The following is a 57671-nucleotide window of genomic DNA, read 5'->3' as shown; positions in this document are numbered from 1 at the left end:
GAACAAGGAAACCACAGCAAACGATCCCACCAAAGCTAAAACCATTAAACAGCGTTCAATAATCTTACGCTTCAACTTAGATTGATTGCGTTGCTCAACTTCACTGTAGAGGCCTTGGGTAATCTCATCGATTTTGTTCTTTGTTGCTGGAGCTTGGTGCATTCGGTTACGACTCATAAAGATGCTATATGCATTCTACACTGAGACAGTTTATATAATGAACCCTAGATGAGAATAGTTTGCGCTTTATTCCAAAAAAGGTGTTGTTCATATTTGAATTTAAATGCTAAATTAGCGAATAAATAAACACAAATGGACTTGTTCTGTGAAATTAAGAAGTACAGCGCTAGTAAAAGGTTTCAGACAATCAACCCCTTACGTGAACGCTCACCGTGGCAAAACCATGGTTATTATGCTTGGTGGCGAAGCCGTTGCCGATAGAAACTTTGGCAACATAATTAGCGATATAGCCTTACTCCACAGCCTTGGGGTAAAAATTGTTCTCGTTCACGGAGCAAGACCACAGATCAACCAACTATTAGCAAGGCAAGATTGCCACACGCCTTACCATAAGAATATTAGAGTTACTGACGAATATTCTTTAGGTGTCGCGATGCAGGCAGCTGGCCAACTACAACTTGCCATCACAGCTCGACTTTCAATGAGCCTAAACAACACCCCGATGGCAGGCACTCAACTCAATGTGATGAGTGGTAACTTCATTACCGCTCAGCCGCTAGGTGTCGATGATGGTACGGATTATTGCCACAGCGGGCGTATTCGTAGAATAGACATCGAAGGGATTAATCGCACACTTGACCAAGGTTCCATCGTCCTTCTAGGGCCTATTGCTAGCTCCGTGACTGGCGAAAGCTTTAACCTGCTTTCTGAAGAGGTCGCAACCCAAGTTGCTATTCGTTTAAAGGCCGACAAGCTGATTGGTTTTTGTTCAGAGCAAGGGGTAACCGATGAAAGCGGTAATGTACTCGCCGAACTCTTCCCTAAAGACGCCAAGCAAATTCTAGAACGCTTAACGGAATCTCAGAACCCTAAAGAAGATATGAGCACTGGTACGTTACGCTTCTTAAAAGGTGCTATCTCTGCTTGTCGTGCTGGAGTGCCTCGTTGTCATCTAATCAGCTACAAAGTGGATGGCGCATTAATTCAAGAGCTATTCTCTTTTGATGGTATTGGCACCCAAGTGGTCATGGCAAGTGCCGAGCAAGTAAGACAAGCTCAGATTGATGATATCGGTGGCATCTTTGACCTCATTCGTCCACTGGAAGAACAAGGCATCTTAGTTCGCCGTTCAAGAGAGCAGTTAGAGCAAGAGATCTATCGCTTTACCATTATCGAAAAAGACGGCCTAATTATTGGTTGCGCTGCGCTATACGCGTATCCAGAAGACCACATGGCAGAGATGGCCTGTGTTGCTATCCACCCAGACTATCGCGATGGAAACCGTGGCCAGTTACTGCTGGATTACATGCGCCACCAATCAAAATCTCGTGATATCGACCAGATCTTTGTCCTTACTACGCACAGCCTTCACTGGTTCCGTGAGCAGGGGTTTTACGAGATAGGCGTGGACGAGTTACCGATGGAAAAACAAGGGCTATACAACTATCAGAGAAACTCAAAAATCTTAGCGCTAAACGTATAAATAAAGTTTTGGAGCGGAATCTCAATTTAATGGGAAAATAATTGCAAATGTAATCGTTTACTATATGAGATTTATCAAATATGCACTTTCACTCACACGAATAATTGTATAGAATTTAGGCGCTTTATAATATTAACAAATGTTTTTATTGGAATTGCCATCTCGATAGTCCTATCGAACTCATTGAGATGGTCACTGCACGGATTGCTATACCCGTTGACGGTCAGCACGCTAACCATTAGCTCTGCTCGTTAATATAAACAGCAAAAAGAGCAACATTGATATGAGAACCATTGTTTGTAACTCGCTGCAAAGTTTTTGGGATATGGCTGATAACCAATTCTTAGAAGGGCTAGACGTACACTGCGTGTTCCCTGTTAGCGAGAATCTAAAAGAGTTTATTTTGAATTGCCAAGCAAAGTACAAGATAAACCATATATCGTTTACTCGAGCGTTTTTAAGCAAAGAGTCTTAATAACGTTCAAAGCAACCAGGGATGGTTGCTTTGTGTTTATCTAGTTCTAAGTTCAAGCCCTTTTCTAGCGGCCATTAACGACTAATTCGTTAACCTACTGCCTAAACCACTCACTCGTTCTGTTTTCACCTTAATCCCACGCTTCAACACGTTGGTATCACTGAACATCATCAGTCGTTTCTTCGCACGTGTAATACCGGTATAGATAAGCTCTCGCGTTAAAATAGGGCTGAAATCCGGCGGCAAGATCATTAAGGTCAGATCAAATTCACTGCCTTGAGATTTGTGTATCGTCATCGCATAAGCGGTCTCATGATCGGGGACTCTGCTTGGAAGCACAGCTTTCACACTGCCATCTGGCAACTCAAAATACACCTTCAGTCTAGGTGTGGAATTCGCACTATTTGACTCTAAAGTCGTTGAATCGGCTTCGAGCATACAGATGCCAATATCACCATTGTACAAACCTAAACCATGATCATTACGCGTCACCATGACTGGTCGCCCGTGATACCACAGCTCATCATTATGAGGGCTCACCAAACGTCTTGCGGCAAGCGCCCTTTCGATTCTGTGGTTGAGGCCTTTAACACCAAAGTCACCTTCACGAATAGAACACAGCAATCGACATTGGCTAAACAGGTCGAGAACCGATTTTGCGCGTGATTCTTGAGTCTCTCGCTCTTCAAGCGGCACATTCATTCTATTGAGATATCCACCATATTCATTGACCAAAGTTCGCAACATCAAGTTATAGCTGTCACTCGACAGGGGATGGTTTTCGATGTCATCAAACCCTTTCGAAAAAACTTGATCCACCTGACTCGCAGAACCATTATTGATCGCTTTTGCAAGTTGGCCGATACCTGAACGCGCGTCGAAACGATAACTCTTCTGCAGCATACACAAGCTGTCTGCAATCGCAGGCGGATTCACCGATCCAGCTTTGTCTTGTCTTGGTTTAGCTATCGCATCAAAGCCTGTCATCTCCGCAATCAAGTTGCCTTGCGTTGTACTGTACCCTGCTGAGTTGAATGAACAGATATCACCGAGCACAGCACCTGCCTCAACTGAAGCGAGTTGATCTTTATCGCCAAGCAGAATCAGCCTTGCGTGCTCAGGAAGCGCATCCACCAGCTTATACATCATCGATAAGTCGACCATCGATGCCTCATCCACCACCAAGATATCAAGGTGAAGTGGATTACGTCGGTTATGTCTAAATTCCGCTCGATTAGGAATCGCGCCGAGTAATCTATGTAAAGTACTGGATTCAGTCGGTATGTTGCTCTTCACTTCAGGTGCTAATGGTAGCTGCTCAATCGCTTTACCAATCGACTCAGTTAAACGTGCTGCCGCTTTACCTGTCGGTGCCACTAACTTGATCGTCGGTGTTTTACCTTGGCTTAGCGATTGCTCGACCATAGCCGAAAGTAACTTAGTTACCGTGGTCGTTTTACCGGTGCCCGGTCCGCCAGAAATAACCGCAAAACGTCGACTTAACGCCACCGCTGCCGCAACTTTTTGCCAATTCAAACAAACAGATAACGGCACGAGGCTATCCAGCGCATCTAAATCTGTCACTTGCTTGGCTTGGACAATCACTTGGTCTATCGCACCCCAATCCAAAACATGTTCGTCGACAATATCTAGATGGTCACACACCAGTTGTTGGCGTAATACCTGAGACGTTTGTTGGTTTGCTTCAGCCTTGGCTAAGGCATTAAACAGAAAATGGTAACTGCGTGCGAATAACTGATTCAACGTTTCGGTTAGCGCTTTTTTCTGCTCAGAGTTGAACTCTACTGGCTTACTTAAACGGTTTAAGGTCTCAGCCAACACAACTTCGTAGTTCCAATAACGCTGTAAGTAGACACGCTGTCCATCAAACATCAGCGGCTTAACACAGTCATTGGTTGAACCTACTAGGTTTGACGATTGAAGTACCGACACCCAATCAGTACCTAATAACTTTTGATTCAATTGCAGGGCAGTTTCACCGTACAACCCAAGTAACTGAGCAAGATCCGCCGTTTGTTCAGGGCCTACCGTATACTGCTGTATAAGCTGAGTACAAATATGCCCCTTGCCCAATTCATGGCTCACCACCCCAGCGAGAAAACCGATCTCTTGAGAGTAACTAGTCGCTTGCTGCGCAATAAAACGGGCAAATTGATAATCCAACTGACGAATCGAACCCTTTTCTGCAAGAAACTTGAGTACATCCATTAACTGCTCAGGGATAAGTGAAACTGGATTAACAGAGTTCGCTGTTTCTATGCTGGTATTAGTGGTCGTCGTTGTCATTATAGAAGCCCCATCTGTCCAGTTTCATTGTCATTCAATTGTGCTGAACGTCTGTCTATCACTTTACCGTCAATCAATTGATCCATTTCATCGAGCAAAGCCAGTGTTGGTTTCGCCGAGAAAATACCTTGTTGAGATTGGCCGTCCATTCCTCTTAAGAACAAGTAATAAACCCCACCGAAATGTTGTTCATAACTATAATCCGCAACGCGGCTGCGTAAGAAGCGATGCAATGCCAACGCATAGATTTGATATTGCAGATCGTAACGGTGGTCGGCCATCGCCGATTTCAATGCTTCACCATGGTAGACGGCAACGTCATCACCTAGATGGTTCGATTTCCAGTCGAGTACATAGTATTTACCTTGATGCTCAAACACCAAATCGATAAAGCCTTTCAACATGCCTTGCACGGTTTGGAAACCTAGGTCGCCCGCTTTTGCTGATAGCGGATCATGGTACTGAATGGTTTGATTGAGCTCAGATGCAGCCAACACTTCGATCGGCAATAAGAATTCCATCTCGACCAATCGTTGCGTTGAGTCTTTCTCGCTAAGTTTTAGATTTTTACCATCCAACGCGGTGTTCAGCACCGTATCGACAAGTTGTTGAAGCACGGGTAGCCACTCGAGTTCGTATTGCTCTGACTCTAATAAGTGAGTGATTACTTGCGCGTTATGTGCGCTGGTTGCTGGCTCGGTAAATTCAACATCCTCAAACAAGGTGTGCAAGAAGGTACCTGGACGAGCGCCACGAGGGAAGGTGAATATAGAACGTTCAGGTTCTATCAACTCAGACTCGTCTTGTTCATCCGCCGAATCAATATCAAAGCCAGACACCTCAATGGTCGCATCATGGCTTGCTCCTTGGCTGCCCTGTTTGACTAGTCCTGAGTAACTGGTGATACGCCAAGCTCGGTCAATTGAAGCCTTGAGCTCACTGGCCTGTAAGTCGTCACTCACTTGTTCTGCTTGTACAAAAACTTGCTCGTGAGCGGTTGGTGTTTCAGACAGCAATACGCTTGAATTCTTACCCTCAATCGCTGACAGAGCTTGATGTAACTCGGCGATGCCTTGCTCTTGTCCGTTTTGAACCAAGTAGCCCATCGCACTTAAGTGAACGCCAGTTGGCTCTTTAGTTGAACGCCCTTTACGTAGCGGTGCCATGCCAATAAAACATCCATAAACAGCACGAGTCAGCGCTACGTAGATCAAGCGTAAGTCTTCCGCTAATCGCTCTTTATCGGCTTGCGCTAAGGCACTATCGCTACCCGTAATATCAAGCACTGTGGTATCTGAGTCGTGATCGTAGAACTTGCCTTCACTCGCTTCACGGTAGCTCGCGACAAACGGCAGAAATACTAGATCATATTCCAGACCTTTCGATTTATGAATAGTAACGATTTGAACTAAGTTTCTTTCTGATTCAAGGCGTTGAATGTCGTCATCACTCCCGCCTAAACCATTTTGTGCATCTGATATCACTTCTGCCAACCAACGCAACAAGCCATAGTCACTGTCGAGTTCTTGTCTTGCTTGTTGCAACAACTCGCCAATGTGCATTAAATCAGTGAGTGAGCGCTCACCATTTTCTTCTTCCAGTAAGCGTTCTGCGAGATGTCGTTTACTGATCACGCTGCGAAGCATTGGCAACACGCCGCGCTGAAGCCACAACTTACGGTATTCTCGGAATTCGTTAACGACGTTTTCCCACACCACTTCATCGTTGTTGAGTTCATCCAATGATGCGGCATCCAGAGCAAACAACTCCGACGCCAAACTGGCGCGCAATGCACGGTCATTTTCAGGTGTCAGCACCGCCTGCAACAAACGTTGAATATCTTGTGCGACCAAACTGGTGAACACGCTATCTCGGTTAGACAAATACACACTCGCAATGCCTTGTTCCGACAACGCGTTCTTAATCAGGCGACCTTCACTACCGGTTCGAACCAAGACAGCAATATCACCCGCATTCACAGCATGTTGTTTTTTACCGTTATCAAAATAGGCTTGTTGGTTTTGAGAAGCGGTCAGAATAGTTTGAATTTGACTCGCCGTCGCCTCAGCCATGGCTTTGTGATATTCGCCTTTTGGTAATGGCTTATCTTCAGCATCTTGCAGCCAAAAGGTCAGTGCGTGCTGAGTTTCTCCGTTCATTACCCATTGGCGTTTATCAGCCGATGGGCTCGCTGCGACGGGCAAAAATGGAATGTCTTGGTCGTAGATAAACGGGCTATCCGAATTCATAAACACTTGGTTTACCGCACTGACCATGTCGGCGCTTGAACGCCAGTTAGTCCCTAGCGTGTAGTGAGCACTAACTTGGTTTCTCGCCTTGATATAGGTAAAGATATCTGCACCGCGGAAACCATAGATAGCCTGCTTCGGGTCACCGATCATAAACAAGCCACACTGCGGGTTATCGAGGTAGATTCGGCTAAAAATACTGTATTGCAGCGGATCGGTATCTTGGAATTCATCGATCATCGCCACTGGGTATAAGGTTCGAATTCTCTCCACTAGCAATGATTGCTCATCCACATCAATGGACGCGGATAACTGAGTCAACAAATCATCAAACGATAACCACTGCTTTTGCTGTTTAGCTTTGGCTAACATGGTTCGGCAATGGGTAATGGCATGCGCCAGCAATGGAGCTTTTAGATCTGCTGGAGAATTTAAGAAGTCCTCAATCGCTTCGAAAACGGCGTGCTGAGGTGCAGTGCCTTTCGGTGTTTTTTCAATTAACGTGGCTTGTGAGAACTTCTCTAGTTTATCTGGAAACTGGTAATCATGAGTGTCGCTCTGCGCCCATGCTGTGACGGCTTCTAACCAAGTAGGCAAAGACTTCTTGGTGTAGCTGCGCTTGTTCACATCTGAACCTGAGATCAAAGCCAAAAAGTCCGCTTCGGATTCGCACCACAACGCCTTAAGTTGCTTAACTTTATCTAGGTTTTGGTCGTGTAGAGTTTGCAAGTCACCCGACATTGCTTCCACGGTTAGCTTTAGTGGAGAACCCGTCAGATAGCGATTTACGTCAGCCAATAACGAAGCGGGAGATCCCCAAATATTTCGCACTTCGCCAGCCAATCGAATTGGCAGCGGGTAAAACTGCTTACGCCAATAGTCGGCTACCACTTGCGCTTTCAGATGGCTTTCATCGGTCACAAATTCATTATCAAAGCGGCTTCCAGACTCGAAGGCATTTTGAGTCAACATTCGCTGACAGAAACCGTGAATGGTGTAGACCGCTGCTTCATCCATTTGTCTTTCAGCGTTAAGAAGAGTTTTTGCCGCGCCAGCATGATCATCGATTGCTTGTAACAAAGGCGCAATCACTGGGTCGTCACTTTGCCCACGTGCAAACGCAATACGCGCATCATGGATTCGAGCACGGATACGATCTCGCAGCTCAGCCGTTGCCGCTTCAGTAAAGGTCACCACCAGAATTTGGTCTACGGTTAGCGGCTCATGATGTCGAGTGGCTTCAGTCAGATCGCCTAGCGGCGCAGCAGTGCCGTGCCCCAGCAGTAAGCGCAAATACAAGCCAGCAATAGTAAATGTTTTACCCGTACCCGCTGATGCTTCAATTAAACGCGCGCCATGAAGTGGAAACGTCATCGTATCGAGTGTCTGTGGAGCGATTACCTGAACACTGCTTGTGGTCGTCATGCCTTACTGCCTTCTGATAAATTAGTTTGTTACAAATGTGACCTAGCGTAGAAAATGTCATTCAATTTACGTCCTACGCCATTTTGTTAATAGTTAGTGCGATCTCTCTCACGGATCAATTCAGATCGCCTCGCTACTATGCGCCCACGAGTTCAGGATCGCCTACGAGTTTTATACTCATGCGTTACTTTGAACCACAGAATAATGGTCCCTCTGACCTGTGGCCGTACAGCGAACGCCCTACACTAATAATGATTTACTGGCGGCCACTTTATTTCCTGTACCTTGCTTCTCTTCACCTTGAAAGCAAGCATCCCAAATGCTGACCAGCAACTCTCTTTCGTTTTTCATTAATTCAGCACACTCGTTATCGATCTTGTCGATCACAACCAGTTACTCCTGATCTTCCAGATCGGCAGCAGCCAACCTTGCCGCCTGTAGCACAAGCGTTGAATACATGCGCGACTCAGTAGCCAATTCATCGTCCCATTTAGACCAGATTCGTGAGATGTAGGTATCTCTACCCTCGCCCGTGAAGGCGAAGCTGTCATTAAAGGTATCGGCCATTTTCTTAAGGGACTTTTCTTCGTCATCGACCCATTTCCCACGACTAAAGCCCGCTTCAACACCAGCTAATGCGGTTTTCGGGAAGTAAGGCAATGGCGCTGTCATGCCTTGATAAAACAATCGTACTAACTCAGCCAACAAGCTCTTCGCCTGCTGTGCATCGCCGATAGGTTGTAGCGTTTGGTGAACAACGCCCTCTTTTCTGTCATAGCCAATAATATGAGTCGTTTTTCCGTGTCCCATCACTGCACAACATAAATGATCAATCCACGCTGCCAAATAATCTTGAGAGCGTATTTTACCGCTACGGAAACGAACTAGACCCGATTGATAGTTTTGAGTTAACCAACCCATCAAACGAACAGGCTTACCTTCGCCTAACACATCAAATTCGATATTCACTTCGAGATCTTGCTGCGGTGATCCGCTCACAAATCGAATCTCTTTGGCTAAGTCTTCCGCTTGAACACGGTTGGTTTCAAATTCGATATCACCAAAGGCGCCGACCGGTAATCGGCCCTGTGCTTTTTGCTCAGAGACAAACAATCGAACCGCTTCGTCTGCACCTTCAGGGTGGTCTAGCAGCACTTGCAGCAAAGCATCCTTAAGTTGGAAACTCTCTAAACCATTAAGTACAAATGGCTCATCGTCTTCCATCACTGGAAGTGGCGGCTCAAATACCACTTTTAGGCGGCGATTAAAGAAGTACTGCACTGGCAAACGCCAAAAACGCTGTAACTCAACCAAGTCGAGTTCTAACGGGTACGTCGCACCCAGCAAATAATCATCCAATGCACGATTGAATTCACCACTGCGTTCGCCAGAACGATTTGCCGCAGGTAGCCACTCTTTGGCGTAGCTCAATACATGGCTTGCGTCACCTTGAGTAAACGCAGCAGGGCTGAACGGTGTCATGGTGTGTTCAAAGCTGATCGCTTGAGTCAGGTTGACCCCAGAATCATCGCTTGGTAATGCTTGATCTTCACTTAAGCAATAGTTCTGTTGGCAGTACTCGATCAACTCTGAAACCAATACCGATGGCACTCGCTCGGTATTATCTTGAATAGAGCGGCCGACATAGCTGATGTACAAGCACTCTTGTGCTGACAACATCGCTTCTAAGAATAGATAACGGTCATCATCACGACGAGAACGATCACCTGGACGAGTGCGCCCATTAATTAAATCAAAACCTTCTGGGGGCATTGAGCGAGGGTAAACCCCGTCATTCATGCCTAATAGACAAACGGTTTTGAACGGAATAGAACGCATCGGCATCAAGGTACAAAAGTTAACTTGCCCCGCTAAGAAACGCTGGCTAATACGCGCACCAGATAACTTATTATTGAGGTACTGGTAGATAATGCTTGGCGACAACTCTTGCTCATACAAGGCATCATCAAGCTGTTCATTTAATTGAGAAAGCGCATCACGAATCGACTTAAGCACCACCTCGCCTTCTAGTTCAACCGCAAAGAAGTCATCAATCATTTGCAGCAAGGTTTCACGCCACATATCGATAGATTGTGTTTCAGTTAAAAGTTGACGGTAATGGGCAATACGATCGATAAAGTGAGCTAACTTGCCTGCAAGTTCGGCGTTAATGCCTTGAACTTCGTTATAAGCGGCAATCGGAGAGTGTTCAGTTTCAAATAAACCCGCAGAGTCCGACATCGCATAGCCTAATAACATTCGCTGAATGCCGAATAGCCAAGTATTTTGCTCGGTCGCAGGTAGATCAAATTCTGTCGCCGTTGAAGCATCAACCCCCCAACGGATACCCGCTTCTTCAACCCACTGCTTGGCTTGCTCGAATTGAAACTCGTCAATACCAAAGCGTGCCATCATCGCAGGAATTTCTAATAGCTCTAGTAACTCAGAGGCTAAACAGCGCGTGTTCGGTAGCGCGACTAACTGCATGAAGGCGGTCAGAATTGGGCTTTCTTGGTCTGCGGTTCTATCAGAGATCGAGTAAGGGATATAACGCTCACCAGGAGCATTACCAAATACCGCCTGAATCGCTGGGCTATAAGCATTAATGTCAGACACCATCACGATGATATCGCGTGGTTTTAGTGTCGAGTCGGCATCAAACATCGCCAATAGCTGGTCATGAAGAACTTCAACCTCACGCATTGGGCTGTGACACGCATGTACGGTCAGAGAGCGATCACCAAGCTCAACCACCTGTTTATGGTTGCTAGAATCTAAGATGTGGTCGTCTTGATGTTCTTCTAGCTGGAGAATATCGGCTTGCAGCTGATGAAGTAGGCTGTCTCTCTCAACATCAATGAAAAACTCGTGCTCTTCACTGTCTGATTGAGATAACAAGAACAGGTTATCTCTGCCTAATTTACCCATAGACGCCAGCAAACTATTACCGACAGCTTGGCTGGTGTGTAGTTCGTCTTCAACGTTGGCTTCAATGCCATCTTTCAGTGGTGAAGCTTCACCTTCCAATTCAGGTAAACCATCAATCAAAGCAAACTGCTTGCGGCGCTGTGCTTCGACTCTTGCCAAGTATTTACGATCGTGAATATCGCCCCAGTAATGTTGGCAAGGATTGGTAAACATCAAGTGCACATCAATCTGCTCGCCAAGCGCTTTCAATGCATCCATGTAGCGAGGAGGCAACGAAGAAATACCAAACACAAATAAGCGTTTAGGCAGATGTTGCAGTTGACCTTGTTGCTTGGCTAGCGCTTCAATGAAGTCGTGATACAAGTTGCCACGGTGATATTTAGATTGGCCTTGAGACAAGGTTTTCTCATAGAGTGCTTGCCACAAAATCGGTTGCCAAGGATGCTCTTGTTGTCCCTCATCATCGATAAGTTCTGCAATGGGCTCTCCCGCTTCCCACATCGCCATCCATTCAGGTCTATACACCAAGTAGCCATCGAAGATATCGGCAATTTTTTCTGCCAATTGATACAACTTCGAATCATCTTCGTCGTTTTCAAGGTAGCGTTGTAGAGGTAAAAAATCAGAGTGGTCAAGCTTAGCGGGTAGCAAACTCATCAACTTCCATGTCATCGCTTCTTTGTTAAAAGCACTGCGTTTAGGAACATCAGGAAGCACTTGGGTAAACATATCCCAAATGAAGGTTGCTGGAAGTGGGAAATCGATATTTGCTGCTACGCCAAACTCTTTGGCGAGTTCCATCTTAAGCCATTGAGACATACCTGGGCTCTGAACCAAGATCTGCTCTTTTTCGAAAGGATTGGCTAAAGGGTCACTTTTAATTAAGTGAACGAGAAGGATTTTTAAAGTATCTACTTTATTGGAATGGTAAACAGTAAACAAAGTGCACTCACGCTAATCTTGCCACAATATAAAGCCAGATTAGCATAAGTGCCGTGTTTGGATGAGGAATATAAGCTTATGAAATACTGAAAACTTAAGGTCCGTTTATCTTTTGAACTATTGCTTCTTACAATCTACTGCCTACCGCGCTTAGAACACGATGAGGTTTGTAATTCATGTAATAACGAACCGCCACATAGCCCACTACAAACGTTGCCACAATCAATTCTAGATACGCTAGGTTGAACACTTGATCCACATAGTGAACTTCCACACCAACAGTTTGCATCCACGCTGCCAATTTAAACAGTGCCGTTGCACCAATCACAATTGGGAAAGTAAACGCGGCATAGCCTGGGCTGAATGGCAGACGAAGTAGTTTGAAGAACGCCGCGTAGATAATGAACGTCATTAGCACCGCAATACCAAATAGTAATCCAATAATCACTGGAGAAGGATTTGCCGTAACCGTTAGGTAACCCGCCAAAGATAGGCTTGCTGGTGCCGCCATAATCGCAATGGTTGGTTTCGCCGCATCTGGCACTTCATGAGAGAAGATCAAACGGTAAACCATCACAGGCAACATTACCGCATAGATCAACAAACCAAAGACCAAAACAGCATTTGCAACAGGCTCTAGAGTTGGATTACCAGAGAAAGAAACATCCGCAACAACGATACCGATTGGTGGTACAAACCAGCTAGGAACCATATGGTGAATCTCAAACTGTTTTGCTCTGTGGTATAAAAAGCTCACCAAGAACACAACATGTAATGCAACAGATGCTAGCCAAACACTTTCGCTGAGGAAGGTCGAAATTGGAGCCAACGAAGCAGACACTACCATACAACCCATCGCGAATGTGGGTACAACACTGCCAACAACAGGATGTGCAAGGTCTTCACGTAATAAGTGGCCGTGAATCAAAAACTTCACAGCTAAAACAAGAAGTAAGCACCCAGCAATCGCTGCGCTTATCCATTGAACCAAACCCGGTGTATGTAAGATATCTTGTGATACCAATACACCATCCCAGCACCAGCCTAAGCTTGCTATTGCTAGTGCCAACCCTGCCATGGGTGTTGGAGCTCCTGTTAATCTATATTTAATACGTTGAATCATGTCAGCCTCTCTTAAACTTAATTCACTAAACTTGTGAACTCATCAGCTTGTTGAAGCCATAATACGCTTGCGCTTCGTTAAACAATATCCAATTATATATAACAAGTGTTCATCAATACTGAACAGAATCCATTTTCACCAGCAGAGTAAAACTAGGAATCTGATGGCTAATATTTCAATTAAACAACTCAAAGTGTTCGTCACTATTACCCAGCACTCGACATTGACCGCAGCCTCTGAGGCTCTGTTTCTGTCTAAGGCCGCTGTCAGCATGGCGCTAGGCGAAATGGAGAAACAACTCGGTCACTCTCTATTTGACCGGGTTAATAACCGATTAATTCTCAATCAAGAAGGACAAAAGCTTCTTCCTTTGGCGGATGAGATATTACATCGTGCTGCTGGTATTGATGTTTTGTTCCGTGACGACCAGCCTTTAAGTGGCAATCTAAAGGTCGGTGCGAGTGACACAATTGGTAATCAGGTCGCACCGTTTATTCTGTCTGGCTTTCGTGAACGAACTCAACATCAGGATCAAAGCTTGTTCATTTCAAATAGTGCGCTGATCTGCCAAAAGTTGGTGGATTATGAACTTGATATCGCGCTAATTGAAGGAAAAACATTACACCCTGAACTCATTTCGAGTCAGTTTAGCAGCGATGAAATGTGTATTATTGTTAGTAATCAACATCCTCTCGTTTCAAAAGAAAAAGTGACTTTAAGCGATTTAGAAGATAGTCACTGGATTCTACGTGAATCAGGCTCAGGGACTCGCGAGTTTTTCCTTCGTGCAGTCGCACCGCGTATCGAACACTGGTATGAATCCTTTGAACTCAACACCACCGAGGCGATCATCAATTCAGTTTCTGCCAATCTTGGATTCGCGTGTTTATCACGACTGGCGGCGCAACGAGCAATTGACTCAGGCCGAGTGAAAGCACTCGATGTCCCACTCGACATGAAACGACGTTTCTGGATGCTGGTACACAAAGACAAATACCAGAGCCCGCTGCTGAAATCTTTCATGAGTTATTGTGAAGACTGGGCTACACATCAAGATTGAGGCCGCATTGTTAGGGCTCCAACTGGACTTTTAACATCAGAAACTGTATAAAAAGCCAGTAAAATTTATCAAACTTAGAGGATTAACCATGGCTGTTATCGTCAAGTACGTGGTCGAACGCAACGGAGAAGAGAAAATGACTTTTACCTCTAAAGCCGAAGCTGACGCATACGACAAAATGCTGGATATGGCTGATGAGCTTTTTGAACTGTTAAGCAAAAGCGACTTAGTTGAAGATGAAGGCAAGCAAGAAGAACTTGCAATGTACCTAGCGAAGAATAAAGAAGAAGTTCTTTATGCATTAGGTGCTAAGCGCAAACCAGCTCCGAAAAAAGAAAAGAAACTTGAAGCTGTTGAAGACGCAGAAGAAGATGCAGCGTAACTAGCTGATACCTCTGTTGAAAACGTCAATGACACCTCTAATTAGAGCTCGTTATTGGCGTTTTTTTATACTTATCGAAATATAATGAACTCTGTTTATAGTCGAAATCGCTCTAAACATTCGCTTGCATGAAAGTGTGATAAAGATCTAATCTATAGCCATCAGGTGATGGGGTTCCACCTAAGCTTTTGCTTCAACCGCCCGTTCTTTCGAACAGTGCTAATGACTCCTACAGAATCGAAAACAGGTAATACTGTTGGATGTATCGCTATTCCTCCATTTTGAAATGGACTTAGTCTCTTAAGGCCGAGCTTCATGACACCTTTGGATTATCGATACTCAAGATCTGTAGTGAATTAGCCGCACCTCTTCCAACACGTCCTGTTTTCTCAACACTCTAGGTCTTCAATGACTCTAACTGTGAGAAAACATTATGCACTACTCTTCAGAAATTCAATCAATGTGCCCTATTCAAAGGGGTGATCTGCACACTTCAGCGCCAATTCCAGTTGAAGGCGCTATGGTTAGTCCAAAAGACGTTATCGCTATTTCTGGCTTAAGCCATGGCGTCGGCACTTGTGCACCACAACAAGGTGCAGCAAAACTAACGCTGAACGTAAAAAACGGCATCATCGAAGAAGCACTAATCGAAACGATTGGTTGTTCAGGCATGACTCAATCAGCCGCGATGGCAGCCGAAATCCTCACAGGAAGAACCATTCTTGAAGCCCTAAATACTGACTTAGTGTGTGACGCTATTAACGTAGCAATGCGCGAGATCTTTCTGCAATTTGTTTATGGTCGAACTCAGTCTGCTTTCTCTGAAGGCGGTCTAGAAATTGGCGCCGCATTAGAAGACTTAGGTCAAACACAGCGCAGCCAAGTGGGTACCAGTTACTCAACTGCTGCGAAAGGCGTTCGTTACCTAGAGCTTGCCGAAGGTTACGTGACCAAGCTTGCACTTGATGACCACAGCGAAGTGATTGGCTACAAGTATCTCAACCTCGGCAAAATGATGAAGGCAATCAATCAAGGCGTGTCAGCCAATGAAGCTGCTGACCTTGCGACGGGTACTTATGGGCGCTTCGATGAAGCCGTTACCACTATTAACCCACGCCAACAGTAATTTTTGCCAATTTAGAGGAAAGATATGATGAACACTCAATTTAATGAATCAATAACTCGCGTATTGGCAGAAATGAACTTCGACTCTTTGGAGCAAGCGAACCAATACTGTCTATCACACAAAGTCGACCCAAAAGCGTTAGTGATGGATACCCAACCTATTGCTTTTGAAAGCGCTGCCGATGCTTATATCCTTGGCTCAGCACTGGCGTTATTTCGCAAAGCCACCAGCGCAGAACAAGCCGCTAATATTATTGGTGAAGGCCTCCAAGCATTTACCAAACCCGGCAGTGTTGCTGAACAACGCCAAGTCGGTATCGGCCACGGCGCATTGGCTGCGCGTCTTCTCAATGAAGAAAGCCACTGTTTTGCTTTCCTTGCGGGCCATGAATCTTTTGCTGCTGCAGAAGGTGCGATTAAAATCGCACTCAACGTCAACAAATCACGTCACAATCCATTAAAGGTAATCCTAAATGGTCTAGGTAAAGATGCGGCTTACTTAATCTCTCGCATCAATGGTTTTACCTACGTGCGCACTCAATACGATTACCAAACAGGTGAGCTTGTTGAAACAGAACGTCGCCGCTTCTCACAAGGCCCTCGCGGAGAGATCTTGTGTTACGGCGCTGATGATGTACGTGAAGGCGTGGCAATCATGCACAGAGAAGAAGTGGATGTAAGTATTACGGGTAACTCAACTAACCCAACGCGCTTCCAACACCCTGTTGCAGGTATCTACAAAGCAGAACGTATTCGCCAAGGTTTACCTTACTTCTCAGTTGCTTCAGGCGGCGGTACAGGTAGAACATTGCACCCAGATAACGTGGCCGCAGGTCCAGCGTCTTACGGCATGACAGATACCATGGGCAGAATGCACGCTGACGCTCAGTTCGCAGGTAGCTCTTCTGTCCCTGCTCACGTGGCAATGATGGGCTTCATCGGTATGGGTAACAACCCAATGGTCGGTGCGACGGTTGCATTGGCTGTGGCAGTGAGCGAATCTCAAAACGCATAACGACAACGTTGAGCGCAAATATCAATCCATAGAGTAGAGTCCGTTAACTGCGAAACAAGCAATAACAGACGAGCAAAACTCTACACCTATCACTAAAACCAAACAGCCAGCTTTATGCTGGCTGTTTTTTATTCACACTTGCTCTACTATCTATTTCTAATAATTATTTGTATCTAAGATTAAATACACAAACTATTAGGGCGTGTTGACCTTTCGTGGTTAAATTTTGTTCGAGATAAAAGCGTTTTAATCGCGGCGAGGGAGAAGTAGCCTAGTCATTCTAAGCAAATCTCCCTCAACAAAGAGTAAAACGCTTTTAGCCGAATCCTTCGGGCAGCGTTTGCTGGTCATTTCTACTACGTTATCGGCTTCTCATGTAGGCCAGCTACACGTCAAAGCCTCTGCCTTGTATAAATGCCCAGCAACTCGCTGCAAAAATCAGCTCGAAAGCTCAACACGCCCTAGTATTTAACTGCATCTTTTCAAAGGAATAATATGAAAGAGCTCATCATTCATACCATTACCGTGTTCATGGGCTTTTTTGCCATTATGAACCCTATAGCTAATACGCCAATCTTTCTTGGATTAACCGGTGACAATGACAGGGAAACGGTTAAATCTATCGCATTCCGATCGGTGCTTATCGCCTTCGTTATCGTCAGTACTTTTGCGATTTCTGGCAAACTGATCTTTGACCTCTTTGGTATCACGCTATACGCACTGCGCATCACTGGCGGCATTCTGGTCTTTTTGATTGGTTTTCACATGCTGCAAGGTGATTCAACACACTCAAAAGCAAAAGAGAAAGTAAACTCAGATGCCCAGCGAGACGCAGCTCTAAGTATCGCCGTATCACCTTTAGCTATGCCAATACTGGCTGGCCCGGGCACCATTGCCACTGCGATGAACTTTGCTAGTACCGAGGGTATTTACGAGACTATCATTACCATCGTGGCATTTGGCCTCCTCTGCACCCTAACCTATGTACTGTTTGTATTCGGCGAACGCTTCGTTAAAGCTGTCGGACCAAGCGCATTGAACGTGATTACTCGAATGATGGGCTTGATACTCGCCGTTATCGGTATGCAGATGTTGATTGAAGGGATTGAGCAGGCTTATAAGGCGTTGTTTATCTAGACTATCTCACTAAGTTTTATACAGAAATAGCCAGCAACTTGCTGGCTATTTTCTTTGTCGTTTTTGTTTATGAGTTATAAATTAGTTCGCAGGGCAGCCTTTTACTTCTAAACCATTGCTCATATAGATTAGCTCACCATCCACTGGTGCGTAATTCTCAGCAGTGACATCTGGGTTCTTAACGAAGAACTCGCGCAGCACAGCGGCATCCGTCAACTGCGTCGACTCAACATCAATTACTGGGTAGTCATCACCACCAGCCGCACTGAAACTGATCACGGAGAACGTGTAAGTATCTGCTAAATCAAAACCTTTGCCATTGATGTCTCTAATAGTCACATCACTCAAATCACAGTCGACAGTTAAACTAATATTATCCAATTGTGCGTAAGCGCCAGATCCTGCCGTCTTAGTCGCAACAACGTCTAAATACGCTTTTACTTCAGCACCCGTCATTGTTGCTTTGGTTACAAAATTGCCAAAAGGTTGGACTGTAAGTACATCACGATAAGCAATGTCACCTGCCGCAATTGAGTCACGAACACCACCGGAATTCATCACACCAAAGTCAGCATTCACTAAGTCATAAGTACGGTATGCTTCTCCTAACAAGTGACCAAGGTTAGTTTGCTCTGCTCGAACAACATTTCGATCACCTTCCAGTTTTGCATCTGTCTTTGAGATGATGACATCTAGCAGATCTTGCCCTTGTTGTTGATATGGGTAGAGAATGGATTTTACAGTAGCATCAGGCTTAATTTCAGATTGGATAAACTGGTAACTTCCATTTTCATCCTTCTCTTTTAAGTTCACAGGGACCAGATCATATTTCGCTAAATGCAATTTACCATCGTAAAACTCAAAGTCAGCTCGACCTACATACTTACCCCACTCGTGAGCTTGCATGATGTAGGTACCGTTTTGCTGATCAGGCTTACAATCATCTCCCGGATTGAAATCAGCGTATTCATTGCCCTCCATACAGACAGGATTTTGAGAGTGCCCGCCAATAATTGCATCTAACTGCCCTTCTTCTAAAGAACGAGCAAGTAATACATCTCCAGGTGCTTCACTACCATGTTGACCATCCGCGTAATGCCCCATATGCGTGGTAGCGAAAATCAGATCAACCGTTTCATTGGCCTCAATTTCTTTTATGGCTTTTTTGATTTCGACTTGCGGGTCGGCAAAGTGAATCGTCGCGACGTTGTCAGGGTTAACTAATTTCGCCGTATCCTTGGTTGTCAGGCCAATAACAGCAACTTTTAAGCCATTGATGGTGAATACTTTATATGGAGAGAAAAGGCGTTCATCAGTAACTGTGTCTCCATCTTTGATATAAATATTCGCAGCTAGCATCGGGAAGTCAGCTAATTCAGCCTGCATATCTAGCACATCTAAGCTGTTATCAAACTCATGATTACCTAATGCCATCGCATCGTAACCAAGAAGGTTCATGCCAACAAAATCTGGTACCGCATCCTGCATATCAGACTCTGGAACACCAGTATTAATGTCACCACCGGACAGTAGGATCGTCTCACCACCGTTTTGAGTCACTTCCGCACGAATACTATCAATCAACGTTTTACGAGCTGCCATTCCATACTCACCCTTACTGTTTTCCCAGAAGCGACCATGGTTATCGTTAGTATGTAAAACCGTAAACTTGGTACAAGAGTCCGCAGTGTCACATGTCACCGTGATGTCATCATTATCCGAGCCACAACCAACCATCGCTACGCCGATAGAGAGCACCAGTAAAGACTTAGTAAAATTCATAGAAGATCCTTTATTAATCGTTTTAATGTCGTTATGGCAGGCAATATACTGACATCTTGCAGGGTTTTAGTGATCGTTCTCTTAATTACACGTCTGGAAAATTGAGTATTTACCCTAACTGTAGGCACAAGCGATTAATCAACAGAAGTTGAACAATTCTGATAATAAACATGAATTTATAAAGAAAGTGTGACTCACTCTATTGATACTGCTAACAAGAGGGTGGGCTAAAGATAATTGTCAGGTGTGGAAATGAAATGGCACCGCGCTACTTAAGTAAGCACGCCCATATTTAAGAGCGAGGTATAATATCCGGATAATGAAAACTATCTCTCAAAAGACAAGCAATATCATTTTACAGACTTTATCCCGATACGCCCTTTCATAACGAGGGCGCTCTCTTTATGATGAACGCAATTAAATTAACTTTGCTAACGGCAGCGCTTGTTATTCGAGTCGCTGTTATGGAATAGCAAAATCAAGACTCAACACATGGAGATTCAACATGGCTTACTTTTCACTAGCCTTCGGTACGGCAACCAAAAACCGCGACAATAAAATCATTGAAGCGTTCTTCCCTAACCCACTTCTAAACCCAAGCGACGCTCTTGTAGCAGCTGTAGCTGAAGTGTCAGGTTACGCTGAAGGCAACCAAGCTATCGAAATCTCTGCTGCACAAAGCGCAGAACTAGCGAAAGCATTCGCAGCAAACGGCGATGTAGCAAACGCATCTTTCGCAGAAAAAGCAGCAGCATCTGAGCAACCACTTGTTCTTGTTGTTCTTGCGACTGACGAGAAGCCAGCATCAGTTGCTGAAGGCTTCCTAAAGCTACAACTTATCTCTAACCGCCTAGTACAACCACACGGTACAGTACTAGACGGCATCTTCGGTCTACTGCACAACATCGCATGGACAAACGAAGGCCCAATCGACCTTCCTGAGCTACCAGAGCGTCAAATCGAAGCTCGCCTTGCGGGTCGCGCTCTGTCTGTAGATTGCGTAGACAAGTTCCCTAAAATGGTGGATTACGTAGTACCAACAGGTATTCGTATTGCTGATACTTCTCGTGTTCGTCTTGGTGCACACGTAGGCGAAGGCACAACGGTAATGCACGAAGGTTTCATCAACTTCAATGCGGGTACTACTGGCGTGAGCATGGTTGAAGGTCGTATCTCTGCGGGTGTTGTTGTGGGTAACGGTTCAGACATCGGCGGCGGCGCTTCTATCATGGGTACTCTATCTGGTGGCGGTACTATGGTTATCTCTATCGGCGAAAACTGCCTACTAGGCGCAAACGCTGGTCTTGGTTTCCCAATGGGCGACCGTTGTACGGTTGAGTCTGGTCTTTACGTGACTGCGGGTACTAAGGTTCGTATGCTAGATAAAGAAGGCAACGAAGTAGAAATCATTAAAGCTCGTGACCTTGCTGGCGTTTCTGACCTTTTGTTCCGTCGTAACTCGATCACTGGCCAAATTGAATGTCTTGCGAACAAGTCAGCGGTTGAACTGAACAGCGAGCTGCACAGCAACAACTAATCTACGCGCTAGATGCTAAATTATTAGAGACTAAAAACTACGAAGCCGCTGGGGTTAAATCCAGCGGCTTTTCTTTTATATAGGTAAAGCAGTGAAGGTTATGCTTTTTCTGCTGCTAGCTGTTCAAGAGCTTGAATCGAAGTCTCTGAAACCAATGTTCCATCCATGTAGTAACTGACCTTGTCACCATCACGAACCCCCGTCAGAACAGCCTTCTGGCCATCGTTATAGGTGATGTCCATTTGAATGGTGTTCTCATCGATCTGTTGCATCTCACCCCATTCAATATGGCGATTATTGAACCCAAGTGGTGCATCTTTCAGTGAATCGTCAAGGCTATCGTTCACATCAATCATAGTATCGACTTTACTATCGAATATATGAGGCGCGCCAGTCAGTGGGTTTTTTCCTGCCCAGAATTCGATCGAGTTAAATACGATGTAATCGGCTGCGAATGTTAAAGCGTAAACAGGAGCAAGCAAGAAGTTGACCCCAGCACGAGCGTAACGGTTATCTACAACCTCAACGTTGAACTTCATTAATTTACCAGTAACGGCATTACTACCGACACACCCAGCTAACGACATGACAATCGCTGCCACTGCAACTGCTTTTGTAATTGTTGTTTTCATAGATCCCTCTTATGCCACGATGATTGATTCAGTTTTTGAACGGCCAAATTGAATTGTTCTTGTATGAACACAAGAAATGATGGCCTAACAAATTGATTCCATAACATTTAGCGTAGTGGAGATTTTTAGAACAGCAAACTGCAAACCTAATTTGTTTCGCGTTGGTTCCTAACATTTGTGTAATAAAAAAGCGCAGACCTTTCGATCTGCGCTTTTAACTTTTTAGCTTTTAGTTAATCCAATCTAGATTAACGCAGCATGTAAGTAAGTGATTAACCCACATTCTTACGTGCGTTTTGGAACATACGCATCCAAGCGCCGTTCTCGCCCCAGCCTTCTGGAGACCAAGAGTTTGCAACCGTGCGGAATACACGCTCTGGGTGAGGCATCATGATAGTCACACGGCCATCCGTCGTTGTTAAACCAGTGATAGCGTTTGGCGAACCGTTCGGGTTATTCGGGTATTGCTGCGTTTGGTTACCGTTGTTATCAACGTAACGTAGAGCAACCGTACCTGAGTTTTCAATCGCGTTTAGGTGGTCGTTGTCACGCACTTCTACGCGGCCTTCACCGTGAGAAACAGCGATTGGCATACGAGAACCTTCCATGCCGTTGAAGAATACAGAATCAGACTTCTGAACTTCAACGAGGCTGAAACGAGCTTCAAAACGCTCAGATTCGTTACGAACGAAACGTGGCCAGTACTCAGCTCCAGGGATAAGTTCACGCAGGTTAGACAACATCTGACAACCGTTACATACACCTAGAGAGAAAGTATCTTCACGCTTGAAGAAGTTTTCAAATTGGTCACGCGTCGAGTCGTTAAACAGAACTGATTTAGCCCAACCTTCACCAGCGCCCAGTACATCACCGTAAGAGAAGCCACCACAAGCCACAAGGCCGTTGTACTCTTCTAGAACCGCTTGACCCGTTAGGATATCGCTCATGTGAATATCTGTAGCTTCGAAGCCTGCACGGTCAAATGCAGCTGCCATTTCAACGTGAGAGTTAACACCTTGCTCACGTAGAATCGCCATCTTAGGCTTAGCGCCCGTGTTGATGAATGGTGCTGCAATGTCTTCGTTTACGTCAAAGCTTAGTTTCACGTTCAGACCAGGGTCTGATTTGTCTTTCTTCGCTTCGTGTTCTTGGTCTGCACAGATTGGGTTATCACGTAGACCTTGCATCTTGTGCGTCGTCTCAGCCCAGATAGTACGTAGTTCAGTACGGTTACGCTGGATTACAACGTCTGCGCCTGATTTAACCACTACTTCATCTGATGCTTCTCCTTCACCAACAACGCTGCCAATCACATGTGAACATGCTTCTAGGCCATTTACTGCAAGAGTAGAAAGAACTGCGTCTAGGTCGTCGTTACGAACTTGGATAACTGCACCTAGCTCTTCGTTGAAGAGTGCCGCAAGCGTATCTTCGCTATTCTCTGATGCAGATAAAAGCGCTGCAATATCAGCATTAACACCACAGTGACCTGCGAACGCCATTTCAGCTAGCGTTACGAATAGACCACCATCGCCTTTATCGTGGTAAGCGACAACTTGGTCGTTCGCTACAAGTGCTTGAACGCCTTCGTAGAAACCTTTTAATTGTGCTGCATTGTCTACGTCTGCTGGCTTGTCACCAAGCTGCTTGTAAACCTGCGCTAGTGCTGTAGCACCCATACGGTTTTTGCCGTTACCTAGGTCGATAAGTACTAAGCTTGTAGCGCCTAAGCCTTCAAGGTTATCAGGGGTACGAAGCTGAGGAGTAATCGTCTTACGAACATCTTCAACACGTGCAAACGCAGTGATAACAAGAGATAGCGGAGATGTGACTTCTTTCTGCTCGCCATTCTCTTCCCACTTAGTCTTCATCGACATTGAGTCTTTACCCACAGGGATAGTTAGACCCAGTGCTGGACATAGTTCTTCACCAACCGCTTTAACCGCTTCGTAAAGACCAGCATCTTCACCTGGGTGACCAGCTGGAGACATCCAGTTAGCTGACAATTTAATGTGTTTGATATCGCCGATGTTGGTCGCTGCAATGTTAGTGATTGCTTCACCAACCGCTAGGCGAGCTGATGCGCCGAAGTCTAGTAGTGCAACTGGCGTGCGCTCACCAAGAGACATCGCCTCACCGTGGTAAGAGTCGTAACTTGCAGCTGTTACTGCGCAGTTCGCTACTGGAACTTGCCAAGGGCCAACCATTTGGTCACGAGCCACAAGGCCTGTTACCGAGCGGTCACCGATAGTAATAAGGAATGTTTTCTCTGCCACTGTTGGTAGGCGAAGAATACGGTCAACCGCTTCGTTTAGTTCGATACCAGAACGGTCAATCGCAGGATTGTTCGCTTTTAGCGTCTTCGCATCACGGTGCATCTTAGGTGTTTTACCTAATAGGATGTCCATCGGCATGTCGATTGGCGTGTTGTCGAAGTGTGAATCTTCTAATTTAAGATCACGTTCTTCTGTTGCTTTACCAACAATCGCGAATGGAGCGCGTTCACGCTTACAAATCGCTTCAAATGTCGCTAAGTCTTTATCAGCAACCGCCATTACGTAACGCTCTTGAGATTCGTTACACCAGATCTCAAGTGGGCTCATGCCCGGCTCATCGTTTGGCACGTCACGTAGATTAAAGATACCGCCACGCTCGCCATCGTCGACTAGCTCAGGAAGAGCATTCGAGATACCGCCTGCGCCCACATCGTGGATGAATGCGATTGGGTTCGCATCACCAAGCTGCCAACAACGGTCGATAACTTCCTGACAACGACGTTCCATCTCTGGGTTTTCACGTTGTACAGAAGCAAAATCTAAGTCTTCAGAAGAAGAACCAGAATCCATTGAAGATGCAGCACCGCCACCAAGGCCAATGTTCATTGCTGGACCGCCAAGAACGATTAGGCTTGCACCTACTGGGATCTCTTTCTTCTGAACATGATCATCACGAATGTTACCTAGACCACCAGCCAGCATGATTGGCTTGTGGTAACCACGTACTTCTTCACCTGCGTGAGAGTTTACTTTCTCTTCGTAAGTACGGAAGTAACCTAATAGGTTTGGACGACCAAATTCGTTGTTGAATGCTGCGCCACCAAGAGGGCCTTCAAGCATAATATCCAAAGCAGTAACAATACGGCTCGGCTTACCAAAGTCTGTTTCCCAAGGTTGAACGAAGTTCGGGATCTTCAGGTTAGATACAGAGAAAGCAACCAGACCCGCTTTTGGCTTACCGCCAATACCAGTCGCGCCTTCATCGCGGATTTCACCGCCTGAACCTGTTGATGCGCCCGGCCATGGAGAGATTGCCGTTGGGTGGTTGTGCGTTTCAACTTTCATCAAGATGTGTGTTTTTTCTTGGTGGTAGTTGTATTGGCGAGTTTCTGGATCTGGGAAGAAACGACCAACTTCAGAACCGGTCATTACCGCTGCGTTATCTTTATAAGCAGACAGAACGTGTTCTGGTGTCGTTTCAAAGGTGTTCTTAATCATCTTGAACAATGATTTTTCTTGCTTAACGCCATCGATAGTCCAATCAGCGTTAAAGATCTTGTGACGACAGTGCTCTGAGTTCGCTTGTGCAAACATCATTAGCTCGATGTCAGTTGGGTTACGACCTAGCTTCTCAGTGAAGCTTTCAAGAAGGTAATCAATTTCGTCTTCTGCAAGTGCTAGACCTAGGGTAACGTTTGCTTGTTCAAGCGCTTTACGTCCACCAGTTAGTAGGTCAACTTCCGCATAAGGAGCAGGCTCAGCCACGGTAAATAGTGCCGCCGCTGACTCGAAGTCAGTGAAAACCACTTCCATCATACGGTCGTGCAGGATTGCTTTCAGCTCAACAAGTTGAAGCTCAGAAAGTTCAGAAGAGGTTTCAATGTAGAAAGCAGTACCGCGCTCTAGACGTGACACTTTAGCCAGTCCGCAGTTGTGTGCGATATCTGTTGATTTTGAAGACCAAGGCGAGATAGTGCCCGGGCGTGGCGTTGCAAGCAGCAATAAACCTTCAGGTTCATGCTCTTCAATCGTTGGACCGTAAGTCAGTAGCTTTTCTAGCTTCTCAACTTCAGACTCATCTAGGTCTGCCGTTAGATCAGCAAAGTGGGCAAACTCAGCGTAAATACCTGTTACAGGTAAGCTTAATTCACGACAAAGCTCTAAAAGCTTGTTAACACGAAACTCAGATAGAGCTGGGGAGCCACGCAAAATTCTCATGTGCTTACGTCTCTTATGCAGTTGATTAAGGTAGTATTGGAATAAATTCAGTGGGTTATAGGAACAACCTAACTGTTTTCTTCGAAGCTATTCCCGAAGGTTGCCAAACCTATGCCGATTCCACCTCTTCAATGCGAGCGCATTATAAAGCATTTCTTTTTGTGACGTAACACCAAAAGCAACCGTTTGCGTTATTTTTTTTATCTTTCGGTGTAAATGGTACTTTTGCTGCATTTATCACCACTTTTACAACTGTTTAAATAAACCTGCTTTGCCAGCCTTGCGGGGTTTGGTATAAAGGGGCTTCCACTTTTCGAGATTTCATTTTGATGCCTAAATTTACGCTCATCTTTTCGTCTAAGTTCCTTCTGCTCGCTATTGCCCTTTTTGGGTTGGCTGGATGCCAGATTGAATCTGAACCTAAAAGTGTCCTTGAGCAGATACGAGAGCGTGGCGTTCTTCGTGTCGGCACCCTGAATAACCAACTCTCTTATTACATCGGTCCAGATGGTCCTGCTGGCTTGGACTACGAGTTAGCTCGCGAGTTTGCAGAAGAGCTTGGTGTAAAGCTTGAGGTTAAACCTGCTTACCGTCTATCCGGCCTATTTCCTGCGTTAAAGAAAGGCGAGATCGATCTTATCGCAACGGGGTTAACACAAAACAGCAACCTGACACGTGCCTATCGCTCCGCGCCCGCTTATTACTATGTAAGCCAGCAGGTCGTGTACAAAAAAGGCCAGTGGCGACCAAGAAACCTTGAGCAACTGATCAAGTTCGAGAATGAACGTCAGGCTGATTTCGTAAAAGCACAAACTGAATCAGAAGAGGTAGCGACTACTGACACATTGACGCCATCTTTGGTTGTAGTGAAAGACTCACACTTTGAGCCAACACTAAAACAGCTGCAAAACACACACGATGACTTTATCTACGATGCGATCGGCAATGCTGATATCAACGACCTGCTAAAAGAAGTGTCGACTGGCGAACGCTTGTTTACTGTGGCGGATTCGATTGAGCTGTCACTCGCACAACGTTTATACCCTGACGTGGCTTTGGCTTTTGAACTTACAGAAGACCAACCGATCTCTTGGTATTTACAGAAGTCTGAAGATGAAAGCCTTTATGCGCTGCTGATTGAGTTTTTCGGTAACCTAAAGCAGTCTGGTGAGCTCGCTTCACTGGAAGAAAAATATATTGGCCATATCGGCACCTTCGATTATGTCGATACTCGTGCCTTTATCCGTGCATTGGATAGCAAGCTGCCAAAATGGTCTCCACTATTTCAAAAATATTCGCAAGAATTTGATTGGCGCTTGATTGCTGCTTTGGCATACCAAGAGTCACACTGGAACCCTGTCGCACGTTCTCCTACTGGTGTTCGAGGCATGATGATGTTGACGCTACCAACCGCGAAAAGCGTTGGTGTGACCAATCGTCTTGACCCTAAACAGTCGGTACAAGGCGGGGTTGAATACCTGCGTCGTATCGTTAACCGAGTGCCCGACTCAATCACTCAACACGAAAAGATCTGGTTTGCGCTTGCCTCATATAACGTAGGTTACGGGCACATGATGGATGCTCGTCGCTTAACCAAAGCACAAGGCGGTGATCCTGACGCTTGGGGTGATGTGAAAGACAGGCTGCCTCTGCTAAGACAGAAGAAGTACTACAGTAAAACTCGTTACGGTTATGCGCGTGGTGATGAAGCAAGGAATTACGTTGAGAACATTCGCCGTTATTACCAAAGCATTATCGGCCATGTGAATAAGCGTAATAAAGAGGAAGAAGCGAGCCTTGAAGGGTTGGTGGTTATCCCACCTTTAGAGATCTCGGGCGCTGAATCGACAATCAGTGCGGCTGAATCCGCTGTCGATGAAGCTGAGTCTTCCAAATAAATAAAAAAGAGCAATGCTATATAGCGTTGCTCTTTTTTTTATACATGAGCCACTGGTTCGTATTGGCTAGTTCGCATTGAGAAACTAAACCAGCAAAGTGACCGTTAAATTTGAGGTGTCATATTGCAGTAACAATCGAACTTTATAACGACACACCATAAGCGCCATGATGTTCTGTTGTACTCAGACATTGGCCATTACGAATGGTCACTCAAAAAGTATCGCTAAGTTCGCGACAGAGCTCATAAACAAAGAACCACTATAATTAAAACTGAAGTCATAATTACAAAGCCAGACGACAAATAGGAAATCGTTGAAATGATGAAGAGTAAACTGAAATCGAAGCGCCTTGATAAGACCGTTGCTGCAAACCGTCGTAAGCGTATGCTTTCAAATAATAAGAAGAAAATCATTTGGCGCAACCGTGCTTTCATGCAGATACTTTCTGAGTAAATATACCGAGTAAGTTTTTTGCGGCACTCTTGCGATAGAGAGTGCCGAAAGCTTACTGCTATTTTTTGTTACAGACCTTGTTTTTGTTACAGACCTTGTTCTTGTTACTGACCTTATTCTTATTACTTGCCTTGTCAGATTCTAAACACTGCTCTTCCAACAGACGGTCTTGCTTTCGTTTTTCTTTTATCTCTTTTCTACGACGCTTGAAAAACGCTTGCAGTTGCTCACGGCACTCTTGTTCTAACAAACCATTTTCCACGTCTGCATAGTGGTATGAGGCTTGGCTTTCAAAGAGATTTAACACCGTACCTGCTGCACCCGCTTTTAAGTCAGGAGCCCCAAACACAATGCGCTTTACTCGGCTGTGTAACAAGGCGCCTGCACACATTGGGCAAGGCTCAAGCGTGACGTATAAGGTGGTATCGAGTAAGCGATAGTTTTCTAAAGCTTGCCCAGCTTTACGCAAGGTTTCGATTTCTGCGTGTGCCGTGGCATCGTGGCTTCCAATAGAACGGTTCCAACCTTCAGAAATAATCTCACCCTCTTTTACCAACACGGCACCAACGGGAACCTCTCCCTCTTTCTCAGCTTGCTTAGCAACCTCAATGGCGCGTCGCATGAAGATTTCATCTTGAGGGGTGAATTGATGGTCTGACAAAGGGAACTCCAGAAAACAAAGGATAAGAACAAAAAAAGGTATGCGGAGAAGCATACCTAATCTTAGTGATTATGAACAATAAAGAGATAATGAACAACAAGCGTTGGCTTGTTCGTTTAATCTCTAGCTAGCGGCTTATCTAACTAACAGCATCGCCTAGCTCATTGACTATTTTTGTCGCTTTCACACTCACAATACGGTTGTTCTCGACCGAGATAATTTCAAACTGCCATTGCTGACACTGAACGACTTCTCCCGTATCGGGTAAACGCCCGATTAACCAAGTCACAAGGCCATTCAATGTTTGGAAGCCTTCGCTTTCCCCTTCCAATTCTGACAGCTCTAAACGGTTCTTGAGCTCACTGATAGGGATTAATCCATCCACCAGCAACCCGTCTTCCACTTGCTCTGTCCATAGGTCATTGGGGTTATTGGATAACTCACCTGCAATCGCTTCAAGAATATCGTAATGAGTCACAAGGCCTTGCACATCGCCATACTCGTCAACAATGAAAGCCATCTCGGTACCCGACTCTTTAAAATAGCCAAGTAGCCGCAGTGCCTTCATCGATTCTGGAACATAGATCGGCGACTTAGACAGCCCCATGATGACTTGAATACTTAAATTGCCCGCCTGATTCAGCAAGGCTTTGGACGACACCGTACCGACCACTTTATTGAGATGGTCTTGGCATAATGGAAATACACTGTGCTTTGAAGAGCGCAGTTTCTTAAATATCTGCTCTACAGGTTGCTCAATATCTAGAAAGTCGACGTCTCGGCGTGGCGTCATCAACGAGCTCACAAGGCGATCATCAAGCTGTAAGATATTGCGAATCATCTCTTGCTCGCCACGCTCTATCACACCTGATTCAGAGCCCTCTTTCACGAGTGCATGAATATCGTCTTCAGTCACACTGTCTTCTTCACCACCACGCCCCATTAACTTGAGAATACCTTCGGTTGATGCAGACAACGCAAACACAAACGGCGTCGCGATTTTAGATAACCAGAAGATTGGCAGCGCGACTAACACAGCAATGTTTTCAGCTTGGGATTGAGCAAAACGCTTTGGCACTAGCTCACCCACAACAATCGCGAAGTAAGTAATACCGACAACGACTACCGCGGTAGACAAGATATTCGCTTGTGTTGGGTCGAATCCCCATAGCTCAAGTTGAACGGCCAGTGGCGCAGAGAGCGTCGCCTCGCCCACAATACCGCTGAGTAGGCCGATTACAGTAATACCGATTTGAATGGTTGAAAGGAAGCGGGTTGGGTTTTCTTTGAGCTCAAGAGCAACCTGAGCGGAGCGATGTTTTTCGGCTAAGCGTTTCAGCCGACTATTTTTTGCTGCTACCAATGCAATCTCTGACATGGCAAACAGACCATTTAAAACAATTAACCCTACTAAAAGCAGAATCTTCATGTGGTTTGGATTTCCTAATTTTACCGGCCAACAATTAGCCGTGATCCGGAGTATAAGCTGAGTGCCTTTATTTTGAATATAAAAAGTTTTCGATATAGAAAGTTTGGGATATAAAAAGTCTTGGCTATAAAAATCTTGGATAAAAAAAACGGAAAAAGATGGCGAAAAAAAGCCCGCACATTTCGGTGCGGGCTTCGATGATTTTTATGTTAGTTCGTTTGGCTTTTCTTAGCTTTACTTATCTTACATTGTGTAAGTGTAAGGAGCTTGGATACCTAGCGGGATACCAAGAGCCCAGTAACCTAGCAAGAAGATAGACCAACCGATTAGCATAGCAATCGAGAATGGCATCATTAAAGAAGCTAGAGTACCGATACCTGTCGACTTAACGTAGCGTTGACAGTAAACAACAACCAGTGGGAAGAACACCATTAGTGGAGAGATGATGTTAGACACTGAGTCACCTACACGGTAAGCCGCTTGAGATAGCTCTGGGGAGATACCCACAACCATTAGCATAGGAACTAGGATAGGACCAATCAGTGCCCACTTAGCTGAAGCAGAACCTACAAGAAGGTTAACTGCAGCCGTTAGTAGAATCATACCAACAACCGTTGCTTCACCCGGAAGATCCATCGCTTTCAAGCCTTCAGCACCGTAAAGCGCCAGCATAGTACCGATGTTTGATTGAGCGAATGCAGATAGGAACTGAGCACAGAAGAACGACATTACAATGTATGCGCCCATCGTTGCCATTGTCTCAGACATCGCTTTGATAACATCGTTACTATTCTTGAATGTACCCGCAACACGGCCGTAGACGATACCCGGAATAATAAACAGAATGAAGATCAGAGGAACGATAGACTTCATTACTGGTGCTGAGAACGCCGTTAGTTCACCTTCAGGCGAACGAAGTGCTGAGTTTTCAGGAACCAAAGCTGCGATAAGCAGACCAATACCTGCAACCATTGCCCAACCAGCGAATTTGAATGCTTTAGATTCAATCGCTGTGAACGTACCTAGATCAGGTGCTTGTTCAGCATCTTCATCTACTGGAGTTTTTGCAAGGCGAGGTTCAATGATCTTCTCTGTCACGTACCAACCGATACCAACAATGAGAACTGAAGACAAACCAGTAAAGAAAATGTTCGCTAGAGGGTTAACCACGTATGCAGGGTCAAGAACGTTTGCCGCTGTTTGAGTGAAGCCTGCTAGTAGCGGGTCAATACCTGAAGGAATGAAGTTCGCTGAGAAACCACCTGATACACCAGCAAACGCTGCTGCAATACCCGCTAGAGGGTGACGACCCGCTGCGTGGAAGATGATACCGCCAAGAGGGATTACTAGAACGTAACCTGCATCTGCTGCTGTGTGAGACACGATAGCAACAAGGATTAGCATAGGCGTTAATAGCTTAGCTGGCGTGAAGTTCAGCATCTTCTTAAGGCCAGTCGTAATGAAGCCTGAAGAATCAGCAACGCCAACACCTAGCATAGCAACAAGTACGATGCCTAGCGGTGCGAAGCCTGTGAACGTGGTAACCATATTCGCTAGGAAGCTAGCAAGCGCTTCACCAGTTAATAGGTTGTTTACTTCTAGAGCAGCACCCGTTTGAGGGTTGATTAGGTCGAATGAAAGATTCGATAAAAGTGCAGATGCTACCCATACGATAACTAGAGCCCAGAAGAACAGAATTGCAGGGTCTGGAATTTTGTTGCCGGCGCGTTCAATGAAGTTTAGAAAGCGGTCCATCCCACTGATCTTCTCAGTCGATGGTGCTTTTTTTACAGCTTGGTTACTCATTGTAACTCCATATATGATGTTGTTTGTTTAGGCCTAATAAAAGTTTTGACCATGGCCTATTGGTACAGCACATATTCTATTAAAGTCGCTGTTAAAAAGCACAAGGTTCCACATCATTTTCCATAAATGGAGACATATTTTGCAAAAATACTGTACAACAGCAACAATATAAAAACACAAAAAACACCATTCCATATACAGAGTTTTAACTGGCACGTAAACAATGTCCGAGGAGTGAAAACTATCAGTAAAGGTGATGCGTAGGCCTTGGCATGCAGTAAACGTTTGCTTAATAGATCAATCAAACTCACTGTATTTGGAGAGCATAGTCTCGAGGTAAATGCTTTGCGAACGGTTCATACGATCTTGCCATGCAACGGAAACAGTAATGCTTTTTAACGCTCCCGACAAAGCGCCAGCAGCATTCTCCACCTCACAAGTCATCGCATACCCAGAGTCCGACAAACCGGATAAAGGATCTGAGCTTGTCGTGTTGAGACAATAGTTCGCTTGATTGAGTTGCGAAAAAGGAATAAGTCCTACTGCCCCACTCACATCCGAGACTCGCGTTCGATAATATTCCATTTGCCTTTCAGCAAAGTGAAGTGCCTCTACACTGTGAAGCGCAAGGTCCGACTTTTGCTCCGCATAAACTTGCAGCTTAACCAACCCTAACGAAGCAACACCGATGAGCAAAAAAGAGATAAGCACCTCTATCAAACTGAAACCACGTTGTTTAGAAGTCATTCCATGATCCTCGCTTCCATTGATAAATAGAAGGCGGATCACTCGGATTAGATTCTGAACGAAAATCCAAATCCATATCACCCACAATCGTTGTCACCCCAAGTGGCGAATCGAAGATAAGGCCACCTGAAGGTAAACCAGAAGCAAATTGAATCCCGACACTTTTTTTCAGGACGGTAGCGTCATCGATGTCTTTGATAAAAGGTGCAAATACATTAGGAGTAACAAGCGCTTCCCAGAAGTCATCTATACGAGTTTTAATATGACTCTTTTGATAATCGACCAAAGGATAAATCACACCGTTGTAAGTCATGGCACCATTTAACGCGAGCACACCATCTTGAATCACTAGAAGTTGAGATTGATTGTTGGCGGCGGCAACCGCTGAATTGATATGGCAATTTCCCTCAACCCACAATCCCTTGGTTTGCCCAGGAGTAAAATGGTCCATGATTTCGGTGCCACACTCTGTCGCATTCAGTATCTGTACGTGCTTAAAAAGGTCAGTGTCTTGAGATAAGTCGACAATATTTTGATCCGTTTTAGCGATACCAAAAAAGGTATAAAACGGGTTCATATTAGGATCAGGATTAAAATCTTTTTTGAAGGGAAGCGGATTCGTTCCTTGATAGGAATCAGGCGCATAGATTGAATAACTACTTCCCGAACTGCCTTTAGGGATCTCCGTCTTATAGTCGCTATCACACACGCCATCAAAACCAGAAAACGGACCATCCGCACTTGGGTCGAGCACTTCTAAGCCTAACGTTTGTCCTGAATCACCATGTGTTGAATCGTATTGGTAAGTAAAAAGGTCGGCAAAAGTAACACTCACGCATTCATATTCATTACCATTGATCGGTTCTTCTTTAACTGTAGGCTTCAGGCTCAATGTACCGATGATCTCAATCGGCCCTGTTGATTGAATCGCCCCACTTCCTAACTGAGAGCTCTCACGAATGGTTTTAGATAGCAGCTGTGTATCGGTTGTAGATGCAACAATATAAGCAATGGAACTCGCACTATCCGAAACCTCAATTTGGGGGGCGTTGTCATATGGAGAACACCAATCAGAAAAGTCGGCATGGCGTGCACTGGCATCTTTGATATCTAAAACGGTTTTATCGAGCTCACGTAGATAGGAATAAGTACACTCTAAACCACCTTCTGAACGCCAGTGATTTTGCCTTCCTTGCACCTCATTCTGAGCCACTTTAATTTGATGAAACACACTGCGATACGTGCCTAACGTCACCACTAAAGCACCAACTAAAAGCACCGATGTGATCAACAAGGTCACCACGCCGCGTTGCTTTCTAAACACCATCATTGCCAGTTCCTTTGTTTAACGGAAACCGAAACCGATTTGGTAACACCTGCGGTTGGAATTGAAGCCGTAATGCTGATATCGGTAAACGTGGTTTTAATAGAGTTCAGCTCTAATAACTGAGCATCAACGCTGAATGCGTCTACCTCGATCAGGCTGTCATCGAAAAGTGAGTAACATCCAGTAACCTGATTAAAAATAGGAATCGCCTCAGATACAGTGGTGCCCTTCTCACAAATTTGTAGCTTGGTTCCATCTTTCCGATAAACGATATTTCGATTATCTTTGTTTCCGTTCGAGCCCTCTCTGAAATAGACAAACCCAACGGCAACACCGCCACTCACTTGGATGGTGTTACTCGCTCCAGACAGCTTGATTGAGTAACCATTAGAGCCATCAGCCCGCCCGTTGGATATCCTCCTTCATCACCTGCATCGTGCTTGTTAGGTTTTGTAGCAGCAATAATTCAATGCCTTTGTCTTTGGCTATTCTCTGCCCTGTTATAAAGACACTACCGATAATCGAAATCGCGAACACACCAATCACAGACGCCACCATTAACTCAATTAATGATGTGCCTTGCTGCCTGCTAGGAGCTACCGCTGTCGATTTAACAGGCATCATAGCCATACTGTGCACTCGATTCACCGCACACCTTAATTCGCCCCGGTGGACTGGATAATTTGATCAACATCCGATCGGTTGAAGCTGTATTAGGAGAAAGGTAAATCGTCCCTCTTGCTGGCCTTCCTCTCACACTCTCAAAGCTAATTCTTGCGCCTGTGTAGTTATGAGAAAACGAGACATCTCGAAACGGTTGACCCGATAGCATCACCAGCGTTTCGCCGGAGAGATCTTCGGTCGGCTTCAACAACAGACTCCACTCCCCTGTAGATTGCTCTTCATTTTTATCCATCGAGAAATGAACCCAAAGATCTTGATTCCTTTTTACTGACTCTGACTTAGCCTGAATAAGAAAACCATTCAACTCGCCAGCCAATCGCTGCATCTTCACGGTTTGCGTTACTGAACTAAAACTCGGGGCAGCCGTCGCTATCAGTATCGATAACACCGACACCGTGATTAACAGCTCTATTAAAGTAAACCCGCGAGTCATTTCCCAATTTCCTATGTAATACTGCTCGTAACCGTATTTAATCTTGCGCCGATGCTACCACCGGAGAAAAATAGGCAGAGATATTAAAGGAAACTACTCGCGATGATTCGAAGAAATATATGCAACAACAACAACTTAAGCATTAGGGGGATGACATTGATCGAATTATTGATCGCTATCGCCATCGTGGGGATACTTGGTGCCATTGCCTATCCAAGTTATACGAGCCATGTAATTAAAGCGCACCGAGTCACCGCGATAGCTGATATGACAAAGATACAATTGGAAATGGAGACGCTGTACACGGGAAACTATGCATCCGCAGCGGAGAATATTATTTCCGGAGGGACATGTTTGTTTTGCGATACCGACACCAGCCGATACACGTTAGCGATTTCGGCGAGTAGTACAACCTATGCCATTCAAGCAGAACCACTTTCACAGCAAGTGAATGATGGATGTTTAGATTCGATTACCGATATATTGGAATTACACCACTCGGGTGTTTCAGAGCCAGAAGCGTGTTGGAAGTAACAAGAACAACCACCAAAGGGCTCGATAATTTATCTGAGAAATCTCGACTCTTTCTTCTCTGATCTACAGATACAAAAAAGCCTGCACACTGGCAGGCTTTAAAAATTTCAAATCACTATCAATTACTTAGTTAGGTCATCGAAGAAGTTTTTAACACCGCTGAAGAAACCTTCAGACTTTGGCTTGTGCTTGCTTGCCGCTTCACCACAACATGTTTCTTCGAATTCACGTAATAGTTCTTTCTGACGAGAGCTTAGCTTAACCGGTGTCTCAACCACTAGTTTAACGATTAGGTCACCCACACCGCCGCCACGAACGCCTTTCACGCCTTTGCCACGCATACGGAACATACGGCCCGTTTGTGTTTCTTCTGGCACTTTAAGGTTTACACGACCATCTAGTGTTGGAACTTCAACTTCACCACCTAAAGCAGCCATAGAGAAGCTTACTGGCACTTCACAGTAAAGGTTGTTGCCGTCACGCTCAAAGATGTTGTGCTCTTTTACGTGTACTTGTACGTACAAGTCGCCAGCTGGAGCGCCGTGCTCCCCTGCTTCGCCTTCGCCAGATAGACGAATGCGATCACCAGTATCAACACCTGCTGGGATCTTAACGTTAAGCGTTTTCGTCTTCTGCTTGCGACCTTGACCATGACATGAGTTACATGGGTCTTTGATGATCTTGCCTTTACCGTTACAAGTAGGACAAGTCTGTTGAACCGCAAAGAAACCTTGGCGCATTTGTACCTGGCCGTGGCCATGACAAGTACCACACGTTTGTGCAGAAGAACCCGCTTTCGCGCCGCTACCGTCACAAATATCACACTCTACAAGAGTTGGTACTTCGATTTCTTTAGATACACCACGAACGGCTTCTTCTAGAGAAAGCTCCATGTTGTAACGCAAATCAGAACCACGTTGTGCACGCGCTTGACCACCACCGCGACGACCGCCGCCAAAGATATCGCCAAACACATCACCGAAGATATCGCCGAAGTCACCTTGGCCACCGCCGCCGTAACCGCCGCCACCCATGCCACCTTGTTCAAAAGCTGCGTGGCCGTATTGGTCATAAGCTGCTTTCTTTTGAGCATCGGTTAAGATCTCGTACGCTACTTTTACTTCTTTAAATTTGTCTGCTGCGCTGTCATCACCCTGATTACGGTCCGGGTGGAATTTCATCGCTAAGCGTTTGTACGCTTTTTTAATATCGCGCTCTGATGCATCGCGGCTTACGCCTAATACTTCGTAAAAATCACGTTTTGACATGTTCTAGGTCACCAAATAATTGCTACTACCGAATGATCACTTCAGTAGTCTATGTATCAATCTAGATAAAAGTTCTGCCGGCTGAAATGCCGAATAAAGCTATTATCTAGATCGACAAGTCTAAATACAAATTTACGGGCGTGAGAGTTACCTCTGACGCCCGTATCTTTAGAAATCGAAAAACGACTTTTTCTAAGCTAAAACACGTTAGTTCAAGGAGAAGGCACGGACTTTCTTAGCCAATAAAGAGGCAAGTGTAAGTGAGTACCTTCGACGCAGAAATCACGTGTTATAGCGACGAAAAATTATTTTTTGTCTTCTTTAACTTCTTCAAACTCTGCATCAACAACGTCGTCATCTTGCTTAGGTTGTTCACCAGCGTCAGCACCAGCTTGTTCAGCTTGAGCTTTCTGTTGAGCAATTTCCATTAGCTTTTGAGCTGCTTGCATAAGTTCTTGAACTTTAGCGTCGATAGCTTCTTTGTCGTCACCAGACTTAACTGATTCTAGAGCTTCGATAGCTGCTTCGATTTTAGCTTTCTCGTCTGCAGGTAGAGCTTCACCAGCTTCTTCTACTTGCTTCTTAGTGCCGTGAATCATTTGGTCAGCTTGGTTACGTGCAGTTACTAGCTCTTCGAACTTCTTGTCAGCTTCTTTGTTAGCTTCTGCTTCTTGAACCATTGCTTCGATCTCTTCCTCAGACAAACCGCCTGATGCTTGGATAGTGATCTTCTGCTCTTTACCTGTCGCTTTATCTTTAGCAGATACGTTCAGGATACCGTCAGCATCTAGGTCGAATGTTACTTCAACTTGTGGCATGCCACGTGGTGCTGGTTGGATACCTTCTAGGTTGAACTGACCAAGAGACTTGTTGTAAGTCGCTTGCTTACGCTCACCTTGAAGAACGTGGATAGTTACTGCGCTTTGGTTGTCTTCAGCTGTAGAGAACACTTGATCCGCTTTAGTAGGGATAGTTGTGTTTTTCTCGATAAGCTTAGTCATTACACCGCCCATCGTTTCGATACCGAAAGATAGAGGAGTAACGTCTAGAAGAAGAACGTCTTTAACTTCACCAGCTAGTACACCACCTTGAACAGCAGCACCCATTGCAACAGCTTCGTCAGGGTTCACGTCTTTACGTGGCTCTTTACCGAAGAACTCAGTTACTTTAGCTTGAACCATAGGCATACGAGTCTGACCACCAACTAGGATAACGTCAGTGATTTCGCCTACAGATAGGTCAGCATCTGCTAGAGCAACTTTTAGTGGCTCAAGAGAACGTTGAACTAGGTCTTCAACTAGAGACTCAAGCTTCGCACGAGTCACTTTGATGTTCATGTGCTTAGGACCAGTCGCATCAGCAGTAACGTAAGGTAGGTTTACGTCAGTTTGAGTAGTAGAAGAAAGCTCGATTTTCGCTTTTTCTGCTGCTTCTTTAACACGCTGCATTGCTAGTGGATCAGCTTTAAGGTCGATACCTTGCTCTTTCTTGAACTCATCTACTAGGTAGTTGATCATGCGGTTATCGAAATCTTCACCACCAAGGTGAGTATCACCGTTAGTTGAAAGAACTTCGAAAGTCTTCTCGCCTTCTACTTCATCGATTTCGATGATAGAGATATCGAATGTACCACCACCAAGGTCGTATACAGCGATAGTGCGATCACCACCTTGCTTGTCTAGGCCGTAAGCCAGAGCAGCAGCAGTAGGTTCGTTGATGATACGTTTAACATCTAGACCAGCGATACGGCCAGCATCTTTCGTTGCTTGACGTTGAGCATCGTTGAAGTAAGCAGGAACAGTTACTACTGCGCCAGTTACTTCTTCGCCTAGGAAGTCTTCAGCTGTTTTCTTCATTTTCTTAAGAACTTCAGCAGATACTTGAGGAGCAGCCATTTTTTGGCCTTGCGCTTCAACCCATGCATCACCGTTATCAGCTTTAACAATGTTAAAAGGCATGATTTCGATATCGCGTTGAACTTCTTCATCTTCAAAACGACGACCGATTAGACGCTTAATCGCGTATAGCGTGTTTTGAGGGTTAGTAACAGCTTGACGTTTCGCAGGTTGACCAACTAGCGTCTCGCCTTCAGTGTATGCGATTACCGATGCTGTTGTGCGTTCGCCTTCAGCATTTTCTAATACGCGTGGTTTGTCACCGTCAAGAACAGCAACACAAGAGTTAGTAGTACCTAAATCAATACCAATGATTCGACCCATCAGGCTTTCTCCGAATAAATTCTATTTAGTTTTTTGCTATACCCACTATGTGGGGGGTAGTAATCAGGGATTCAACCCTAATACACAAAATTTAAATGCAAATGTATTTTGCTTTCGTATGCACCATAGATAAGGGCTCACGAAGCCTTTTCAAGGGGGATACTGGATTTTTTCACATTTATTTTAATAAAAGGAATGATTAGACACGAATACATCTCATTACCTTAATGTGAGCCCCATAACTGGGTTGATCACCCAATAAAAAACGGAGCCACTTAGGCTCCGTTTATCTATTCAGGCTTTCCACTTAGATTGCATCTATAGAGGAAAAGTTTTTGATTATGCTTCTGCTTTCTTTAGTTCAGCTTCTTCGTTAGCTTCAACGCCGATTTCGTTTTCAGATTTCGCTACGATAGTGTTAACCGCAGTATCACCAACAACGTTAGAAGAAGTACAGAACATGTCACAGATACGGTCAACAGCAGCAACAATCGCTAGACCTTCTGGTGGCAAACCTAGTTGGTGCAATAGAACACCGACCATAACCACACCACCACCAGGAACACCACCAGCACCGATAGACAGTAGCAAGATAGTTAGACCTAGAGTAAAGATATCAGCAGTGTTGATTGGCTGACCGAATGCGTTTGCTACGAACATAGTTGCTAGTGCGATGTAGATAGATACACCAGACATGTTCATTGTTGCACCTAGTGGTACACCGAAACCTGCCACTGACTTAGATACGTTCAGTTTGTCCGTCAGAGTACGCATTGTTACTGGAATCGTCGCGTTCGAACTTGCCGTCGATAGTGAGAAAAGGATTTGCTCACGAGTTGCACGTAGGAACTGCTTTGGAGAAATACCAGTGAATGAACCAACCATCATTGGGTAGAAGAAGAAGATCCAGAACACAAGCATTGCCACAACAAGCGCTACATAGCCAGCAACTGACATTAGCGTGTTTGCATCAAGTGTTGCACCTAATTGAATCATCAGAGCAAATACACCGTATGGCGCAAGGCTCATTACTAGGCCGATAAGCTTCATCATGATTTCGTTAGCCATCTTGAATGTCTTGATAGCTGGGCCACCACGAGAATCAAGAGCTTGGATAGCAAGACCAGTCAGAATAGCCATGAAGATGATTTGCAGCATGTCTCCGCTTGCAAATGCTTCTACAGGGTTGCTAGGAACGATATTAACAACAAGAGAGAAGATATCTGGCGTTTCAGTTGTTGTAAGCGCAATTGTCTCAGAAACTGTACCCGCTAGATTCGCACCAGCACCCGGTTGGAAAATAAGACCAATCGTTAGCGCTGCAGAAATCGCGATGATGGTGTTAATAATGTAAAGACCAAAGGTTTTACCACCAAGACGACCGAATGAACGAATATCTTTTAGCTCAACGATACCGCAAACAATAGATACGTATACAAGAGGTACTACAAGCAACTTGATAAGTGATACGAACATACCACCAGCACCTTCAGCAGCGCCGAGTAGGTACGTATCAAAAATAGCAATGCCGCTGAATAGGTACTGAATAGCAGTACCAATAATAAGGCCGGCAAACAAGCCTACAAAAATCTTACTTGAGAGCGATTTGTCCATCGTTCTTCTCCAGTTTGTTGTGTTTAAAAATTGTACTTTTATAGTTATATATGCGACCCAAATCGCTATATTGCAGTGGATTTTACATACAAAGGTAACAATTAAAAGCATTTATTTACAAAAACATTACAAGTGTGACATCAAAACATTTCTTCATTAACAACCAGTTTCATAATATAAAACTCTAAATCACTGTTCTGGATAAAATAAAAAGAACGACATTCTTAATGCGATTTTGGTGACTATTCACGTGGACTCTCAAGTTACAGGCATAAAAAAAGAGAGGCATATGCCTCTCTTTTCATTTCACGTTAACCAGTGAATTGTTTTGTCGCCGCTATTGTCTTACTTCGCAACTGCAATAATCAACTGCTTAGCAAGCGGCTACTCAATTACTTAGCAACCATTACCATTGCAGGGCGAATAACACGGCCGTTAAGCTCGTAGCCTTTCTGCATAACAAACATCACAGTGTTTGACTCGTGGTCTGGGCTTTCTTGAATAGACATGGCTTGGTGGAATTCAGGGTTGAATGCTTCACCTTCAGGGTTGATCTCTGTAAGACCAAATTTAGCCACTGTATCTACGAACGTTTTGTGAGTTAGCTCAACACCTTCAAGAATCGGCTTAACCGCTTCGTTCTCAGCATCTGCAGCTTGTACTGCACGCTCTAGGTTATCGATAACAGGTAGTAGGCCTTCAGCGAATTTGTTTAGCGCGTATTTACGTGCTTTATCCACTTCTTGCTCAGTACGACGACGCATATTCTCAACTTCAGCCTTTGCGCGAAGAACAGAATCTTGCTGCTCTTTCACTTTAGACTCACTAGAAAGCAGTGCGGCTTCTAGTTGAGCAATTTTTGATTCCTGCTCATCAGCCGCGTCTTCATTCAGTTCAGCTTCTTCAACTTTCTCAGCTTCAGCAATGATCTGATCTAGCTCTTCTTCGGTTACTTTGTTTTCTTCGTTGCTCATGATATCTCCAGAATTCGTTTTCAATGCCAGTGACAGGCGTGTTTGCGCCTCAAATTGATATAAAACACTCGCATAGACGTTCAACTTGCCTTTATTATGGGGATGAAGAATTTTGATTCAAGCCTAATTCGTTTGGAAACGTTATGAAAAAGCCATTTGAAGTCATCGCAATTATTGGTAAACCTCGAGATCAGCAAGCAATTCAGACTCATAGAGAGCTCTATCAGTGGTTAAGTACTGAGGGTTATCAAGTGTTTGTTGATGATAGGCTCTCCAGCATTTTGGACGATATCCCACAAGAACATTTTTCTAGCCTGATTGAATTGGGTAAACGTGCCGATCTCGCAATTGTTGTGGGTGGTGATGGAAATATGCTCGGTGCCGCTAGAATTTTGTCACGTTTCGACATTTCAGTGATAGGTGTTAACCGAGGTAATCTTGGTTTCCTAACCGATCTCAACCCTGAAAACTTCCAGAGCGCGCTGACTGATGTGCTTAAGGGGGAGTTCATGGAAGAAGAGCGCTTCTTACTTGAAACTGAAATTCATCGTCACGGCCAGATAAAAAGCCACAATGCAGCCCTTAATGAGGCTGTACTGCACCCCGGCCAAGTCGCGCACATGATCGAGTTCGAGGTGTATATCGATGACAGCTTCGCCTTCTCACAGCGCTCTGATGGCTTGATCGTCTCAACCCCGACAGGTTCTACTGCTTATTCGCTTTCTGGCGGCGGCCCTATCCTATCATCGAGCCTAAATGCTATCTCACTAGTGCCAATGTTCCCGCACACCCTTTCAAGCCGCCCACTTGTGGTGGATGGAAAACGTCGTATCAAGTTGATCGTATCGCCTGATAACCGCGGCACTCAGGAAGTCAGCTGCGATGGCCAAATCTCGCTACCGGTTTCTCCTGGCGATGAGATCCACATTTACCAAAGCCCGAATGTACTTAAGTTGATCCATCCTAAAGACTACAACTACTACCATGTTCTACGTAACAAACTAGGCTGGTCGAGTAAGCTGTTCTAAAAGAATAAACGCTCCAGTGGCAACCAAAAATTTGAAAGGCAGACGACATTCGTCAGCCTTTTTTATTGCCAGTAAAAAGCCCGTCGGCTCTAGCTTCTCTTCAATTCCTTATACCGTCATTCTCAAGAGGGAGGAACGACTGAGTTGGGAATCTATAGTGGTTTCAGTGATCTACGGACGCACTCAATTCTGATAACGGTCACAAAAAATTTTCACCTGTCGACTTTACTGTATAAAGAAACAGTATATACTGAGCTTATATACAGTATTGTTCAGTTATACAGGTAAATAAAAATGCTGGCTCATCTAAGTGTTAATAATTTCGCTATTGTTAAGTCTTTACAGCTAGAACTTTCTAAAGGCATGACAACAATCACCGGTGAAACTGGTGCGGGTAAATCTATCGCTATCGATGCTTTAGGCTTATGTCTTGGAGGAAGATCAGATGCGGGAATGGTTCGACAAGGTGAAGAAAAAACCGAAGTCAGTGCTGCTTTTTTACTTGAGAACAATCTACACGCTACCCGCTGGTTAGAAGACAACGAGCTGCTTGATGGCGGTGAATGCATATTACGTAGAACCATCTCTAAAGAAGGTCGTTCTCGCGCATTCATTAACGGCAGTCCTGTCCCTCTTTCACAATTGAAATCGCTTGGGCAGCTGTTGATCAACATTCACGGTCAACACGCGCACCATCAATTGATGAAGAGCGATTACCAAATGGCCATGCTTGATCAATACGCAGGCCACTTGAACCTGTTGAAATCGACACGTAATGCTTACCAAGCCTGGCGACAAGCCGATAACCACTTGAAAGAGTTACGTGAAAATAGCCAGCAAAATCAAGCTCAAAAACAACTTCTTGAATACCAAATCAAAGAGTTAAATGAGCTGTCTATTGGGGAGGAAGAATATGAAGACCTCGAACAAGAGCATAAGCGCCTCTCCAATAGCGGAGAACTGGCCACAACCTGTCAGCAAGCTATCGAGCTTATTTATGAAGGCGAAGAAGTTAATGCGCTTGGTATTCTGCAATCGGCCAATAACTCCCTAATTCAGTTAGCTGAGCTTGATGAAAGATTGGCTGAATTGCCGAGCTTACTGTCTGAAGCCATTATTCAGATTGAAGAGACCAATAACGAATTAAGAACCTACCTAGACAGCATTGATGTCGATCCGGGTCGTATGGCTTACGTTGAAGAGCGTTTCTCTAAAGTGATGTCTATGTCTCGTAAGCACCACGTGTTACCAGAAGAGCTGTATAAGCACCATCAAGACTTATTACAACAAGTTGAAGCGCTTGATTGCTCTGATGAAAAGTTGGAAGAATTAGCAAACGAAGTAGAAAACCAATACCAATCGTTCGTTGCCAAATCAGAGAAGCTTCATAAATCTCGAACTCGTTACGCAAAAGAGCTCAACAAGCTGATCACGCAAAGCATGCACGAGCTGAGCATGGAAAAAGCGCAGTTTGCCATTGAAGTGAACAACACCAACACGCACCCTTCCCCATTGGGTATGGATAACGTGACCTTCATTGTTTCGACCAACCCAGGCCAACCAATGCAGCCAATTGCTAAAGTGGCTTCTGGTGGTGAGTTATCACGAATCTCACTAGCGATTCAGGTGATTACAGCGCAAAAAGTGGATACACCAAGCCTGATTTTCGATGAAGTCGATGTGGGTATCAGTGGGCCAACCGCTGCGGTTGTCGGAAAAATGCTGCGTAAGCTGGGCGAATCTACGCAGGTGATGTGTGTGACGCACTTACCTCAAGTTGCCGGTTGCGGTCACCAACAGCTGTTTGTTGCGAAGAACACGAAATCAGGTAAAACCGAGACCCAAATGCACACGCTTGATGAACAACAACGCGTTTCAGAGCTTGCTCGACTGCTTGGTGGCAGCCAAATTACCGAATCGACACTTGCCAATGCAAAAGAGTTATTAATCGCAGCTTAGGTTACATATTCGGCAACTTTCTGATAATTTACCGAAAATTCTTGGCAATTTTGCAACTTAATTCAAAATTGCCAGTCATAACAAGCTCAAAGCGCAAGGAGCTTTTTACTTCTTGCTGGAGCTTGTTTATTATCAGGCAGTATTTTAGCGAAGAAAGATCTCAAACTATGCGAATTAAAAAGTGGTTAGTTGCAGTTCCACTTGCACTAACAATGTTGACCGGTTGCTCTCTACTAGAGAAGTTGGTTTATCGAATTGACATCAATCAGGGTAACTATGTTGAACAAGAAGCTGTCGATCAGCTCAAGTTTGGCATGACAAAAACACAAGTTCGTTACGTTATGGGCTCACCAATGCTTATCGAAAACGGCTACCCAGATACGTGGTATTACATTTACCACCACCAAAAAGGCCATGAAGACCCTATTCAGAAAAACCTAGTCGTTAACTTTGATGCCACAGGTACTCTAGTAACGATCAACGGTGATTTTGAAGCCAGTGATGAGTTCTTCGAAAGCCTTCGCTAGCTTTCAACCAACAAAGCTTTCCAGTCAACAAAGCTCTTAGCCGATAAAGCTATCAGTCGACAAAGCTATCGGTCGACAAAACTATCAGTCGACAAAGTATGAATCGCAAAAGCCTGCTCACGAGCAGGCTTTTTAATATCCGCTAACAAATTAAGTGCGTTGTCTAACCAACAGGCACAAAAAAGCTCGCCAATACAGCGAGCTCTCTTCTAAGTTAAATTTGTTTGGCATTACGATTTAGCGGCGGCCGCTTTTGCTTGTTCAGCACGCTTACGGCGAATCTCTTTTGGATCGGCTAACAGTGCTCGGTAGATTTCGATACGGTCTTTATCACGAACCGTCGCATCTAGCTTAACGTTACGGCTGAACACACCAACCTTGTTTTTCGCTAAGTCGATCTCTGGATACAACTCCAAAACACCAGACTGTGCGATGATCTCTTCAACGGTCGCGTTCTTGTTCACCACCAAGGTAAACACACGCTGTTCGTGCGGAAGTGCAAACACAACCTCTACGTGGATCATATCTGATTCAATAGTCATGGCTTAGTAAACCTGTTTCGCGCGTTGAGTAAAAGCACTGACCATATTGCTCGTCAGCTCATTGAAAACCTTACCAAATGCCATTTCAATCATTCGGCTAGAGAATTCAAACTCTAACTTAAGCTCAACCTTACACGCTTGCTCATCGAGCGGAGTAAAGTACCAACCACCCTGCAGCTTTTTAAACGGGCCGTCCACCAGTTCCATCAAGATCTCAGCACCATCCGCTAAACGGTTAGAGGTAGTAAATGTTTTGCTGATCCCCGCTTTAGAGACATCAACCGAAGCCACCATAGTTGAATCTGAAGATTCGATCACACGTGAACCAGAACACCCTGGCAAAAACTCGTGATAACGAGCAACATCATTGACCAAGCTGAACATCTGGTCGGCACTAAACGACACTAATGCTGAACGAGTAACCTTTGGCATATAGACTCCTGTTAAAGACAGCGTTACATTAACACAAACTGCAATTTTAATTGTATTGGGCCAGAGCGCAAATAAAAAGGATTCCCCAACTAGGGTGCAATCCGTATAATGAGGCCATTATGGCAAAGAATAAATCAAAATCAAAAGCCGGTAGCAATACCATTGCGCTTAATAAGAAAGCTCGCCACGAATATTTCATCGATGATGAGATAGAAGCGGGGCTTGAGCTACAAGGCTGGGAAGTAAAATCCCTACGTGAAGGCAAAACCAATATCGCAGAAAGCTACGTCTACATCAGAGACGGCGAAGCATTCATTAGTGGTATGACGATCACTCCGCTAACTCAAGCGAGTACTCATATCGTGGCGAACCCAACACGCATCCGTAAACTACTAATGTCGAGAAAAGAACTCGATAACCTTATCGGTCGTATTAACCGTGAAGGCATGACACTTGTCGCAACCGCGCTTTACTGGTCTCGCTCTTGGGCGAAGATTAAAGTTGGCGTAGCGAAAGGTAAAAAGCTGCACGATAAACGTACTGATATGAAAGAAAAAGATTGGGCGAGAGATAAAGCACGAATTATGAAGAGTAATTTGCGTTAATTTTAAGCACTTAAACGCACAGTGCTAGACAGGCAATGCTTTTCTGGTACTATGCAAATAACACTTGGGGCTGATTTAGGATTCGACAGGAATTTTGAAGTCTGAGGTGCATGCCGTGGGGCGGTTGGCCACGTTAAAAGCCGCAAAAAAATAGTCGCAAACGACGAAAACTACGCACTAGCAGCTTAATAACCTGCTCAGAGCTCTCTTACCCTAGCTTCCGCTCGTAAGACGGGGACCAATAAGAGATCAAACCCAAACTAGCTAGCGCGGATTCTCCCACCTGAGAGGAAAAGCGCGAATAACAATTCAGGTTAGCCTTTAACTAGCGTGTCGGTTCGCAGGTTGCTGGTGAAATTAAAGATCGACTAAGCATGTAGTACCAATGATGAATGATTTTTGGACGCGGGTTCAACTCCCGCCAGCTCCACCAATTCATTAAATTAAGACGTCTCAGGACGTCTTTTTTTATGCCTTAAACTCCTGAATTCTCTACTATTTACCACTTTTCCCTGTCCCAGATAGTCCCAACCCATTCCACCCTATTCCAACTTTCTTTCTCCCCATTCCATTCCCCAAAACGTATGGTTATAGTTTTGGGGAGATTTGGGGAGTGCCGTTATTCCCCAAGAAAGTTGGAACAACACAATGAAAAAAAATACTTACTATAAAAATCTTACCCTACCAGAAAACAAAGCCGAATTGCTTGTCAGCGATGGTGAAGGTCTTTCCCTTCGAGTTCGCAGCGGTAAGAAAGGGAGCACTAAGAATTGGCTCTTCACATTTACTAGCCCACTGACCAAGAAACAAACGAAGATGAGTTTAGGTAAATACCCTGCCCTGTCATTGGCTGAAGCTCGTAGAAAAACCTACGCTTTGAACGAAATGATTGCCAATGACTTAGATCCAAAAGTTAAGGTTGAAATTGCGAACATCATGACCGATGGCAAAGTGACGGAAAGTAACTTTGACGAAATGCATGATTACTTGAATCAAAGTTTCACTTTCAAGCAAGTAGCAGAGCTTTTCTTAGTCAAGAGAGAGCGTGAAGATCAGATAAGCATCGACAACGAGATTAAAGAAGCTCGCAAAGAAGCGGATGAGCAAGGTCGCGCTGTTTCTGAATCGGTACTTAAAGACATCAAAAGTAAACGCAGAGCCACTCAGGACATCAAGAGTCGCTTAAATAACTACCTACTTCCTAAACTTGGCAAGATACCAATCAAAAAGATAGAGAAGCCACTGGTTGTTAAAGTGCTTGAACCTATCGAAAAGCGAGGCAACTTAGAAACCGTTAAACGCTGTTGTCAGATTGTTCGTCAAATAGCCGAGTTTGCTGAGACTAAGGGATACATTAGTTCAAAGGAGTACGCTAACTTTATTACGCTTAATAATGCCTTCTCAAAACCGAAGTCTTCTAATCAACTCACCGTTAACCCTGAGCGCCTTGGCGAAGTCATGGAGAAGATGGGGAATAGCAATATTCAAATCACGACTCGTGCGGCTTTTGAGCTAATGTTGCATCTACTGTCTCGAACTGGCGAAATATCAAAATTACGCTGGGATGAGTACAACGAAGTAGAAGGGATTATAAAAATTGGTGGCTACAGAATGAAGGGCAACAATAGCCATATCATTCCATTAAGTCCGCAAGCTAAAGCAATCTTAGACTATATGCATCCTATTACGGGTGACTCCGAATATGTTTTCCCATCCTGTAAACCAGGAGGAAAAAAACCTTACATGAACCCTCAAACGGTCAATATGGCAATGAAGCGCTCAGGCTTGGGCGGAACCATAGTCGCTCATGGGCTGAGATCAGTTGGCAGTACCACGCTTAATGACTGTCAGAAGTTCGGACATATTGAACGCTTTGATCCTGAGCAAGTCGAACTGTGCTTGGCGCACATGGATAAAAACAGTGTGCGACTTATTTACAATGGTGCAGAGTATGTTGAAAAGCGTAGAGAAATTCTGTCCTGGTGGAGTGATTTCATTCTTAAGCAGACGGGAAACTTCTACTCTCTGGCAGGTCAAGTATCCGTAAGAAAATAAACGTGACTCAAGCCTCATTTACAATAATGGGACTTTACTCTCCAAATAGACGATAATACGATTAACCAGTCATCCATAATGTGGATGCGCAAAAGCATAAACAGTGCTGTGAGCACTTAAAACATCACACCTATATAATAAGCAAAATTGCGAAAGATAACGATAATAACTAAAACAAACACTTATATAAACTTAGCCGTTAATAATAGCTGTTATGATTTTATGAAGTACGACTATCTTTTAATCGTTTTTGCTTTTGCTTATTAAATAGGCAACGTGTAATGAAAACACAAAAAATACAATTACAGTTTATGAGTTTCGCTGCTGTACTAAAACTTGTACCAATGTCTCGCTCAAACATTTATCGAAAGATTAAGAGTGGTGAGTTCCCCCCAGGCATTTCTTTGGGCGGAAGCAGTATCACTTTTTTACGATATGAAATTGAACACTACTTGGTTTCTTTAATTGAAAATAAAGATAAAAAAGATACCGTTCAAGAGTTGATAGAGATGAGAGGACAGCTAAGAGACAAGGTCACTTATCCCATCTAAAACTGAATTAGACTAACCCGCACTTGTTGCGGGTTTCTTGCATCAGGACGCTCTACTTTGACGAATATGCTCAAATAAAAACCCATCAGATAAAGCATACATACTTTTATGTTCGCTATCCCCCTAAGCATACACTCAATGACGGTCGCTAAGCGTTAAGCAAACATTAAAATAAGAAAATATGTGCCACTATAGCGAAAGTGCGTAATAACGCAGTAGAAATGCCGAATAGCGCACTGAAAGTGCGGAATGGCGCAGTAGAAGTGCTGTTTGACGCACTGCTTTTTGAGAGGAAAATGAAGATTTAGAAGAGTGCTAAAGCAAAATAACGCTTGAGCCTTATATTAAATTTATAACTTTAAAATAGTTATAACCGTTATAATAGTTATAACACATTTTCTTGAGGGAATAAATGATAATAAATCTCAAGTAGATCTGGTTTTCATAATACAAGAAGCCAAGGTACTGAAATATCTTCGCCTAACCACGCTGAGCAAAAGCAGTTAAGTAAGTTATCGCTAGCCAAATAATAGAAAAAAATCAAAGCCATACTTGGCTTTGATACTTCTACTATAACCCCATTCCAGAATGCTCTACTTCTGCGTGCAACTCTTTCCAATTCGGACAGTGCTTCGTCACTAATTGCCAGAATACTTTATTGTGGCTTTTCTCCACTGTATGGCAGAGTTCATGGATGATGATGTAGTCCATGACATTGTTTGAAAACTCCATGCAGCGTGGATGAAACTCTAATACATCATTATCAGTGCAGTTAGCCCAGCGAGCTTCAAATTTTTTAATTTTGTATGTCGTGGCATCTAAACCTGTCTCTCGTTGCCAATGTCGGATACGAGAGCCTATCTTCTCTTGCGATTTCTTCTGATAGAAACGCTCAAGAGCCGCTTTAAATAGGTCTCGGCTAACAAAGTGACCTTCAGGCGATAACACCTTAAAACGGCTTTGATTAAAGCTAACCTCGACCATTGAAAGCTCAGGAGCAGGGATAACTTCACAATAGTATGTACGCCCTCTGTAGGGTGCTCTACTGCCGCTCACAATCTCATCTTTTTGCGGCTGGTTTACTTCAGCTAAACGCTGCTTGATCCAACGAGCACGATAACGAATCAATTCAAATTGCTCTTCTTCTGCCACATCTGGACCACGAAGAAGAACTGTCTTACCTCTTTCTACGGTGACGTAGTGATGTGACAACTTCTTATCAACTTTAAACATCCACTCGATTTCAGTGGTTCCATATTGGAAAACTGGCATAACGTTCTAAACCCAATCAGTTGTTCAGCATGATGTTAAAGATCTCGTTTGAGTGCTGGCGAGCGACTGTCATATCCCAACCACCGAGACCTCGCAGGATCGTACGTACTGTTTTCTTGATCTCGTTATGAATATCTTTCTGTTTTTTCCAGATAGGTGAAAGCATCACTTCCGCGATATCGGGATGACTAAAAATGCCCTTTGTCCAAGCTAGTGCTTCAGCCTCATCAACTTGTTTTTCTAGATAGTGGTACACAGACTTCTCTGTAGCCGTATCTAAGCCCATCTCTGATGGCTTAGCATCTTTATCTCGAACTCGTTGGGTAAACAACTCTAATTGTTCTAAGAAAATCGCCTGCTCAATACGACCTTCACGCTCATCATTGATAAGCTTTTCTAGCTCTTCTTCTAAATCACCAAAAAAAGCAGGATCTTTACCTTTGCCCGTCTTGATAGTGTGCTTAAGTTTGTTTTTCATCACGAGCGCTGCACTACCTGCACTTTTCTGTTTTCGAAGTAGATCCATATCTGCGGTATCAAGAATCGACACCTCACGTCCAAGAAGGCTTTTTACTTCACTGGCTTCAATGTGTTCATCCAGCATCGCTTTAATTAACTCTGACTCAGAAGCCGTTATACGAACCGCATCAGCACTGTCTGGCATTTTGTTACGCAGTTGCAGTTTGATTTCATTGAACACCTTAAAGTAAGGTTTAAAAGGTGCTCCCCGCTCATCGGGGAGCACTACATCTAATCGACTATTGAACTCTGCCACTGCGACTAAGAAATCTTCTACGATATCGAGTTTAGTATCAGGGTCTAAGAATAGATCAGCATCTTCCTTATACAATTCAGGCTGTTTAACCAAGTTGTATTTCTTAGGCAAAATATCTTGAATCTTAGCTAAGGAGGTTTTTAACTTAGGCAATTCAGACTCAACATCAGTCCACACTTGCTCGGGTTGAACATCATTACTATACATTTTCAGCGCTTCATCGAGATACTCAACTACACCATAGTAATCCACAATATAACCCGCTTTCTTTCCTGTACGAGTTCGGTTTACGCGAGCAATGGCTTGCAGCAATGTGTGCTCTTTTAAAGGTTTATCTAAATACAGAGTATTAACGATTGGCGCATCCCAACCAGTTAGTAGCATATCCGAAACTATCACTAAACCGATGTTATTAACCTTAGCGTCTTCATCTGTTTTATTTTCCGACTCGTCTCCATATGGCAATTTAAACTCATCATTGACCAGTTGAGAAATCTCCTCTGAAGGTACGGCAATTGGCTTAACACCTTCCGAAAGCTCGCGCTTAACTCGCTCTTCTATTGTTTCTAGCTTTGTTTTTGAACCAGTCTCATAATGAGCTTGTTGCTCGCTAATCCCTGTGCGTTTTTCAGTCATACTCCCCAGGGATATCACAACACGGCTTTCAAAGGTTGGAAGACCTTTGCTTTGGCGCTCAGCCATGATTTCATCAATCATATCTTTGTAGCGCACTGCCATATCACGACCGTCACAAACAAGCATGCCTTTAAAGCCTCTAGGTTTAACACCTGTTAGGAAGTGCTCCACTAGATGCTTTGCATTCTCTTCAATACGCTCAAGCGCACCACGTCTTTTTTTCAGTAACTCTTGTTTAAGCTTCTTCTTACGAGCCAATGGTTCATTGGCAAACTCATCTTCAAAGGCTTGTTTTAGCAAACCATCACTGCCCCATTGAGACATCCCTTCAAGGTACTTGATCGGTAATGTAGCACCATCAGCAACTGCTTCATCCAATCGGTAAGTATCAATGTATTCTGTCCCACCAAACTCCCCTAAGGTGTTCTTATCATCTTTAATGAGTGGCGTGCCTGTGAAAGCGATAAATTTAGCACGAGGTAAAGAAGCTCGCATAAAGGCAGCTAGGAAGCCGTATTGACTACGATGAGCTTCATCGACCATTACATAGAAGTTAGGCTTAGTACTCAGAACTCTAAAATCAACTTTCTCTTCACTGACTTTTTTCCATTTAGGCTTTAGTGAATTACCAGATGAATCAGATAATCCATAGTTTTTGTTGTTTTCTTTAACAATCCAGCACTGCTCTTTACCGTTATCATCTTTTCTTAGAACACGCTTCACTCGGCTTTTAGAGCTAGCACCGTCATCAGTTTCATCACTGTCTTCAGACTCTTGTGCTGCATTGATTTGTTTGCCATCACTTTCTTGAAATTTCTGTACAGTCGATGTAAAAATAGTGCCGTAATCATTGCTGAGCATACTTTCAAGCCCCGCGACAGAATCCGCTTTTGCAGCTTCAAGCCCTACATTAATAAAGGTATTGTGAATTTGCTGATCAAGACTGGTACGGTCGGTAAGCACCAAAATACTTGGATTACCTAAGCTTGAGACTTCTGTTCTCATTAATCGAGCAAGCAATGCCATCGTCAGTGATTTACCACTTCCTTGGGTATGCCAGACAACACCACCAAGCTCTTCGCCCATTAACGCAGGGTCTTTGCCTTGCAGACGAAGTAATGTTTTCTCTACTGCACGCCATTGTTGGTAACGAGGAAGCTTTTTAATCATGCGCCCATCTTCAACTTCAAACATTGGATAGAAGCAGACTAAACGGACGAAACGTGAAGGCTCAAACAGCGCCCAAATAAGCTTGTCTTGTTCTGATGGGGTTTTACCTAACTTCTGTTCCAGTTCTTCAAGAATGGCTTGTTCATCAGGCTTTTTTGCATCAAATTTATAAGTGAGGTAGAACTGTTCTGGCGCACAAATAGCACCATATTTTGCTTGGCTACGATTAATGGCTGCGCAAACCATATTAAAAGCAAAATGCTGGCTGAATGAACCTTGATAGCCATCAATTTGTGCAATGCCTTTGCTTAGCTTAACTGAGCTGGCTTTGCATTCGATTATGGCTAAAGGTAAACCGTTGATGAACAAGAGCAGGTCAGGTTTGAACTGTTCGTCATTGGCATTCTTCCCCAAATATTGATCGACTACGTGGAAGTGATTTCCCTCTGCGCTTGTTTGGTTAATAAAGCGGATGCTACGAGGTTGTCCGTTTTTGTCTTTTTGTTGCAGGTTAGAATGGAACAGTACGTCTTTCCAGAAGGTGTGGTTAGCAAGCATCAGGTCATTGTTTTGAGCAAACCAGATATCACGTAATTGCTTTATCGCTTTAGTAGCACCGCTTGGCACTTCCGCCAACCAAGGGTTTAAAGCGTGGAGCCTATCAATCAGAACCTCTTCCAATATCACAGGTTCTGCTTTATGGGTTTGTTTGACTTGGCTACCTTTGATATGGGTGTAACTCAGCTTTTTAAGCCACTCGATTGCAGGGCGCTCTACACCTGCTAATTCTGGTTTCGATGCATCAGCCTGACCTGACATTGCCATTCCTTCTTTTATCGCTTTTATTATTGCTAGTTAATGATGCCTTCTTATGAAGGCATCTTTTCTACTGGTGTACATTACTTAATGATTATCTAGCGGTACTCGCCATTCACCAGTTAGAAGTTTCTGCATTAAGCCTTTTTTGAGCTGCTGAGTTTCTACTTTTTGTTTTTCTAATAAAGCTAACTTTTCATCAACTGTTGATAACGTTTCAGCAATGATACTTTGCTCTTCCAGTGATGGAAGATACACAGTTAAAGGCTTCAAAACCTGTAGGTTTATATTTTTTTGCGCACTTTTAGTCGCTTTTGAATCTAACTCTGATTTTTGTGTCTGCAAAAAATAGAAGAGCCAATGTACATTGCATTTACTCTCATTAGCCTGAATACCAACCAAACTATCGGGGCAAGCTAGTGGGTACTTAGTTATTGCAACATCGCCTATATTCGCAGCGATAGTGATCAAGATAGTCCCTACTGGAAATATTTTACTTACTGTTAACCCCAACTCATTCAGAGTTTGAGAGTAAGTTTCAATATATGTAGCAGCGTTAACTACATCCCCAGTTTGAACAAAAGGAATCTCTCCCCCATAGTATTTAGGATCATTTCTAGGTCTAGCTGAAAATTTCCCTCGCTCCACAGTAGCAATACTTTCTAGACTCATTAAATTCCAACACGCTGGCACATTCACGCCTGATGCTACTTGGAACTCAGTATGTAGCTCCCAATTACCCTCTTCATCCTGAACACCAACACCCTCAGAAAATAGCTTCTGCATTAAGCCTGTTTTTAGCTTTTGTGTTTCTGTTATTTTTTGGTTAATGAGATCGATTTTCTGATCAGCCGTAGAGAGCACTTCAGCGATTTTTTGTTGTTCGTTTTTTTCCTTGGGTATAAATAGTCGTTGAGCATAAATATTGTTGCGACTTAAACTTGGAACTCCAGTTGCTTCATTTAGTTTTTCAAGATTGAGATTGCTAAAAACATAATACAACCATTTCACATCACAACTTTTTGGTTCTACGTAGAATGTTGTGTCAATAGTCCAAAATGGCATGTCTACGTAATGAACATTACCAATTGATCCTTTTCTACCAAGAATGATGCTTGGATTAGCATATAAATATTTGTCAGTAAAACCTACAACACCTCCTGTACCATAGATAGGAAATACCCCTCCTTCGATTTCAATTTCTTTAGGCGATTTTCCATAGTGAAGAGTACACAGCTCACTCACCGAAGATGTAGTCCAATTTTTCATCATCAAACCTCAACAGATAGCGATTTAAGATACATAGAAAGTTTTTTATCCACTTCATCCAACTGACCATCTATCTGCTTCAACGACTCCAGCGTACTGTTTATACATACGACTTCCTCATCTTCAGAAGTATCAACATAGCGGCTAATATTGAGGTTAAAATCATTAGCCTCAATCTCGCTCATATCTACAACACGTAGGTACTTATCTACAGCAACAGAATCCAACAATTTAGATAGTGACTCTGTGGTTTGTTCGCCAGCATCAATTACAGCTTGTTTAGCTTCATTATATTTCTTCGTGATTTTTTCGATATCTTTATCACGAAGGCGGCTCATTTTATCGCTATCGTCACATTCTTCCGATGCATCGATAAAGATCACTTTGTTTTTCATCTCAGCAGTTTTTTTCTTATTAAGAACAACGACCGCTGCTGCAATGCCTGTATTAAAGAACAAGGCAGGCGGCAAACCGACCACCGCTTCAATCAAGTCACCAGCTAGATCGTCTTTGCCTACTAATAAACCTTTGCGAATCTTACCTTCATCACCTTCACGGAATAGCACCCCATGAGGAACGACAACACCAATACGACCATCCTCTTTCGTTGATGCGATTATGTGCTGTAAGAAAGCTAAATCCGCTTTAGTGCGAGGAGCAACACCTAAACCAAAACGACCATAAGGGTCTTTAAGCTCAGAACTGTATTTAGGGTTAACTTCAACTTCTTTGCCTTTTTTGTCTGTCTTAGTCTTTTTATTGATTTCTAAAGGCTCCCACCACTCTTTTATCGAGAAAGGTGGGTTCGAAATTACTCGGTCAAAGGTTTGTAATCCGTTGCCGTCTTTATGTTGTGGGTTAACCAGCGTATCACCACGTTTAATGTCACCATCTAGGTTATGCAGAAAGATGTTCAGTTTTGCAATTGCCCATGTACCTAGGTTCTTTTCTTGACCGTATAACTTACAATTAGGCTTACCCATCACCATGCCATTGGTTGGGTAGTTTTCTTTGATGTGACGAGCAGCTTCAACCAACATACCGCCAGAGCCGTTGGTTGGGTCGTAAATTTCATGAGTCGGTTGCGGGTCGATTAGTTTTACTATTAGCTCCACTACTTCGTGTGGGGTATAGAACTCGCCCCCTTTCTTACCTGCATCATCGGCAAACATTGCAATAAGGTATTCGTATGCATCACCTAATAGATCGGGTTTGTAGAGGTTCTTATTGCCGAGCTTATGCTGGTTGAAGTGACGCAACAAACGCATCAACAATTCATTGCTCAGCTTCTCTTTATCACCAAACTGGATAGCGGTAAGTACTTTTTCTAAAGAAGGGTTTTGGCGTTCGATTTCTGCAAAGGCTTCATCTATGCGTTCACCAACATTTTCTGTCTTTTCAACTAAGTTAGCCCAACGAGCATCGACAGGGACGAACTGCTCTGGGTTATCCTCAAGAATAAGTTCCATTGCTTCATCACTAGAACACTGTTCTTCAGTCATTATCGCAGCAACACGCTCATCAAACACATCAGATAGACGTTTGATAAAAATAAGCCCAAAGATGTAGTTTTTGAAATCTGAGCTATCTACGGTGCCACGCATAATGTTAGCGCTGCCCCAAAGCCATTTTTTAAGATCACTAAGTTCAATAATTTCTGGTGCTGATTCTGTTGTCATAACCGATAATTCTCTCGATAGAAGTGCATTCGCTCTTGCGAATGCTTTTTACTAATTGAGGTGATTATACCTGACAGAATGCCGACTTAAGTAAACTCTAGTCATAATCTTGGTGATATTGGATAGCTAAGAACACTGTTCAAGCGCTTTTTTTTGTTTTTCATCGTGTGATTTCAGAAAAGTAAAATGTGAAAACCACATTAGAACAGTGTTCTCTTCTAACGTTGACCGATAAAAAACACCAATAGCAGAAATATCAGCAACTTAACAGTCACCACATTGATCATGTTGACTTTTATCGTCACGGATATC

General features: G+C 44.1%; 42 protein-coding genes, 1 other RNA gene, 1 pseudogene and 1 riboswitch (1 of these 45 running past the window's edge). Of the genes and pseudogenes, 18 read left to right on the top strand and 26 right to left on the bottom strand.

The features are described from left to right. Positions 1-162 carry the 5' portion of a DUF2850 domain-containing protein gene (locus H5300_RS00215; protein ID WP_108195587.1) on the bottom strand. 312 nt of this gene lie to the left of the window's left edge, so 162 of the gene's 474 nt are visible here — the first part of the coding sequence; it begins with the start codon at positions 160-162; the stop codon falls past the left edge of the window. Positions 163-325: 163 nt separating this feature from the next. Here H5300_RS00215 and argA point away from each other — a divergent pair, with 163 nt between their 5' ends. Both argA and H5300_RS00205 read left to right on the top strand, forming a co-directional pair. Then, the gene (gene argA, locus H5300_RS00210; protein WP_004735193.1) at positions 326-1663 is read left to right on the top strand and encodes an amino-acid N-acetyltransferase; all 1338 of its coding nucleotides are present in this window, start codon (positions 326-328) and stop codon (positions 1661-1663) included. Between the two features lie 283 nt (positions 1664-1946). Further along, positions 1947-2138, top strand: a complete 192-nt coding sequence (locus H5300_RS00205; protein WP_004735192.1) for a hypothetical protein — start codon at positions 1947-1949, stop codon at positions 2136-2138. Between the two features lie 81 nt (positions 2139-2219). Here the strand turns inward: H5300_RS00205 and recD are convergent, their stop codons facing one another. The 5 genes from recD to H5300_RS00180 form a co-directional block, all read right to left on the bottom strand. Next, entirely contained in the window at positions 2220-4445 is a 2226-nt protein-coding gene (gene recD, locus H5300_RS00200; RefSeq protein WP_182795221.1) for an exodeoxyribonuclease V subunit alpha, read from the bottom strand. Continuing rightward, the gene (gene recB, locus H5300_RS00195; RefSeq protein ID WP_182795220.1) at positions 4445-8119 is read right to left on the bottom strand and encodes an exodeoxyribonuclease V subunit beta; all 3675 of its coding nucleotides are present in this window, start codon (positions 8117-8119) and stop codon (positions 4445-4447) included. The genes recD and recB overlap by 1 nt, the downstream gene beginning before the upstream one ends. A 240-nt stretch (positions 8120-8359) precedes the next feature. Continuing rightward, the gene (locus H5300_RS00190; protein WP_175400154.1) at positions 8360-8506 is read right to left on the bottom strand and encodes a hypothetical protein; all 147 of its coding nucleotides are present in this window, start codon (positions 8504-8506) and stop codon (positions 8360-8362) included. Between the two features lie 6 nt (positions 8507-8512). Further along, entirely contained in the window at positions 8513-11989 is a 3477-nt protein-coding gene (gene recC / locus H5300_RS00185; protein ID WP_182795219.1) for an exodeoxyribonuclease V subunit gamma, read from the bottom strand. A 127-nt stretch (positions 11990-12116) separates the two neighbouring features. Further along, positions 12117-13112 carry a TDT family transporter gene (locus tag H5300_RS00180; protein ID WP_181359651.1) on the bottom strand — a complete coding sequence of 332 codons (996 nt, stop codon included), beginning with the start codon at positions 13110-13112 and terminating at the stop codon, positions 12117-12119. 163 nt (positions 13113-13275) lie between these two features. Between H5300_RS00180 and H5300_RS00175 the strand changes: the two genes are divergently transcribed. The 5 genes from H5300_RS00175 to H5300_RS00155 all read left to right on the top strand — a co-directional run bounded on the left by H5300_RS00175 (position 13276) and on the right by H5300_RS00155 (position 17831). Further along, positions 13276-14172 carry a LysR family transcriptional regulator gene (locus tag H5300_RS00175; RefSeq protein WP_004735186.1) on the top strand — a complete coding sequence of 299 codons (897 nt, stop codon included), beginning with the start codon at positions 13276-13278 and terminating at the stop codon, positions 14170-14172. 88 nt (positions 14173-14260) lie between these two features. Then, a complete protein-coding gene (locus H5300_RS00170; protein ID WP_004735185.1) occupies positions 14261-14554 on the top strand; it encodes a YebG family protein in 294 nt (97 codons plus the stop codon). Between the two features lie 155 nt (positions 14555-14709). Next, a riboswitch (Fluoride riboswitch) is annotated at positions 14710-14793 on the top strand. Positions 14794-14987: 194 nt separating this feature from the next. Beyond that, positions 14988-15680 carry an iron-sulfur cluster assembly scaffold protein gene (locus H5300_RS00165; protein ID WP_182795218.1) on the top strand — a complete coding sequence of 231 codons (693 nt, stop codon included), beginning with the start codon at positions 14988-14990 and terminating at the stop codon, positions 15678-15680. Between the two features lie 24 nt (positions 15681-15704). Further along, the gene (locus H5300_RS00160) at positions 15705-16694 is read left to right on the top strand and encodes a GGGtGRT protein (protein ID WP_182795217.1); all 990 of its coding nucleotides are present in this window, start codon (positions 15705-15707) and stop codon (positions 16692-16694) included. Between the two features lie 495 nt (positions 16695-17189). Continuing rightward, on the top strand, positions 17190-17831 hold the full coding sequence (locus H5300_RS00155; RefSeq protein WP_017079911.1) for a MarC family protein: 642 nt from the start codon (positions 17190-17192) through the stop codon (positions 17829-17831). An 81-nt stretch (positions 17832-17912) separates the two neighbouring features. Here the strand turns inward: H5300_RS00155 and ushA are convergent, their stop codons facing one another. Next, positions 17913-19613, bottom strand: coding sequence for a bifunctional UDP-sugar hydrolase/5'-nucleotidase UshA (gene ushA / locus H5300_RS00150; RefSeq protein ID WP_102557799.1), 1701 nt, complete (start codon positions 19611-19613; stop codon positions 17913-17915). A gap of 505 nt (positions 19614-20118) precedes the next feature. On the opposite strand from ushA, the gene dapD reads away from it, so the two are divergent. Then, positions 20119-21150 carry a 2,3,4,5-tetrahydropyridine-2,6-dicarboxylate N-succinyltransferase gene (dapD, locus tag H5300_RS00145; RefSeq protein ID WP_076644752.1) on the top strand — a complete coding sequence of 344 codons (1032 nt, stop codon included), beginning with the start codon at positions 20119-20121 and terminating at the stop codon, positions 21148-21150. 98 nt (positions 21151-21248) lie between these two features. Here the strand turns inward: dapD and H5300_RS00140 are convergent, their stop codons facing one another. Together H5300_RS00140 and purL are read right to left on the bottom strand one after the other, a co-directional pair. Continuing rightward, positions 21249-21782, bottom strand: coding sequence for a DUF3332 domain-containing protein (locus H5300_RS00140; RefSeq protein WP_004735180.1), 534 nt, complete (start codon positions 21780-21782; stop codon positions 21249-21251). A gap of 272 nt (positions 21783-22054) precedes the next feature. Continuing rightward, on the bottom strand, positions 22055-25996 hold the full coding sequence (gene purL / locus H5300_RS00135) for a phosphoribosylformylglycinamidine synthase (protein WP_182795216.1): 3942 nt from the start codon (positions 25994-25996) through the stop codon (positions 22055-22057). A gap of 329 nt (positions 25997-26325) precedes the next feature. On the opposite strand from purL, the gene mltF reads away from it, so the two are divergent. Both mltF and H5300_RS27820 read left to right on the top strand, forming a co-directional pair. Next, complete coding sequence (mltF, locus tag H5300_RS00130; RefSeq protein ID WP_182795215.1) at positions 26326-27894, top strand: membrane-bound lytic murein transglycosylase MltF; 1569 nt, start codon at positions 26326-26328, stop codon at positions 27892-27894. A gap of 318 nt (positions 27895-28212) precedes the next feature. Further along, positions 28213-28347, top strand: coding sequence for a hypothetical protein (locus tag H5300_RS27820; RefSeq protein WP_004735176.1), 135 nt, complete (start codon positions 28213-28215; stop codon positions 28345-28347). A 58-nt stretch (positions 28348-28405) separates the two neighbouring features. On the opposite strand, the gene tadA is transcribed toward H5300_RS27820, so the two are convergent. From tadA to H5300_RS00095, 7 genes and pseudogenes are all read right to left on the bottom strand, one after another. Then, the gene (gene tadA / locus H5300_RS00125; protein WP_076644755.1) at positions 28406-29062 is read right to left on the bottom strand and encodes a tRNA adenosine(34) deaminase TadA; all 657 of its coding nucleotides are present in this window, start codon (positions 29060-29062) and stop codon (positions 28406-28408) included. An 85-nt stretch (positions 29063-29147) separates the two neighbouring features. After that, positions 29148-30437 carry a hemolysin family protein gene (locus H5300_RS00120; RefSeq protein ID WP_182795214.1) on the bottom strand — a complete coding sequence of 430 codons (1290 nt, stop codon included), beginning with the start codon at positions 30435-30437 and terminating at the stop codon, positions 29148-29150. Between the two features lie 243 nt (positions 30438-30680). Beyond that, on the bottom strand, positions 30681-32243 hold the full coding sequence (locus H5300_RS00115) for an AbgT family transporter (protein WP_004735172.1): 1563 nt from the start codon (positions 32241-32243) through the stop codon (positions 30681-30683). A 297-nt stretch (positions 32244-32540) separates the two neighbouring features. Then, entirely contained in the window at positions 32541-32990 is a 450-nt protein-coding gene (locus H5300_RS00110) for a prepilin-type N-terminal cleavage/methylation domain-containing protein (protein ID WP_182795213.1), read from the bottom strand. Further along, on the bottom strand, positions 32980-34320 hold the full coding sequence (locus H5300_RS00105; protein ID WP_182795212.1) for a hypothetical protein: 1341 nt from the start codon (positions 34318-34320) through the stop codon (positions 32980-32982). Before H5300_RS00105 ends, H5300_RS00110 begins: the two co-directional genes overlap by 11 nt. Further along, positions 34317-34947, bottom strand: a pseudogene (locus H5300_RS00100) (PilW family protein). The gene H5300_RS00105 and the pseudogene H5300_RS00100 overlap by 4 nt, the downstream one beginning before the upstream one ends. Beyond that, a complete protein-coding gene (locus H5300_RS00095; protein WP_004735168.1) occupies positions 34928-35434 on the bottom strand; it encodes a GspH/FimT family pseudopilin in 507 nt (168 codons plus the stop codon). Before H5300_RS00095 ends, H5300_RS00100 begins: the two are co-directional and overlap by 20 nt. Positions 35435-35536: 102 nt before the next feature. Between H5300_RS00095 and H5300_RS00090 the strand changes: the two genes are divergently transcribed. Beyond that, entirely contained in the window at positions 35537-35968 is a 432-nt protein-coding gene (locus H5300_RS00090; RefSeq protein WP_182795211.1) for a type IV pilin protein, read from the top strand. 122 nt (positions 35969-36090) lie between these two features. On the opposite strand, the gene dnaJ is transcribed toward H5300_RS00090, so the two are convergent. From dnaJ to grpE, 4 genes are all read right to left on the bottom strand, one after another. After that, positions 36091-37236 carry a molecular chaperone DnaJ gene (dnaJ, locus tag H5300_RS00085; RefSeq protein ID WP_009848332.1) on the bottom strand — a complete coding sequence of 382 codons (1146 nt, stop codon included), beginning with the start codon at positions 37234-37236 and terminating at the stop codon, positions 36091-36093. A 305-nt stretch (positions 37237-37541) separates the two neighbouring features. Continuing rightward, positions 37542-39455 carry a molecular chaperone DnaK gene (dnaK, locus tag H5300_RS00080; protein WP_009848331.1) on the bottom strand — a complete coding sequence of 638 codons (1914 nt, stop codon included), beginning with the start codon at positions 39453-39455 and terminating at the stop codon, positions 37542-37544. A gap of 339 nt (positions 39456-39794) precedes the next feature. Next, positions 39795-41069 (bottom strand): dicarboxylate/amino acid:cation symporter, encoded by a 1275-nt coding sequence (locus H5300_RS00075; protein WP_004735163.1) that lies wholly within the window; start codon positions 41067-41069, stop codon positions 39795-39797. 392 nt (positions 41070-41461) lie between these two features. Next, positions 41462-42043, bottom strand: a complete 582-nt coding sequence (gene grpE / locus H5300_RS00070) for a nucleotide exchange factor GrpE (RefSeq protein ID WP_017059864.1) — start codon at positions 42041-42043, stop codon at positions 41462-41464. 143 nt (positions 42044-42186) lie between these two features. Between grpE and nadK the strand changes: the two genes are divergently transcribed. From nadK to bamE, 3 genes are all read left to right on the top strand, one after another. Next, on the top strand, positions 42187-43071 hold the full coding sequence (gene nadK / locus H5300_RS00065; RefSeq protein ID WP_004735161.1) for an NAD(+) kinase: 885 nt from the start codon (positions 42187-42189) through the stop codon (positions 43069-43071). Positions 43072-43365: 294 nt separating this feature from the next. Continuing rightward, positions 43366-45030 (top strand): DNA repair protein RecN, encoded by a 1665-nt coding sequence (gene recN, locus H5300_RS00060; protein ID WP_017088942.1) that lies wholly within the window; start codon positions 43366-43368, stop codon positions 45028-45030. A gap of 167 nt (positions 45031-45197) precedes the next feature. Then, the gene (gene bamE / locus H5300_RS00055; protein ID WP_004735159.1) at positions 45198-45557 is read left to right on the top strand and encodes an outer membrane protein assembly factor BamE; all 360 of its coding nucleotides are present in this window, start codon (positions 45198-45200) and stop codon (positions 45555-45557) included. Positions 45558-45787: 230 nt separating this feature from the next. Here the strand turns inward: bamE and H5300_RS00050 are convergent, their stop codons facing one another. Further along, positions 45788-46099: an RnfH family protein gene (locus tag H5300_RS00050; RefSeq protein ID WP_004735158.1), complete on the bottom strand. Its 312-nt coding sequence runs from the start codon at positions 46097-46099 to the stop codon at positions 45788-45790. 3 nt (positions 46100-46102) lie between these two features. Next, complete coding sequence (locus tag H5300_RS00045) at positions 46103-46531, bottom strand: SRPBCC family protein (RefSeq protein WP_004735157.1); 429 nt, start codon at positions 46529-46531, stop codon at positions 46103-46105. 119 nt (positions 46532-46650) lie between these two features. On the opposite strand from H5300_RS00045, the gene smpB reads away from it, so the two are divergent. The 4 genes from smpB (at position 46651) to H5300_RS00025 (ending at position 49742) form a co-directional block, all read left to right on the top strand. Then, positions 46651-47136, top strand: a complete 486-nt coding sequence (gene smpB / locus H5300_RS00040) for an SsrA-binding protein SmpB (RefSeq protein ID WP_004735156.1) — start codon at positions 46651-46653, stop codon at positions 47134-47136. A gap of 66 nt (positions 47137-47202) precedes the next feature. Next, positions 47203-47569: a transfer-messenger RNA gene (gene ssrA / locus H5300_RS00035) on the top strand. A gap of 215 nt (positions 47570-47784) precedes the next feature. After that, entirely contained in the window at positions 47785-49191 is a 1407-nt protein-coding gene (locus H5300_RS00030; RefSeq protein ID WP_182795210.1) for a tyrosine-type recombinase/integrase, read from the top strand. A 281-nt stretch (positions 49192-49472) separates the two neighbouring features. Beyond that, complete coding sequence (locus H5300_RS00025; RefSeq protein WP_182795209.1) at positions 49473-49742, top strand: AlpA family transcriptional regulator; 270 nt, start codon at positions 49473-49475, stop codon at positions 49740-49742. Between the two features lie 570 nt (positions 49743-50312). On the opposite strand, the gene H5300_RS00020 is transcribed toward H5300_RS00025, so the two are convergent. From H5300_RS00020 to H5300_RS00005, 4 genes are all read right to left on the bottom strand, one after another. Beyond that, positions 50313-51014, bottom strand: coding sequence for a M48 family metallopeptidase (locus H5300_RS00020; protein WP_182795208.1), 702 nt, complete (start codon positions 51012-51014; stop codon positions 50313-50315). Between the two features lie 16 nt (positions 51015-51030). Beyond that, the gene (locus H5300_RS00015; protein ID WP_182795207.1) at positions 51031-54414 is read right to left on the bottom strand and encodes a type I restriction endonuclease subunit R; all 3384 of its coding nucleotides are present in this window, start codon (positions 54412-54414) and stop codon (positions 51031-51033) included. A gap of 84 nt (positions 54415-54498) precedes the next feature. Then, the gene (locus H5300_RS00010; RefSeq protein ID WP_182795206.1) at positions 54499-55680 is read right to left on the bottom strand and encodes a restriction endonuclease subunit S; all 1182 of its coding nucleotides are present in this window, start codon (positions 55678-55680) and stop codon (positions 54499-54501) included. A 2-nt stretch (positions 55681-55682) separates the two neighbouring features. Then, positions 55683-57359: a class I SAM-dependent DNA methyltransferase gene (locus H5300_RS00005; protein ID WP_182795205.1), complete on the bottom strand. Its 1677-nt coding sequence runs from the start codon at positions 57357-57359 to the stop codon at positions 55683-55685. Positions 57360-57671 lie beyond the last annotated feature (312 nt).

The sequence above is a fragment of the Vibrio sp. SG41-7 genome (assembly GCF_014164465.1).
Lineage (GTDB): Bacteria > Pseudomonadota > Gammaproteobacteria > Enterobacterales > Vibrionaceae > Vibrio > Vibrio splendidus.
The sequence above is the reverse complement of the archived record's forward strand: the minus strand, read 5'-3'. Positions and strand labels throughout refer to the sequence as shown.

Coding starts and splice junctions, on each gene's coding strand:
- H5300_RS00095 (WP_004735168.1), bottom strand. CDS start 35,434: ATGACTCGCGGGTTTACTTTAATAGAGCTGTTAATCACGGTGTCGGTG.
- H5300_RS00170 (WP_004735185.1), top strand. CDS start 14,261: ATGGCTGTTATCGTCAAGTACGTGGTCGAACGCAACGGAGAAGAGAAA.
- H5300_RS00015 (WP_182795207.1), bottom strand. CDS start 54,414: ATGTCAGGTCAGGCTGATGCATCGAAACCAGAATTAGCAGGTGTAGAG.
- H5300_RS00025 (WP_182795209.1), top strand. CDS start 49,473: ATGAAAACACAAAAAATACAATTACAGTTTATGAGTTTCGCTGCTGTA.
- H5300_RS00110 (WP_182795213.1), bottom strand. CDS start 32,990: ATGACTTCTAAACAACGTGGTTTCAGTTTGATAGAGGTGCTTATCTCT.
- H5300_RS00155 (WP_017079911.1), top strand. CDS start 17,190: ATGAAAGAGCTCATCATTCATACCATTACCGTGTTCATGGGCTTTTTT.
- H5300_RS00180 (WP_181359651.1), bottom strand. CDS start 13,112: ATGATTCAACGTATTAAATATAGATTAACAGGAGCTCCAACACCCATG.
- H5300_RS00160 (WP_182795217.1), top strand. CDS start 15,705: ATGATGAACACTCAATTTAATGAATCAATAACTCGCGTATTGGCAGAA.
- H5300_RS00120 (WP_182795214.1), bottom strand. CDS start 30,437: ATGAAGATTCTGCTTTTAGTAGGGTTAATTGTTTTAAATGGTCTGTTT.
- dnaK (WP_009848331.1), bottom strand. CDS start 39,455: ATGGGTCGAATCATTGGTATTGATTTAGGTACTACTAACTCTTGTGTT.
- recB (WP_182795220.1), bottom strand. CDS start 8,119: ATGACGACCACAAGCAGTGTTCAGGTAATCGCTCCACAGACACTCGAT.
- H5300_RS00075 (WP_004735163.1), bottom strand. CDS start 41,069: ATGGACAAATCGCTCTCAAGTAAGATTTTTGTAGGCTTGTTTGCCGGC.
- H5300_RS00005 (WP_182795205.1), bottom strand. CDS start 57,359: ATGACAACAGAATCAGCACCAGAAATTATTGAACTTAGTGATCTTAAA.
- smpB (WP_004735156.1), top strand. CDS start 46,651: ATGGCAAAGAATAAATCAAAATCAAAAGCCGGTAGCAATACCATTGCG.
- mltF (WP_182795215.1), top strand. CDS start 26,326: ATGCCTAAATTTACGCTCATCTTTTCGTCTAAGTTCCTTCTGCTCGCT.
- H5300_RS00205 (WP_004735192.1), top strand. CDS start 1,947: ATGAGAACCATTGTTTGTAACTCGCTGCAAAGTTTTTGGGATATGGCT.
- dnaJ (WP_009848332.1), bottom strand. CDS start 37,236: ATGTCAAAACGTGATTTTTACGAAGTATTAGGCGTAAGCCGCGATGCA.
- H5300_RS00010 (WP_182795206.1), bottom strand. CDS start 55,680: ATGAAAAATTGGACTACATCTTCGGTGAGTGAGCTGTGTACTCTTCAC.
- tadA (WP_076644755.1), bottom strand. CDS start 29,062: ATGCTTCTCCGCATACCTTTTTTTGTTCTTATCCTTTGTTTTCTGGAG.
- nadK (WP_004735161.1), top strand. CDS start 42,187: ATGAAAAAGCCATTTGAAGTCATCGCAATTATTGGTAAACCTCGAGAT.
- H5300_RS00115 (WP_004735172.1), bottom strand. CDS start 32,243: ATGAGTAACCAAGCTGTAAAAAAAGCACCATCGACTGAGAAGATCAGT.
- H5300_RS00090 (WP_182795211.1), top strand. CDS start 35,537: ATGATTCGAAGAAATATATGCAACAACAACAACTTAAGCATTAGGGGG.
- purL (WP_182795216.1), bottom strand. CDS start 25,996: ATGAGAATTTTGCGTGGCTCCCCAGCTCTATCTGAGTTTCGTGTTAAC.
- dapD (WP_076644752.1), top strand. CDS start 20,119: ATGGCTTACTTTTCACTAGCCTTCGGTACGGCAACCAAAAACCGCGAC.
- ushA (WP_102557799.1), bottom strand. CDS start 19,613: ATGAATTTTACTAAGTCTTTACTGGTGCTCTCTATCGGCGTAGCGATG.
- H5300_RS00165 (WP_182795218.1), top strand. CDS start 14,988: ATGCACTACTCTTCAGAAATTCAATCAATGTGCCCTATTCAAAGGGGT.
- H5300_RS00030 (WP_182795210.1), top strand. CDS start 47,785: ATGAAAAAAAATACTTACTATAAAAATCTTACCCTACCAGAAAACAAA.
- H5300_RS00105 (WP_182795212.1), bottom strand. CDS start 34,320: ATGATGGTGTTTAGAAAGCAACGCGGCGTGGTGACCTTGTTGATCACA.
- recN (WP_017088942.1), top strand. CDS start 43,366: ATGCTGGCTCATCTAAGTGTTAATAATTTCGCTATTGTTAAGTCTTTA.
- H5300_RS00175 (WP_004735186.1), top strand. CDS start 13,276: ATGGCTAATATTTCAATTAAACAACTCAAAGTGTTCGTCACTATTACC.
- grpE (WP_017059864.1), bottom strand. CDS start 42,043: ATGAGCAACGAAGAAAACAAAGTAACCGAAGAAGAGCTAGATCAGATC.
- H5300_RS00050 (WP_004735158.1), bottom strand. CDS start 46,099: ATGACTATTGAATCAGATATGATCCACGTAGAGGTTGTGTTTGCACTT.
- recD (WP_182795221.1), bottom strand. CDS start 4,445: ATGACAACGACGACCACTAATACCAGCATAGAAACAGCGAACTCTGTT.
- H5300_RS27820 (WP_004735176.1), top strand. CDS start 28,213: ATGATGAAGAGTAAACTGAAATCGAAGCGCCTTGATAAGACCGTTGCT.
- H5300_RS00045 (WP_004735157.1), bottom strand. CDS start 46,531: ATGCCAAAGGTTACTCGTTCAGCATTAGTGTCGTTTAGTGCCGACCAG.
- H5300_RS00020 (WP_182795208.1), bottom strand. CDS start 51,014: ATGCCAGTTTTCCAATATGGAACCACTGAAATCGAGTGGATGTTTAAA.
- H5300_RS00140 (WP_004735180.1), bottom strand. CDS start 21,782: ATGAAAACAACAATTACAAAAGCAGTTGCAGTGGCAGCGATTGTCATG.
- bamE (WP_004735159.1), top strand. CDS start 45,198: ATGCGAATTAAAAAGTGGTTAGTTGCAGTTCCACTTGCACTAACAATG.